Here is a 57,671-nt window from a genome sequence, read left to right on the forward strand (position 1 = left end):
GACTCGAACTGATGACCTTCGGGTTATGAGCCCGACGAGCTACCAACTGCTCCATCCCGCAATATATTTTTAGTTCAATCGTCCTTTTTGTGTTAAAAAGCAAGATATCTTTACCTCCGAATTGGAGCACAAAGATATATTTTGTTTCTTTGTAATCCTAATTAAATTAAAAAAAATGTCGCATAAAGCAGGATTCGTAAGCATCATCGGTAAACCTAATGCAGGTAAGTCTACGCTAATGAACGCTTTAGTGGGTGAAAAGATGTCTATCATCACTCCTAAAGCTCAAACAACAAGACACCGCATTATTGGAATAGTCAATGATGAGGAGCACCAAATTGTCTTTTCAGACACACCTGGTATCATCAAACCAAACTATTCGTTACAAGAATCAATGATGAATTTTGTCCAAGGATCGCTGATCGATGCGGACATTATTTTACTTGTTACAGATATCAATGAAAAATATGATGAAAATGATGTTATTGAGAAATTAAAAAAAACAAGTTCTCCAGTAGCTGTTCTTATCAATAAAATTGACAAGTCTAACGAAGCAGAAGTGATGGCTAAAGTAGAGTTCTGGAAAGAAACGATCAACCCAGAAGTTATTTTTGCGGTATCAGCACTTCTTAATCATAATATCACTGGAGTAATGGACTATATCAAGGAAAAACTTCCTGTACATGCTCCTTACTATGAAAAAGATGAATTAACAGACAAATCAATGCGTTTCTTTGTTTCGGAAATGATTCGCGAAAAAATATTCAAACTGTATGACAAGGAAATTCCTTACAGTACTGAAGTAGTTGTTACATCTTATAAAGAAGAACCTAAGATCACTCGTATCGCTGCAGAAATCATTGTGGAGCGTGATTCACAAAAGAATATCATCATCGGTACCGGTGGATCAATGATTAAAAAAGTCGGCACGTACGCTCGCCAGGATATTGAGGCATTTATTGACAAAAAAGTCTTTCTTGAGGTTTTCGTAAAAGTAATTCCAGATTGGAGAAGTAAGAAAAATTACTTAAAAAGATTTGGTTATGACGACTAATGCTAGAAAATAGTTTTAAGTACAAATGTTAACCAGCATACAAAAGCCCCATTAGTGATCAACTTATTGGGGCTTTTCTCTTAATAAAAAATGCAAGACAAATGCGCTTAATTTCGCTTAAAATATGTTAAAAGTGCCTGTAGCTGTTTTAAGTTCAACACTTTTCTCAACTCTTCTTCTGGAGCCTCTTTAATCTTCTTAACAGATTTAAAGGTAGTCAGTAATTTCTCTACCGTAGTCTTACCTATGCCAGGAATATCTTCGAGTTCAGATACAAAAGTTTTTCGGCTACGTTGATTTCTGTGAAAAGTAATTCCGAACCGATGGGCTTCATCCCGCAAGTGTTGAATGATTTTAAGAGTTTCCGATTTTTTATCCAAATAAAGAGGATATTGATCACCCGGATAATACAGCTCCTCCAGCCGCTTGGCAATACCAATTACTGTAACTTGTTTCTCTATCCCTAATAATCGCAAGCTTTTCAAAGCGGCCCCTAACTGCCCCTTACCCCCATCAATAATAATCAACTGAGGCAAATCACCATCTTCTTCCAAAACCCGCTTATATCGCCTATATACAGCCTCCTCCATCGTGGCAAAATCATTTGGACCTACTACTGTTTTAACATTGAAGTGTCGGTAATCCTTTTTTGATGGCTTACCATCTTTAAAAACTACAATAGCAGATACAGGATAGCTACCTTGAATATTAGAGTTATCAAAACATTCAATATGCTGCGGCAATACATTTAACCGCAAATCTTTCTTCATCTGCGTTAAAATACGATCTACACGTACATCTGGATTCAATTTCTCATAATGTAGCAATCGTTCTTTTTTAAAGAACGCTACATTCTTCAACGATAGATCCAATAGTTTTCTCTTTTCGCCTAGTTTTGGAACAGTAAATTTGATCTGATCATTTTCCTGAATATCCAGTTCAAATGGAACGATAATTTCTCGTGATAAGCTTTTAAACCGATCCCGGATCTCAGGAATAGCTAAAGCAAGAAGTTCTTGTTCAGTCTCATCCAGTCGCCGCTTCATTTCAACAGTCTGCGTTTGAATGATTACGCCGTTCATCACTTTTAAGTAATTAACAAAAGCATAACTTTCATCCGATGCAATACTGAAAACATCAACATTCGTGATCGAGGAATTAACAACCGTAGACTTACTCTGATACAGATCCAATTTATCTAATTTCATCTTAAAGGAATGCGCCTTTTCGAAATTCATTTCCGATACTGCAGCAGACATCTGCTCTTTAATCCGATTCGTGACAACAGAAATTTTACCATTTAAAATATCTTTAATATCACTCAGATTCTGATCATAATCTTCTTCAGATTGATAACCTTCACATGGACCTTTACAGTTGCCAATCTGATATTCAAGGCAAATTTTGAATTTACCCCTAGCAATATTCTCCTGAGTCAGTGCCAAATTACAGGTCCTTAGCGGAAACAGATCCCGGATTACGTCCAATACAATGTGCATCATCCCTACAGAGGCATAAGGACCATAATACCGAGAGCCATCCTTAATATATTTACGTGTCCAAAAAACTCGGGGGAAGCGTTCATTTTTAATGACAATCCAAGGATAGGTTTTATCATCTTTTAATAATACATTATACTTGGGCTTATGTTTCTTAATCAATGAATTTTCCAGCAACCATGCATCAATCTCCGTATCTACAATTGTAAAAGAAATACGGTTGATCTGACGAACTAATACACGCGTCTTACCGTTATGTTGCGTTTCATTCACAAAATAAGAACCAACCCGATTCCTGAGATCTTTAGCTTTACCGATATAAATCAGGACATCCTGTTTATCAAAATACTGATAAACCCCAGGCTTATGTGGAATTCTTTTAAGCTCCTCTTTATAATCAAACACGCTCATATATAACAAATAAGCCAGATAACAAATTTCGAAAAACTCAATTATCTGGCTTTATATCTTTACTTAATAAAATTTAAAAACCTAATCGATCATCATTTAAGTTTGATTCCGAACCCGTGCTATCTGCTCCGGAGCTTCCGCCTCCTCCCCAGTACTTAGAACAGTCAACTACTCGCGTTAGCCCACCTTCAGGAAGTTCAAAATCGCCCTTCGTATACTTGAGGTTTTTATCTGCATACACCTTCTGCATATAAAGTGCAAATACAGGCATTGCTGCTGCAGCTCCCTGCCCATCTTGCATATTCGCAAAACTTATACTACGATCTTCAGCTCCTGTCCAGACACCCGACACCAGTTCAGGAGTGATCCCGATAAACCAAGCATCAGCATTATCATTGGTTGTACCCGTCTTTCCTCCGATTGGATTCGTCAGATGATATTTCCATTGAATTCGTCTTCCTGTACCTTTCGAGACAACCGATTTTAACATGTCTACAATAATATAAGCAGACTCACTGTTCAAAGCCTTAACAACTTTAGGTGCCTTTTCATAAATAGGAGTTCCATTCTTATCTTCGATCCTCAAGATCGCATTAGGTTCAATCCAAGTACCATGATTTACAAATGCCGAATAAGCACCAACCATATCAAATACAGAAGCTTCATATGCTCCAAGTGAAATGGATGGATAATTTGGAACATCACTGGTAATACCCATACGTTTGGTCAATGCAGCAACCGCCTCCGGTGTAACCTGATTCACCAAATATGCAGTCGCATAATTCTGAGACAAAGCCAATGCATTAGCTAAAGTAATCGGATTCCCACCTTCAGCTGTACCCCTTGGCGTCCAATTTCCATAAGTCTGTTGATAATTTGGAATACTGTAACATGGAGAGTAGCCATTATCAACTGCGACAGCATAAGTAAAGGGCTTGGCAGTTGAACCGACCTGTCTCGTCCCCATTTTTACTTGATCATACTTGAAATGCTCAAAATTTATTCCACCGACCCAAGCCTTGATATGTCCAGTTTTTGGTTCCATCGACATCATTGCATTACGTAACATCAATTTATTGTATTTGATAGAATCAATCGGAGCCATAACAGTATCCACAGAACCTTTCCAAGTGAAAATAGACATCGGAACTTTTACCTGAAATGCTTTCTTGATCTCATCTTCAGAAAGTCCATTCTCCTTCAAAACACGGTAGCGTTCAGAACGTCGCATACCTGTTGTCAGTAGCTTGGCTTTATCTCCTTTAAAAGGGTCCTTATTCTTCCATTGTACAGCAAACTTACCCTGTAAAGATTTCATCCATTCTTTCTGGGCATCTTCAGCATATTGCTGCATGGACATATTAATTGTTGTATAAATTTTCAACCCATCACGATCCAGATCATAAGGTGTACCATCCGATTTGGTAATCGATAATTTGGAAAATTCTTTCTTGATTTCTTCTTTTAATACCGCACGAAAATAAGGTGCTAAACCTTCCCCATAATTGGCGATTTTCAATTGTAATCCCAATGGCTTAGCTTGAGCACTAGCCTCTTCCTCTGTAGAAATGAAATTTGCCTTATTCATATTGTCCAAGACTGTATTTCTACGCGCTAATGCGTTTTGCGGATACCTGACAGGAGAATAAACGCCCGGACCTTTTAGCATACCCACTAATAAAGCAGCTTGATCTGCAGTAAGTTTATCAGGAGTTGTATTGAAATAAGTACGTGCGGCTGATTTAATACCATAGGTATTATATGCTCCAAAGTCCACTGTATTGAAATACATGGTGATAATCTCTTCTTTGGTATAATTACGCTCTAAACGAACAGCAGTTATCCATTCCTGAAACTTTTGAATGATACGCTTAGGAGCACTTTTAGCACGACCGTCTGAAAATAAATTAAGAGCTAATTGCTGCGTAATCGTACTCCCTCCTTGTTTATTTCCAGTTAAAGTATGGAAAATAACCGTAAAAGTACGTGTGTAATCAATACCGGAGTGATCGTAAAAACGCTTATCCTCTGTTGAGATCAAGGCATGTATCAAGTAAGGTGACAACTCACTATACTTTACATTTGACCTATTTTGAATATAATAAGTACCTAAAACCTTATTATCTTCCGTTATAACTTCCGAAGCTAAATTACTCTTAGGATTTTCTAAATCACTAAAAGACGGTAACTTTCCAAATAATCCCAGGCGAACACTAAATATAAATAGAAACCCAAAAGCTATTATTCCAATAATAAATTTCCAGAAATTACGTGTGTACCGCTTAATATCTTCTGGTTGCAGTTGGTTTTTTTTTGATTCTCTCTTCATTGAACCTTATTCTTTCTCGATTTGATCATTATAAAATATGATGACATATGCCTCCGCTACAATATCAGATAATGTGCCAAAGATTATGTGCATGACAACAAAGATATTACAAATATTTTGAGGAATCTTCATTCGATACAACATCCGTTAAAAAAACACTGAAAAAGAATCAATTACTACAAAAAAGAAACGTTAAACCAATCGCACATTTCAGTCTTTAAAACCATTTTCTAAATAAAACAGATCGCCTTTGATTGGTTCAAAAACAATCCTTAGGGTATGATCCTAATTTTTCAATATCGCTAAAGCTTGGTATTTCAGAAATTTAGTTTAGATTTAAAAACAAATCAATTGTCTGTCATTCGTGACAGGCAAAAACATATAGATTATTAAAATAAATGATAAAGCTCTAGGCCAGTAAATCGTTTAAAAGCCTATCTAAAAAATAAAAAACAGTAAAATATGCAAGTCAACACTTCAAAAAGTCTATTTTTCATTTTTTTAACCGTACTAATTGACGTCATTGGTTTAGGTATTATTATACCTGTAATGCCTAAATTAATTGAAGAATTGATTGGCGGCACATTAAGTGATGCATCGCGATATGGTGGTTTGCTCATGTTTTGTTATGCATTAACCCAATTCTTCTTTGCATCTGTGTTAGGTAATCTCAGTGACCGATTTGGTAGAAGACCCATCCTATTAATATCACTCTTAGGCTTTTCTATCAACTATTTACTCATGGGGTTAGCTCCAACCATCCTGTGGTTATTCATCGGAAGGTTTATAGCAGGTATTACAGGAGCTAGCTACACAGTAGCTGCTGCATTTATAGCAGATATCAGTTCGCACGAGAAAAAAGCTCAGAATTTCGGATTATTGGGAGCTGCATTTGGCTTAGGTTTTATAGTAGGCCCATTGTTAGGTGGGTTATTAGGGCATTATGGTGCCAGAATACCTTTTTTCGCCGCAGCATTATTAAGTTTTTTAAATTTCTTATATGGTTATTTTTTCATTCCAGAATCATTAAAAAAAGAAAACAGAAGACCTTTCAGATGGAAAAATGCAAATCCGGTAGGTGCTTTCAAGCAACTTGCGAAATACCCGCATCTAAAACAATTATTTTTTTGCATCTTTCTGATAAACATCTCTTCTCATGCCGTACAAAGTACTTGGTCATATTACACCATGGAAAGATATCAATGGGATGAAAGAATGGTTGGTATCTCTTTGGGTTTTATAGGTATGTTGTTGGCTATAGTTCAAGCCGGATTGATTCGAATTATTATTCCAAAATTGGGATTAGAAAAAAGTATTTTAATTGGATCTGGACTCTACGTGATATCGATGCCCTTAATGGGGATGGCATACGCTCCATGGTTAATTTTCCTAGCCGTAATACCATATGTATTTGCGGGAATCGCAGGCCCAGCTATCCAGAGCCTTGTATCAAACGAAACGCCATCGAATGAGCAGGGACAGATACAAGGTGGATTAACAAGTATTATTAGCTTAACAGCCATTATAGGCCCTCCCGTCATGAGCTGGTTATTTGCTCACTTTACAGATAAAAAAGAAGCTCTCTATTTACCAGGAGCTCCTTTCTATCTAGGATTCGTACTTACAGCAATCAGTTTTATTGTTGCCTGCTTCTTTTTTAAAAAGAAACAGAAAGTTTAAGCTTTTTCGATCAAACAAACAGCATATGCGACTACCCCCTCTTGTCTTCCGACAAATCCCATGGATTCATTGGTCGTAGCTTTGATCGAAATATCATCAACATCCAAACCTGAGGCCTCCGATATTTTAGCCTTCATCTGTCCGATATACGGTTTAATTTTAGGAGCCTCCAGGCATAACATAGCATCAATGTTCCCTATGGTATACCCCTTATCTCCAATTAGCTTAACACAATGTTTCAGTAAAACAAGACTGCTAATACCTCTCCATTGCTCATCTGTATTTGGGAAATGATAACCAATATCCTCTAAATTTGCGGCTCCCAGGAGCGCATCACAAATGGCATGAGCCAAAACATCCGCATCCGAATGGCCAAATGCACCAGCATGATGATCCAATTCCACTCCACCTACTATAAATGGATGCCCCTCTTCTAATTGATGGACATCAAAGCCAAAACCAACTTTAATTTTCATAATAAAGCTAAGGTAACATTTTAAATTATCATCCTGCCATTAAATCAACGCAAGACCTATTTGTTAACTATCAGATTTTAATCTATTATAGAAGAAGCCCTCACTGATGATATATCACAAAAAAAGCGTCTAATTTCTTAGACGCTTTTTAAATACGTTTAATTTCTACTTTAAACCGTTGTTTCTTCTTCTACAGGAGCAAATTGATCAAAAAGATCATTGAAAGCTTCATAATCTTCATCACCATTAGGTTCAAAGACCTGAATTCCTTTTTCTTTTGCATATGCTAAAATTTCTGGATTAACACCCTCCTCAGCTACAACCGCTACATCGGTGAAGTCCAAAGCACCTTTATAGATGTTGACATAACTACCGTCACCATAACTAGCAACATCATCTTTTGTCAATGCACCTTCAGGAGCAATTTCTCTGTATTTATCGCCTAAAGTTCCGGAGAACTCTTCGTTATACAACGAATACATCACTTTGGCACCTTTAAAAGTAGGATCATCTTTATATGTCGTCTTTAAATAAGCCGGCACTAATGCTGAAAACCAACCGTGGCAATGTACCACATCTGGTGACCAACCTAACTTCTTAACCGTTTCCAGTGCTCCTTTACAGAAGAACACAGAGCGCTCATTGTTATCATTAAAAAATTCTCCATTCTCGTCACGAAAAACTTTTTTCCGCTGAAAATAGTCTTCATTATCCAAGAAGTAAACCTGCATGCGTGCCGCAGGCAATGAAGCTACCTTAATGATTAGCGGATTGTCATTGTTATCCACCACAATGTTTAAGCCTGACAGACGAATTACCTCATGCAATCTATTTCTACGCTCATTAATATTACCAAAACGAGGCATAAGAATACGGATTTCAAATCCTTTCTCTTGCATAGCCTGCGGCAATTGACGCGTGATTTCAGAAATTTTAGTTAATTCGAGGAAAGGCGACATCTCGTGGGTTATAAACAATATCTTCGTTTTTGCCATCTCCAGTTTTTATTTATTTTATTTTTATTAGAACAGTAAAATCGGTCTACAAAGATACAAAAAATATCCCGACAATACAATTCCTTACAAATCATCGTTTTATATTCACAAATATATTCCCCACTTTTGCCCTGTATTAAAATTTCTAAAAGTGAGAATTTTCGAGACTAAAAAAGAGCTCCAAGATTACCTGGAAACAGCACGAATCAACAAACAAAAAATAGCTCTTATCCCAACAATGGGTGCACTGCATGAAGGACATATCTCTTTACTGAATTATGCAAAACCTTTATCAGATGTCACCGTTTGCAGTATTTTTGTCAACCCGACACAATTTAACGATCCAAAAGATTTAGAAAAGTATCCAAGACCCATCGAGCATGATATCGCATTGTTAAAAGCTGCTCATTGTGATGTCTTATTCTTACCTACCGTAGAGGAGATGTACCCTGATCCAAATGAAAAATGGCACATTGATCTAAACGGATTAGATGCAATATGGGAAGGGGAAATGAGACCGGGGCACTTTCAAGGTGTAACGCAAGTCGTTTACAAATTATTCGCCTTGGTACAACCAGATATTGCATGCTTTGGTCAAAAAGACTTTCAACAGGTCATGGTTATTGAACATATGATCAAGGTAAAGCAATTACCGATCACCATTGCATTATGCCCAATCATCCGAGATGAAAATGGTCTTGCTTTAAGTTCAAGAAACATGCGCCTCTCATCAAATGGTAAAATACAAGCGTTAGCTTTGTCCAAAACACTTCTTTATATCAAAAATAACTTTGGAAAGATACCTTTACTTCAATTAAATAAACAGGCAACAGAACTATTGAACTCCAGCGAAGGTATTACTTTAGAATATCTCGCTATTTGCGAAACAACGACATTGAAAGAAATCAAAACAATTGAACAAGATAAACAATATGTAGCACTTGTCACTGCGCGGGTCGAAGATGTACGGCTTATTGATAACATGATTTTGAATTAAATGTCACATTATACTTATTAACTTTACATTTTTACAAGAAAAATCTAACTTTGCCACATGTTTATAGAGGTAATGAAATCTAAAATCCACCGTGTTCGGGTTACACAGGCCGAGCTTAATTACGTTGGTAGTATCACAATTGATGAGGATTTAATGGATGCAGCAAATATTATTGCAAACGAAAAAGTTCAAATCGTTAACAATAACAATGGCGCTCGTTTAGAAACATATGTTATTCCTGGAAAAAGAGCTTCCGGTACCATCTGCTTAAATGGCGCTGCAGCAAGATTAGTTCAAGTGGGTGATATTGTGATCATCATATCGTATGCACAAATGGAAATGGAGCAAGCTAAAAAGCATATTCCTAGCTTGGTTTTCCCAGATGACAACAATCAACTTATAAAATAATATTTAAATAATACACTTTCAATAGAAAGCTACGTTTATTTTCAATAATTTAGCACTCGTATTAAGCGGGTGCTTTTTTATTACCTACATGTCAAAGAATATACATATCAGAAAGATCTTAGCATCAATGCAATTGGCATTGATCAGCTTGATCATTATTTCTGGTGTTATTTTCATGCACAAAGAGGTAAAATCAAACGGAGAGATTGTCATGCACAATCACCCCTACGATTTTACAAACGATCAGCCCAGACCGCAAGAATCCGACGATCAAATTGATTTCCTCAATGTCGTCTACAATCAAAACTTTGTTCAAAGTGAATTTATCGTTTTTGAACAGCCCATTCGAACTGTCGTTCATATCTACAGTTATCAAGTCTACACACCAGTTGTCGCCAATCGTGTCGTCGATCACGCTTTCTTAAGGGGTCCCCCAGATTTTGCTTAAAATAAAATTAGTTATTGCATTCATCCTTATTATCAAGACGAATGCTATTCGCCGTGCGATAGCAAATCGCATTGCGTCGTGCTGTAATTTATTAATTATTTCAAGTAAATAATGTAACCATAGTGGGCATAGCTGGTATGAAATTATACATGGAGCAGGCATTCGCCTTGCTTCGTACTGCTATTTTACACCTCCCATGATAGGTTCATTACAATTAAAAGGACAAATACACTCCAATGAGAAATATCAATTTACTGATCATCATGATGATGATCAGTATGCATACATATGCGCAACATACATTAAAGGGTAAAATCAGTAACAATGACGGCAAAGGTATAGTTGGAGCAACTATCAACATCGAAAATGGTCTTCACTCGACCGTTTCTGATACCGCAGGCTATTTTGAATTTCAAAAACTAACTAAACAAAAACAAAATATACAGATAACCGCTGTTGGCTATCAAACCCTCAAACAGCTGATATTGCTAACAGATTCCACCGTACACTTCAAATTAAACACAGACAACCTGCATTTGAATGAAGTCGTTGTAAGCGCAACCCGCTATGGTGTCAGTAAAAAGGAAGCACCAGTTATTGTGCAGGTATTAGGTCCTAAACTTTTTCAGGCTACACAATCTGTAGCTATGTCCGAAACACTAAACTATCAACCAGGAGTTAGGGTAGAGAACAACTGTCAAAATTGCGGTTTTTCACAGGTTCGTCTTAATGGTTTAGAAGGCGCCTATTCACAGATCTTGATCAACAGTAGATCCGTGTTCAGTGCACTAAACAGTGTATATGGTTTAGACCAACTTCCAACCAGTATGATCGACCGCATCGAAGTCGTTCGAAGTGGAGGTTCTGCTTTATTTGGAGCAAATGCAATTGCAGGTACCATTAATATCATCACTAAAGATCCTGTCGAAAATGATTGGCAGATTAAATCTACCAACTCATTAATCGGCGGTAGCAGTTGGGATAATACGGTAGACTTCAACACCTCTTACGTAGATGAAGACCTTAAAACAGGTGTTACCTTTTATGGTATGCACCGGAATCGTCAACCATTTGATAAAAATAAGGACGGATTTTCGGAGATAACAGAACTTAACAATACCACATTCGGAACAAAAGCATTTTTCAAACCTTCCGATGTCAACAAAATAACAGTAGATTTCAGTACCATACACGAATTTAGAAGAGGAGGAGACCAATTTAACAAATCACCACATTTTACAGCCATCACAGAACAACTGGAAACCAATTCACTGATTGGTGGTATCACTTACGATCATTATTTAGCAGACTATAAACAAAAAATCTCCGTGTATGCTTCCGGCCAAAAAACAAAACGTAAAAGTTTTTACGGGGGACTGGGCGAAGCGCCCACTGCAACAGATAGTTTAAGAGCCGCAAATTCTTATGGAGACACAGATGATTTGTCTTTTGTTACTGGAACACAATACACAAACAATTTTGAGGATGATGTCTTTACCAGTGGTATAGAGTTCAACTACAACAAAACAAATGATCAGATTCCCGGATATCAACGTATCATCGATCAAAAAACAAAAGGAATAGGAACTTATGCCCAATACGAATGGAAGCCAATATCCTCTTTCAAAGCATTAATAGGAATGCGATACGACTACATCTTCGTCGATGGAAATTATCAGCTCCAACAAGTGGAACGCAGCAGTCAGAAGAATTTTGGATCTTGGAACCCACGATTAACCATCTTATACGATATCAATAGTAATATTCAATTTCGTGGCGGGTATGCGCGCGGGTTCCGTGCCCCACAAGCTTTCAATGAAGATATGCATGTGACTTCCATCGGAGGAAAACAGGTTTTTGTATTAATTGGAGAAGACCTAAAAACAGAATATTCAAATGCTTACACCGGATCGTTCAATTTCAGCAGAAATTTTGGGAATACGCAAACAAGCCTTTTAGTGGAGGGCTTCTATACACAGTTGAATAATCCATTTACGACAGTCTTGAAATCAGAATCCAATGACATTATGATTGAAGAAATGCGAAACGGTACAGATGCCTATGTATACGGAACAAACCTTGAACTTAATGTAGCCCCTTCAAGTATATTTAGTCTACAAGCTGGTGGTACGATACAACGCTCGCGATACCAATCGGCACAACTGATAGCTGAAGCTAAAACAGGTCAAGAAGCCATTTTGTCCAAAGATTTCTTACGTACGCCAAATGTCTATGGCTACTTAAATGCCAATTGGAAAGCAACTAAGAAATTCGCAGTTGACCTAACAGGAGTTTACACCGGAAAAATGAAGATCTCGCATATACAAGAAGAAATCATGAGCCTCAAAAATACGAGGGATTTTATGGAGCTGAATACACGGTTAGGATACACGTTTGCTGTTCACAAAGATTTTAACCTTGAATTATTTGCTGGTGTACAAAATATGTTCAACGCATTCCAAAAAGATTTCGATAAAGGCGCTAATCGTGATTCAAACTACATTTACGGTCCAACAAAACCACGAACAATAACCTTTGGAGTAAAAATTGGCCATTTTCACTAATCCCATTTATTAAAGAAAGATGAAGCATATGCACAAATTTGTTTTATTAATGACCATTATCCTTTATCCGCTCAGCCATTATGGTCAAGAGCGGATAATTTGGACCTCTTTTCAACAATTAGACTCTTTACTAAGCATAGCACCAAAAGAAACAATCATCTTCATTCATACGGACTGGTGCGGCTACTGCAGAAAAATGGAAAAGGAAGTTTTTACAAAAAAAGAAATCTATGACCGCTTAAACAAAGATTATTATCTAGTTGAATTAGATGCGGAGACGGTTGAGGACATCACTTTCGATCAGCAAGTATGGAAATCAAAAACTCCAAAAAAAAATACCGGACAATATCATCCCTTAGCATTACTACTGCTGACCAACCAAAAGATGGTTTTCCCGAGTCTCCTACGTTATGATCAAACATTTAAATTAAAAAGTATTAAGCAAAAATATCTAAGCCCAAAAGAGTTAGCGAATTTTTTAAGATAATTTAACATCTTGTTGTAGCGAAACCAAAAAACACAACGTTTTACTTGTAATATAAGATACAATTTAAAAAATTATGAAAAAATTTACGAAATTTTTAATGGCATTTTTATGCATGGGGATAGTTTTTGCTTCATGTAACAAAAATGATTTCGATTATGAGAAAGCTGAAAGAGAGCAAATTGAAAAAGCAAGATTAGAAAAAGTACGCAGAGATTCATTAAAAAGAATACAAGCTCCTTTATTAGAGCAATATGCAAAAACCAAATGGGGAGATAAAGCTAAATATTCCGATTCAACAGGAATCTGGTATAAAGTAGAGCTAGCGGCTGGTAATGAAACACCATACGTATACAAGGGCACTGTTAACGGTTACGGACAAGCTGGATTAACTCCTTGGGCTGCAACCTTAAATTTCAAAGGAGAATTGATGAATGGAACTGTATTTGACAAAAATACAGATGGAATTCCTAAAGTTTATGATAATATTGCTACTGCAATTAACATATATGGACAAGCATGGATTCAAGCATTTGTACCAACAATTGTTAATATCCAAGGTAAGGATGTGAGATTTGAAGGGTTATTACCAAAAGGGCTACAAAAAAATGATATAATTAGCTTTATATCTCCATCTTACTATACTTTTGACCAAGTGGAATATACAAAGGGTAGTGAAAAAGTAACTGTACCTAAAAACACTCCAGTTGTTTACACAATCGAATTAAAAACTATTGGCAATACTGGTTCATAATTACTATAAATCAATAAAAGCATAGAAAAAGGTCCTTTGCATCATGATGTAAAGGACCTTTTTACAATATAACTTCTTTGAGTAAAATTATTGTCACCAATAAAAAGACAAAACTCTGCAAAATAAAAAGTTCTACTACACTTTACTTCCTTTAAAATTCTTTTGTACCTTGTAGCACATCTAAACAATTGAACGTTTTAACCGGTATAATAACAGTAATAAGTAAAGAAATTTATGAAAAATTTTACAAAAATCTTTTTTGGAATGTTGGCAATGATTATTGCTTTGGCATCTTGTAGTAAATCAGACGACTTTTCAAAATTAGCGGAAGAACAAAGAATTAAAGATTCTATCGAAAATGCGAGAATCCAAAATTTACTAAAAGAACAGGCTCCTCAGTTGAAATCATTTGCTATCAAAAACTTCACGAATCCCAAATTAGATACAGCAACTGGTATATGGTATGATTTAATTGCTGAAGGCGAAGAGGCTTCATATACTTATCAATTCTATTCCAATGGAACACTTATATTTCCAACGGTAGTAACCAAATATAAAGTAAATTTGCTTAATGGTGCAGATAAAGGTGTACTTGTTGATGAATCTAAAGAGGATAGTCCAGCAACATTTACATTAAATGGCGTAATTTCCGCATGGAAAATTGCCTTCTTTCCCAAGAAAATGTCATTTCAAGGAAGAGAAGCAAATATTGGGGGCTTAACAGCAAAAGGATTAAAAAAGGGCGGAAAAATCAAATTTGTCGCGCCGTCTCCATTCGGATATGATCAAGTTACAAAAGATAAAGTTCCAGCAAACTCACCATTATACTCTGAAATTGAAGTAGTTTCAATTAGCAATTAAATGGCGTTTGGGAGATTTATTTCTTCTAAAATTTTAAACGAATATACGAAGCAGGATCTTTACTTACGTAAAGATCCTGTTTGTTTTTAATTCACTATCAAAAACTAAAATAAAAAAACAATAGTATCAAAAAGTAGTCTAAAAAACTTCTTATCTTGCTCTTCATATCAGTATACCATTCAAAAACAAAGACGCAAAAATGAAAATAGCTTTAGCCCAGTTAAATTATCATATCGGCAACTTCAGTTCCAACACTGCAAAAATTATTACTGCTATTGAAAATGCAAGAGCACAGCAAGCTGAAATTATTGTTTTTTCTGAATTAGCAATTGGCGGCTACCCAGCAAAGGATCTTTTGCAAAATGCAACATTCTTAAAACAGTGTAGCGAATCTATCACTACCATTGCATCACATTGCCAAGATATTTTATGCATTATCGGAGCGCCTGTCCCCAATACAGACCCAGAAGGTAAAGCACTGTACAATGCTGCAGTTTGTTTAGAAAATGGAAAGATTACACACATTAGTAAAAAAGGACTACTTCCTAACTATGATGTTTTTGACGAATATCGTTACTTTGAACCTAATAGAAAATTCGCATGTTTCATCTTTAAAAAAACAAAAATAGCATTGACCATTTGTGAAGATTTATGGGATGACGATCAAGGAAATAATTCCTATGTTGGTGACCCCATGAGCGAATTACTTCAAGAAAACCCAGATTTGCTGATCAATATTGCAGCTTCGCCTTTTTCTTATGTCCATTATCAAGATCGTGTTGCTGTTTTGAAAGCACAAGTGGCAAAAGCAAAACGTCCGCTCCTCTATGTCAACCAAGTTGGCGCACATATGGATATAATTTTTGACGGAAGATCATTGGCTATTGATGAAAATGGGGCAATTTGCTGCGAATTAAAAAAATTCGAAGAAGATTTACAGATAATAGAATATAGAGATCAAACCATAAAAGCGACAACAGCATTTACGGTACCCCAAGATCAGCAAATAGCACTAATTCACGATGCCCTGCTATTAGGTTTACGTGATTATTTCCGCAAATCAGGCTTCAAAAAAGCCGTCTTAGGCCTTTCCGGTGGATTAGATTCAGCACTAGTTGCCGCATTAGCTTGTGAAGCATTAGGTTCGGAAAATGTACTTGCAATATTGCTTCCTTCTATTTATTCATCCGACCATTCCATTCAAGATGCATTAGATCTCGTAAAAAACACCAATTGCACACATCATATCATTCCAATAAAAGATATTACACAGGCCTACGAAACAACATTAGCTCCCTTTTTTGAAGGGCAAAAAGCGGGTGTTGCGGAAGAAAATATCCAGGCACGTACCAGAGGTACGTTATTAATGGCAATTTCCAACAAATTTGGTCACATCGTACTAAACACTTCAAATAAAAGTGAAGCAGCGGTAGGTTATGGTACCTTATATGGAGATATGGCAGGATCGATTTCCGTCATTGGAGATGTATATAAATCAAAAGCCTATGATCTCGCCCGATACATTAACCGAAATAAGGAAATTATCCCATCTAATACAATTGAAAAAGCACCTTCTGCAGAATTAAGACCCGATCAAAAGGATTCAGATTCCTTACCACCATATGATTTACTCGATGAAATATTATTCCTATATATCGAAAAACAAAAATCAAAAGAGGAAATTTTAGCTCAAGGTTATGATGTTAATATTGTTGAAAAAATTATAAAACTAGTTAATAATGCCGAATTTAAAAGATTTCAGGCTCCTCCAATACTGCGCATTAGTCCAAAAGCTTTTGGTCCAGGCCGTTCAATGCCATTAGTTGCCTTTTATCAATAATTTTTTTTACTGATATCATTAAACTTTTAACATTTCCATTTGTCTAACACTAAGAAAATAATATAAATCCTATTGGTCATGAAAAAAATAATTTATTTCTTATTTGCAAGTATAATTCTTGCATCTTGTGCCTCATATCAATATAATACGATGCGTGACGAAAAAGTAGATTTTTCGCAATATCGTACTTATGGCTGGTTGCCACCAGTCGATTCGTTATCAAAATCATATTTTGATAATGATATTGCAAGAACAAATATATTAGACGCGAGCAACAGTGAATTACAAGCAAGGGGCTTATCTTACAGTAAGGATAATCCAGATTTGTTATTCCGTTATATAACAATTGTCAATAACAAAAGTCGTTTAGTATATGGATCCTCATATGCTTATGGAGGTCCATGGGGTTGGTACAGACCGTGGTTTTCTCCTTATTATGGTTATTATTCAACATATCCTGTAGCCAAAGAACGTTACCGCTACGCGCACTTAATCATAGAAGCTGTAGACCGTAAAACAAATAAAGTTGTTTGGCAAGCACGTGGATCTGGCGAAGTTAATAGTCCAGAAAAAGTGGCAACTAATGTTGCGAAGGTTGTTAAAGGAGTATTTAAACAATATCCGCTAACCCTAAAAAAATAACACTGTAATCGTGATCAAAAGTATTAAAGCCATGAGTTTTCTCATGGCTTTTTTCATAATATAATATACGCTTTTATATAGAAGCTCGAATCTTGATATTAAATGGGACTTCAAGCCGATCTTTGGAGTTATTTTTAATGAGATTTGCTGCCATCCTACCCATTGTTTCAAAATCAGTTGATATGGTTGTAATTCCATTCAAAATAAATTTCTTTAACGGCGTTTCATTATATGAAATAACACCAATATCTTTACCGATCACCAGATTTTTTTGTTGGATCTTATTCAGTAGTTTTACTAGATCATCTTCGATAATATTGATATAACAAGTCCCTATAACGACTTTTTCCTTATTCAATTCCGATACCAGCTCATGATCAAAAGCATACTGCTGACAAAATTTATAAAAACCCTTTATAATTGCTTTTGGAAAATCACTATGATCGGGAAAAACCAATTTTATCATTTTATATTTACTTAAAACTTCACTCGCTTTTTCCAACGCTAAGTAAATATCCTGTTCATAATTCTCATAGACTGCTGGAAAATCGCCCGGTACATCATCCACAAATCGTCCTAATAACATTAATTTATCGCTTGGTATTCTACGAATAATATCCGGCGCTTTATCTCGTCCCTCCCTAAAATGTGGAAATAGTACATAATAGTCATATGTTTTGGTCAGATTCGATAATAGGTTCTTGAGATAGGAAAGGTCTGAATTATAGACAAATAAATCCAGATCAGCAAAATCGCCCAACTCCTTAGCAAATGAATCATACACTATTTTTTTGTGAACACTCAATTTATTCAGAAACAGCGCAATTTTGCATTTGGATTGAATATCTGTTTTATTGACATAATATCCCTTGCCTGGATTAGATGCAATAATTTCATGCTTTTTTAAATAGCGATAAGCCTTTTCAACCGTGTCTCTAGATATTTCAAGATAAGCACTGGATTCATTAATTGAAGGAAGCATTTCACTCTTCTTAAGCCTCTCATTTTTTACTGCATCAATGATCGTATTCGCCAATTGGAGATATTTGGGAGTTGCTGAAAAATCACTAATCTCCAGTGTCATTAGAAACTGAGCAGTTGAATTGGTCATTTTAAAATTTAGATTAATCACTAAAATAACAATTAATTAGCATAAAATTTTAAAAAAGTTAAACTCAAAGACCATTCATATTTTTAATATTTCACTTTTTTAAATATTTGTTACTCTGTACCATAGCAGTATAGGATCAAAATTATGGTCGATCTTCTTAAACGTATTCTAGTAAAAAATCTGTTACCCTATTAATGATGAGTTAAAAACCTGCAAGCTCGTTACCTAATCACTTTAAAAAAAGAATTATTTTTAAAGGGCTTTTCACGCTCTCCTTTTAAAAACCCTTAATGTTTAAGAAAATGGGCAAGTGATTACACTCGCCCATTTTTATTCACAGCTCAGATCTTAAACAATTAAAATTTCATTTATTTCTAAAATACCGCAATGCAATAAGGTCATTCGGTATCGCCAGTTCATTCCAATGGTCATGGATAGCTAGCGCTGCGCCCAATGCTGTTGCCTGAGCCATTGAGGCACCAAAAACTTCGACTTCAGGAAATTCTTTTGCCAGAAGACTCATATAAATATGATTCTTACTAAACCCACCATCTACAAATATTCTAGAGATCTTATTAGCATCTAAAACTAGTTTTGTTGATTCCACTTGGGCTTTGATGAGGTGTAAAATTAAACTATGGTAAGCTTCTTCATAATTATGGAAACGATCAAGCTCAATAGTCGAAAATGCTACTAAATCCACAACCACAGGCTCTTTCATTAATTTTTCTATGATCCGTCGATTAAGTTGAAGATTACGAAACTTTGCTGTAGTAATATGAAAGAAATCAGCAATTCGCTTAGCTTGCAGTTCATGTTCATAACCTGCAAATAACCTCGAAGCCTTAACTCGCTTTCCCAAATAAGATTGATAAAACAAACAATCCTTTTTTAATTCACAAGAAGTTAGGGCACTATTGTTAAATGGATTAAACGAAATACACCAAGTTCCCGTAGATATCAATACAAATGGTTCATCAAAATTGAATAAATAAGGAATTAACGCCGAAGAACTATCATGAAGCCCCGCCCCTACTCTAAAAGAACTACCCGGAAAAGCACCATCAAAAACTTCATCTCCTTCAACAATTGGAGCTAAAACCTTTGTAATACCCTCATCTTGAACCCATTTATGATACTCATTTTTTTCAAAATCCCATAAAGCAGTATGACACCCGATGCTGGTCATATCTGAGTAGAATTTTCCAGAAACCAGAAAACTTAAATATTGGGGCAAATGCAAAGCAAAATTGACATGTGTATAAATTTCTGGATGTTCCTTTTTTAATCGAAGAATTTGGAAACCTGAATTTAAACTACCTAAAGTTGGCGATGAAGTCGTTAAAGAAAAATGTTCCTCTCCTCCATACTTATTATGCAACTCCTGTTGAATAGTAACAGGAAATTCTTTTAGATAATTATATAAAGGAGTCAAGGGTCTACCATTTTCGTCAAGATATACAACGCTAGCCCCGTATGATGTAAAATTAATCGCTTTAATTTCAAATTCATTTTTTCTAAAGACCTCATGAAGTGAATCAAAAACCGATAATCTAAGACTTTCAAGATTTTCACACGGATCCCCGTCCTCATCCTTTGTTTCTAAAAATCTTGCTGAACGTTCAAATACAATTTGGTAATTAGAATCAAATAGAAAAAGCTTTTTGTTGGTTTTACCAACATCGAAAATAGCAACTACAGGAATTTTATCGTTATTCATTCTTAAAACTTTATAATCCTGTTGCAATAGTTCGTAAACCTCTCTCTGCGATCAACTTATCACGTAATTTTTCCTCCTCAAATAATAATACTGGATTTAAAGCGGCACCACTCCTCAACCTAGATTCAGCAACCAATGGCCTTACATCGGTACGAAATGCATCTTGAAGAATTTCTTGTGATTTTACAACATCATTCGCTTGTTGAGCTGCCTTGAGTGCAACACGATCGATAAGTAATGCTTGTGCATAAGCAATTTTAATGGCTTCAACAGATTGCAATAAGTCCACTAAAGGATCTTTAAGATTATGTGACGCATCAATCATCCAGCCTAAGCCAGTAGCGTGTTCCATTCCATTCAGATCCATGCCATCAATTAATTCATTAAAAATCAGAAAAAGCTGATAGGGCTTAATACTCCCCGCTGTTAAATCATCATCGGCATATTTACTATCATTAAAATGAAAACCGCCCAGCTTTCCCTCCATTAACAACAATGATACAATCTGTTCAATATTAGCATTTGGTAAATGGTGTCCCAAATCCACTAATGTATATGCTTTAGGACCCAGCTTATTTGCCAATAGTAGAGACTGCCCCCAATCTCCAATGGTCATCGAATAAAAATAAGGTTCGAAAGCTTTATACTCGATAAACAATTTCCAATCCTCGGGTAAGTGTTTATAGATTTCCTGCAAGCTGGATAACGTATTCTGAAAAGCCTCACGGAAATTCAATTGACCGGGAAAAGATGAACCATCAGCTAACCAAACAGTCAAAGCCTTTGAACCGAGAGCTTTTCCATAATTGATAACCTCTATATTATGATCAATAGCCTGCTTGCGAACCTTAGGATCGACATGATGCAAAGATCCATACTTATAACTATGTTCCTGCTGTGGTTGATCTTGAAAAGTATTGGAATTAACAGCATCGAACGTGATATTTAAAGAACGTGCCAATTCCTTCATTTTTGCGGTGTCTTCTGGAATATCCCAAGGTATATGTAAGGAAATAGCTCCGCTAGATTTATTAAGAGCATGTAGCAGACCAACATCTTCAAACTTTTGCTCCAAACTCCCTGGCTCGCCAGGGCCAGAAAAACGTCCGAAGCGTGTACCACCTGTCCCTAGTGCCCAACTTGGTATCCCGATCTGAAATTTCTGAAGTTTAGCAATAAGCTCCTCAACATCATCAATATCTTGGGATATAAATTCAAATGCTCGATTATGTTTTTTTTCTAATTTATTATTGTGCTTTTCTATCAATTGTTGATCTAAAATCATATTAAAAATGGTTATTGGTTAAAATTTACTTAGATACAGCATGTACTTTCTTTTCATCACCTAAAAACTAAGATATAAAACCTACCTTAAAAAAGCCATTGCCACTCCCCCATCAACGTTTAAAATATTACCTGTAGATTTGTTTAGTAAGCCACCAACATGTGCAAAACAAGCATTTGCAATGTCTTCTGGTAGAATAATCTCATTTAACAAAGTACGCTTTGCATAGTACGCCGGTAACTCCTCGATCTTTATACCGTATGCCTTAGCACGACCTGCGGCCCATCCACCTGCCCAAATATTACTATCAGAAATTACAGCATCCGGATTCACTACATTTACTCGAATTTTTGCTGCCCCTAATTCAGCGGCACTTAAACGGCTCATGTGCAATTGAGCCCCCTTTGCACTACCGTAACCAATATTATTTGGACCACTTACTAAAGCATTTTTACTTACAATATTGACGATATCACCACCGATATTTTGTGCTTTTAAAATAGCTGTTGATGCCTGAGTTACCAGAAACTGACCTTTAACTAAAACATCATATAAAAGATCCCAATCTTCTTGCGTATGGTCCTCGATCGTTTTAGAAATGGATAACCCCGCATTATTAACAACAATGTCAATCCCACCAAAAGCTAGTACAGCATCATTGAGCGCATGTTTTATCTGTTCCTCATTTGTGACATCGAGCAATGTCGTCATAACCGCATCTCTACCGAACGCTTCTACAAACTCTTCCTCGCATGATGCAAGCCGATCAGCATTGATATCATTTAACACAACAACAGCACCTTCTTGCGCCATCTTCTTTGCAATCGCCTTTCCAATCCCACCACCACTACCCGTTACGAGTACAATCTTACCTGATAATGCTTTTGATTTTGGCATACGTTGTAATTTTGCCTCTTCCAATAGCCAGTATTCAATATCAAAAGCTTCCTGGCGTGGCAAAGCAGTATATTCACTTACCGCTTCAGCACCTTTCATGACATTAATTGCATTAATATAAAATTCAGCAGCCACACGAGCAGTTTGCTTATCCTTTGCAAACGAGAACAATCCAACACCCGGATATAAAACAATAACGGGGTTTTTATCCCGAATAGCAGGGCTATTTTCATGTTTACAACTATCATAATACTGTGCATACATCTCTCGATATCCTGCAAACAAAGGCTCCAATTTTCTTTTAACCTCCGCTACATTGTCTAAACATTCAGATTTATCTAAATTTAGTACTAAGGGCTGGATTTTAGTTCTTAAAAAATGATCCGGACAGCTTGTCCCTAATGGTGCTAATCGGTCCAGATCGTTTGAATTGATAAATTCTAAAACACGTTCATCGTCTGTAAAATGTCCGATCATATGGCGTTCACTTGAGCAAAATCCCCGCAAAATAGGAGCTAATTTTACGACTTGCGCATTTCTTTCTGCTTTACTAAGACTTACCATTTTCTGGCTGCCAAACACGTTATTCTTCTTACCATAACTTTGTTCAAGGTAAGTGGCACAAGTCTCAATAACATCCAAAGAATTAATATAACAATCGTAAGCAGTGTCTCCCCAAGTAAACAAGCCATGAGATCCCAACATAATACCCTTGATACCAGGATTTGCTTCTAAACAGGCTTTTAATTGTAAACCTAAATCAAAACCAGGACGTTGCCAATCAACCCAACCGATCGATCCTTTGAACAATTCAGCAGTTATCCTTTTCCCATCTTTAGAAGCTGCAATTGCAATTGCGGCATCTGGATGTAAATGGTCAATATGCTTAAATGGTAAAAATCCGTGCAAGGGCGTATCAATAGAAGGCGCCTTCGAGCTTAAATCAAAAATACAATGATTAAATAGTGCGACCATTTCATCCTCATATTCGATTCCTCTATACACATTTTCAAGATTACGTAAGCGCTGAAGATATAATGCTGCAAGCCCTGACTTCTTTAGCGTGCCGATATCTCCGCCAGACCCCTTTATCCACATGACTTCAACACTTTCATCAGTAAGCGGATCTTTCTCCAAAACTTTACAAGAAGTATTCCCACCTCCATAATTAGTAATTCTTAGATCGGCGCCTAGAATATTTGAACGATATAATAATAAAGCAACTTCATCACCTTGCAATGATTGCGCTATTTTATCGTCCCACAAATAATTTACATGTTTGTATGTTTTCACTGCTATATATATTAAATTAATTTTCTAAAGTTCTTGCAAACCCTACGACACAAATAGAAATTATGATTGTCACTATGCCTGCAATTATAGATCGATATGCCATTCTATTCACGCCCTTCCACTCATTTAATATAATTCCCCAAGCATTTGAAATTAAAATAATGAACGCCATGTGAAGAATCCAAGAACTGGCACCATTACCCAATCGACTCTCACCCATACCATAAAAAAAGAACTGTAAATACCACATTGTACCTGCCAAAGCACAAAAAAGTAAATTCTTTACTTTTGGTACATTGGATTTAGTATAGTCTGAAAAAGTTCTATTTTTAATTAGGAGATAGACGCACCATATAAAATTTGTAGTAAAACCTCCCCAAAGGATAATGATATAAGTCACATTATTTTGATAAAGAAATTCTCCACTGTTCGAATTACTATTTTTCCATATGGAATTTGCAACATTAGCAAGCGGTTTACCTGCTTCGATACCAAAATTGAAACAAGCACTAAGTACACCAGAAATGATCGAAACGATAATACCCAGCGTAAAATTGTAATCAGTCTTTGCGTCCTTAGAAAGAGTCGCAAGACTTTTCTCTTTTGAAACACCTGCCCGACCGCACAGCACAACACCCATAAGACAAATTAATAAACCTATCAATATGCAAGTTCCTGATTGAGTCGTAAAAAAATAGTTGACTCCATGTTTACCCACTGTGGGGTAAAAAAAATAATAAAGACTTGGCATCAGCGAACCAAAGACCATACTTAAGCCCAAAATAATACTGCTACCTAAGGAAACACCAAGATAACGTATCCCTAGACCATAGGTAAGTCCACCTATACCCCATAACAATCCAAATAAAAAAGTATAATATAAAGTAGCTGCCTGGGAATTGCTGATAATCTCCCAAAAATTAGGAATAGTTAACCATGCTGCAAATGGTGGTACAATAATCCAAGAAAATAGACCACCTAGGATCCACATGGATTCCCATGACCATCCTTCAACTTTCTTATAAGGCACATAAAAACTTCCTGACGCAAAACCGCCTATGAAATGAAATAAAACTCCGAAAACAGCATTCATATTTATCTTGTTAGGTATTGTACATAAACTAAATTACAAGATTAAAATAGGTAAACTGTTATGGACTGTTATGCATAACTACAGAGATTATAGCCAACAGATATCTCATGATTTAGAAGCAAAAGGTCAATTTTCAATGTGTGGAAAATTGACCTTTTGCATATTATTATTAAAGTAATAAAACTAGATTATTTATATCCTAAATTTTGTTTAAGTCCTTCCCCTTCTTTGTTATTTAATTGAATTTCACTCAAGGGGATTGGAAGCAAAATATTATAATCTTGGAAACCACTGGTTATTTTATTTGCCGGTCCCTGATCACCATTTAAAGCAATACGTTCTTTGAGTTTATTTGTTCTCACCAAAGTCATTCTACGATTTTCTTCTGAAATCAACTCACGGGCACGTTCATCAAGAATAAAATCGATCGTCATATTTGATGCGAGAACCTTTCCTAAAGTGGTGTTTCCAGATTGAATACGCGTATCTTTAAAAGAACGATCTCTCAACTTATTGATATCTTCAGCTGCTCCGCCGAGATTATTTTGTCGAAGACGTGCCTCTGCCCTTAATAGATAAGTTTCTCCAAACCTCATTACTGGCCAATCTTTGATCAATGCATAGCCAAAATCATCCAGCGGATCATATCCACCCCATTTTGTTGGAAAAGGATACCAGACTTCCAAACTATCGGCACGAAATGGAATAACCCGATCTCCTGTTTTTATAGTAATATCTTTGACCCCTGCTCCCTTAGCAACACGATAACCATCTGCATCTACACCGATTTCTGTACTCCATGGTGTTACTACAGCATTATTGACGGTCATATTAGGACGATTATAATTTGTAGTACGACGGATATTATAATTGCTATTCCGAATATCACCCTGAAGTCCTTTCCAGACCGTATATTTCATAAAATTGCTTAATCTCAATCGTCCGTTACCTCTTCCACCAAGAGAATCAGCATTCACCATGCCATCCCATTTATGGTATGACGGTTGCCATATCCTACGATGCTGAGGATTATCGATGGTTCCACCGTTAACTTCACGATTCAATTCAACTTCGAAAGTCCATATGGCTTCGGTATTTCCTTGAGCACGGCGCATATTACCCTGTCTAAACATATCCCGAAAAGCATCACCACCTTGATTTAAATATTTACCATATCGCGTATCAATCAATTTATAACTACCGCTCTCTATGATCGCCGTTGCCATGGCTTCTGCTTTAGCAAAATAAGCAGGATCTCTCATTCCAATTCGTAGGAAGGCTTCTGCAGCCAACTGCCTAGCCATATCTTTATTGATCCTGCTCGGAGCAGCGGCTTGTCCGACAGCTGCCAATTCTTTCACCGCATATTCAAGATCATCTGCAATAACCAGATCCACCTCTACTGTAGAATTTCGGACATAATTGAACGTTGGAATTTTAACAGATGTTGTCAATAATGGAACATCACCCCATAGTGTTACCAACATGTTATATGCATAAGCTCTGAAAAATCTTGCTTCTGCGGCAGCCTTTGGGTTAGTGTCCCCAACCGCCTCGATGATACTATTTGCATTGTTTATAAATTCATAGCAGCGTTGCCATAAATAGCCCACACCGCCATTTTCTGGATTTAGATCAGCATATTGATAAAAAGGATTCTCTACTCCTTCAGTAGAACCAGCACTTGCAATATCAGTACCGATCTGCCAACACGATAAAAAACCTTGACGGCCACTATATCCCCATAATTGTCCGAAAGTTGCATGTAAACCTAAAACTCTATTTTCGATCGTCGAGGGATCACTATTTCCAGCTTCATAACTAGAATAAGGCTTTTCATCGAGAAAATTCTTACTACAAGATGCCGATCCTAATAAAAAGACTGCAACTACAGGTAATAACTTATTTTGAATATTCATTGTTTTTTTCATCAGTATATATTATTTATTAGCAATGATGAAGCTATCATGAGCAGTATTCATCTTTCTTTGTGCACATTTACTCATGATGGTTTCATGATTTCATTAAAAGGTTAAATTAAATCCAAGTACATAAGTGCGAACCATCGGATAATTCAGGTTATCATTTGCAGATCCACGGGTGATATCTCGAGCTTCAGGATCCCAACCGATCCAATTGGTCCACGTATATAGGTTTCGACCGCTTACATAAATCGTAGCACCATTAATACCTAATTTATTGAATGTATGCTGCGGCATGTTATAACTTAATGTCACATCTTTCAACCGCGTAAAACTTGCATTTGATGGAAATCCATAACCATATACATTGGAACGGTTACTCAAGGAACGCCACTCGTTACTTTTATTTTCAGGAGTCCAATAGCCCAATTCTGCTGGTGTACTTTTTCGTCCCATTTCATCTGCTGCCGAACCTATCTGTGGATTATTACGTAGTGCACCTTGAACCGTGTTTATAAAAACATTTAAAGTAAACGCTTTATATCCGAACGTATTGGTAAGTCCAGCGGTCCATTTCGGAGCAGTTTGTCCCAATACCGAGCGGTCGTCTTCGTTGATTAAACCATCGCCATTCAGATCCGCTAATTTTACACTTCCAGCTTCAGCCCGTTCATCCCATCCCTTATTAGCTCCAGCCTTTATTTCATCTTCCTGCCAGATACCCACTTTAGTAAAATCATAGATCACACCGAGCGGATGCCCAATGAACCATCTATTGCCTAAATCCTCCTTACCATCGCCATAAACTTCTACAATCTTATTTTTGTTACGGGAGTAGACCAATGTAGTAGACCAATTAAAATCATTTTTAACGATATTTTTAGTATTCAATGTAAGATCTATACCTGTATTAGACACTTTCCCAAGATTGGAGAAGACCTCTGCAAAACCAGTAAGTCTTGGAAGGCGTTGTAATAATAGCATATCATAAGAATTGGTTTTATACATATCGATACTTCCACTTAGCCTATTTTTGAATAATCCAAAGTCAATACCTGTATTCAACCCCTTCGTTTTTTCCCACTCCAAATTATCATTCCCCATTCTCGTACGAATATTTAAAGCGGTGTTCGATAAGCCATTCAGTGCGATGGTACTTGCATCCATCAAGGAAAGCGTTTGATATATACCAATAGCTTCATTTCCTGATATACCATAAGATATTCTCCATTTCAAATTATCCACCACATCTTTGACACCACTCATGAACGACTCATTGTGTATGTTCCAAGCCGCAGCGAAAGATGGAAATACGCCATACTTACTATTTTTACTAAAAACAGATGCGCCATCGCGACGTACAGTCGCTGTAAATAAATAACGGCTATCATAAGAGTAGTTTATTCTACCCATCTGAGAGATGGAACGATACAGATCCGCCTGAGAAGATACTTTTTGAGTAGTCGCTGCACCAAGATTTCCCCATTCCAAAGCATCATTAGGAAATACTTCTCCAGTAGCAATAGCTTGTTGCCAATACTTACTTTTTGAGGCATACAATCCGGTGAAATCAATATGATGCTTACCAAAATCCTTCGTGTATGTCAATATATTTTCCAATGTATAGGACTGCGATTCACTGTTGGTGATACGGCCCATGCCTGCAAAATTATAAACACTCTCACCTTCATATTCATTATTACGAACAGGAACGTAAGAATATCCGGCGTTGAGTTTATATTTTAAACCTACCAGCGGTTTGTAAAGCTCCCCAAAATTAAGATCGGCATAACCATTTAAGGAGATATTAAATTGACGACGTTCTGGATTTAATGTCGTTGGCAAAAGTGGATTGGTCCAAAGCTGTTCCGAATACATCGGAAACTGAGTTAGCGAACCATCATCATTATACATCTTAGCATAAGGGCTCATTGCTGCTGCTTGTAATAAACTCGCACGACCACCGTCTTTATTATGTGCAACGATAAAAGAAGATGTACCTACCGATAAATATTTTGTCGGTTTAAAATCAGTATTGGTCCGAAACGAATACCGCTTATAATTATAACCTAAAAGTACACCCTTTTGATCGAGATAATCTCCAGAAACAAAGTATTTTGCATTCTCACTTCCACCTGATAAGCTGACATTGTGATTCTGGATCACACCTGTTTGCATCACTGCATCTAACCAATCAGTAGTCACGCCATTGGTATAGTTATCAAACTCAAACTGATTGCGCACTGGGCCACCATTATATAGCGTACCATTATTAATGCGGGCATATTCAGCATAACGTTTTAAAAGCTCTTCGCCAGACACCGGTTTAAGGATATGCGCGACATTTTCGACTCCGCCATATCCACTATAACGAATACGGGGAGTTCCAGATGTACCACGTTTTGTAGTGATCAAAATAACACCATTAGAACCGTTTACACCATAAATCGCAACAGCTGATGGATCTTTTAATATTTCGACCGACTCAATATCATTGGGATTGATATCATTAATAGAGCCATCAGTCCTTGATAAAGGAATGCCATCAACAACAAGATAAGGCTCTGATGTTGCAGTGATCGAATTTTTACCACGAACTTGAACAGATGGTGCGTCTCCAGGAATAGAAGATGCCTGTGAAACAGTCACATTTGATACTGCTCCTTGTATGGCCTGCATAACATTTGTTACCGGAATTTTTGATAATCGATCTTTTGGCACTGATGCCACAGAACCCGTAACATCCGATCTCTTTTGTGTTCCGTATCCGACCACAACTAATTCGTCAAGTACATTTTCAAATGGAACAAGCGTAACATCAACAATTCCCCCCTGAGGTACAATAACCTCCTTTTCCTGATATCCGACCGAGGAAATGATCAAAGTATTTCCGGGATTAGCTTGAATGGTAAAGCTACCGACGGTATTTGTTTGTGTACTGACCGAACTTCCTTTTACTTTAACGGTAATGTTGCTTATGGTTTTTCCTGTAGAAGCGTCTCGAATATTTCCCTTTATGGAAGTTGCTTGACCATAACTAGTCATCGCTATTAAAAATAAACTGTTTAATAGCAAGGTGCTTTTTGCGTATTTATTGCAATAGTGGGTTAACATAATTTACAATTGGTTTTTAGATTAGAATTACTATTTTATTCCTTTTATTATAGGACCATACCTTTATCCTATAATCCCCCTAAAGGTTGATTTCAACTTGATCCCATCATCGTATAGTTTATATTTTTGTTTATAATTGGTACTTAGCAAACTCAAGAAGATCATTCGCTAAAATTCCATTGGTTAGGAAGAGAAGCACTCTTATTGCGCTATTTTCCAATTCCCTCTAGGTCAAAATTATAACGGATTCGCTTATGAACGGTTTGAAATCGATTCAATAAGGTTGAAAATCTATTCAGGAGTCATAATAATTCACTAAAACTCAATAAAAAGCAAAAACCATTTTATTTAAGAGATGCCTTGGGGACATTTTAAATAAAATGGTTTTAAAAATTTTGTTGCGATATATACTAGCTCTTGCGCAGTAGCATTAACTCTTTTCTCTAAATACTTAAAATAGATTCTTAACCATAACGACCTTTGATATAGATCATATTCGCCATTACACTTTTCACTTGCAAAATATTGATCAAAGGTTATTATTGTTGATCCGTGGATATCAAATTCAAAGCTTGATAACGACCATTTTTCCTACTAATTCCTACTTGATTCAGCTTTTGGTTCAATTTTTTTATTGGGAATAATTCATCATTAGTCCATTTTTCGCCCGATTTTTTCCATAACATAAGTGTCGCAAACAATTGCTTTTGATTTGCACTTGTGTTTGCTTTTAAATTCAGGACTTTACTCGTTTCAGAAACTGGGTTTAAACCTGCAGCACTTACTATCTCCACCTCTTCCCAGCCCTCAACAGGAACAACAGCTAACTGATACTGCCCATTGTCAATAATACTTGCTGTCCATTTTTTATATTTAATTTGATGCTCAACAATTGGTCTACCTTCATATTTAGGTAAAGCATAGTGCCCCAAACGCAGAGCAGCAGTTTTTTGACTATGCACCTGATCCACACGCAAGATTCCATTAGGAAGTATAACATCTGCAAGTTGAAATCTGATCGTCGAATCCGAAGCTAATACAGCGTCCCTGTAATAAATATCATCCTGATAGCCTTTGAATTTATAACGGCGAAGTGATTCCCATTTCTTCCCACCAATTTGAAACATATAGTTCATTGATACTTCACCGTTCTTTCCATCCGCTTGCCAAGGAAATGCGCTATTATAAGCCAGTTTATTATAATTCTCCGTTCCCTGATAATAGCCGATAGTTTTACTATCACACCAAGCCCTGATCTCTGATGCGCCAATTCCAGCATAATCAGTAATCAAAATTTCAGCACCAGGAGCAAGCTTATTCAACACCTTCGCTTTTGGTATCTCGCTCTCCCAAGCACCTAAATTTTCATTTGCTGTCCAAAATATATTATCATCAGGAATGAGCAATCCTAAAAATATTTTACCCAACCAAAAAGCACTCCCTCTACAGCTATATTCCTGCACGGCAGGTTCAAATGCACCATAAAAACCAAGTGTGGGAATACCTTCAGATAAAAAATCAGGATTTTTCAGAAATTGTAGCAGTGTTCCTGATGCAATTCTTCGCATCCATCCATAATTGATACTTTGATCCTCAAGAAATCCCATCAGTGGAAAAGGAACAGCAGCTCCCATTCGATAGGCAATACTTCTCCCCCACATAATCATTTCGCCATCCTTACTGAACATATAAGGATAATGACCGACCATTTCTCTTAAATGAGTTCTGAACTTCTTCGCATAATCTGGATACAGCTCATCGCCATAATAGGTAGCCCATAAAGTTCCGTACATCTGATACCCCCACATACTATAATAATCATAATAAGGCTGATCATTATACCAACCATCCCCCTTATAATCAGATAAACATTTTTCCAACAATTCCTTTAAATAATCTTCACTTATCGAGTAACCTTTACTCTTAAAAAAGCTTAAAATCATGACATTAAAAAAACGCCAATTCATATTAATAGTAGGTCCGTTGCCATAACTTAAGAGGGTATGCGCTAAAGTATCTTTTTTCTCCTGTGATAGCGGATCCCATAAAATTTCGGGAGCGGCCATAAGAGATACGGCCAAACCACCAAATTCAACAAGCTTTTGACTTGGTCCTCCTTTTTTGGGTAAAGGTGGAATGAAACTCGCAGATTGTGGATTCACTAGCTGCGTAATCTGATGCCGATAATAATCGGCAATCTTTAGACCACCAATTTCATAATCTGGATTTGCCTTCATCAAAGGCAAAGCAATAAACAGGGTCCTACAAAGTCCTTCCAACCGTTCTGTTTCCGTATGAACCCCATCTCTAGGATAACTACGGCCTGGTTGTTTAGGAAACTCCATCGGGCTATCCAGATTACTAACATAACTAAAGGCACCCTTTAAAAGATATTCGGCTGCATCTAACCAATGTTGACGGTTCATACCGGTATAGGGACTGAGATTAAGATCTGGATTTTTGACGTTAAAAACAGTATCTCTTGTCCCTTGTCCGAACATATCCATGGGATAGGATACAATAAATATGAAGCAGGACATAAACCCAAACATGTATTTTTTCATAATTAATGTTTGATTATATTTTTTATTGCCTCGAGATTAGGCGTCCATTCAATAACCCTGACCTTACTTGGACCAGATTCCAAAAGTCCTTCTCCATCCTTTTGATCAGTAGCTTGAACAAATAATGATAATCGTCCCTTGTTTCGCCACATTTCAGTATCATAACTGGGTTCCCATGCTCCTAATGATTCGTTATTCAAATCAAATAGTTGATAATCATCATCCGTCACCTTATTTAAGTTCAAGACAGAAGCTCGACTTAATCTTTCCTTATCCCGGAACAAGAGCATGACAGCAACTTTGTCTCCTCTCCCCTTAACCATTAATTGTGGTCTCGCTATAGGTATTTCTTTTGTTCCATGTCCACTCAAACTGAAAGACATTTTTCTAAAATCAAAAGAACGGACTTCCCAAGCACCTCTCCTATAATAAATAAGTTTATATTGAGGAATTGTAGAACCCGCAGCCCGCCAATAAGTCGCAATAAATGGATTCCCATCATCATCTGCAGCCATCGATGTTTGATTGATCAGTTCACTGTTTTGAGGAATACGCACCGCATATTCCGCTGTTGATTCCTGTATAGGTAATGTATATTGAGCTCCAGTAGTAGACTCCCAAGTGAGCCCTCCATCCTTAGAACAAGCATAGGCCATATCATGATTACTGGCTACATCAGGACTTTCTCGCCATACCCAAGACAAATGTATCGTTCCTTGGTTATCGACATATGCCTGCCAATAAGCATTTCGTTTCCCTTCTCCATCGATTAAATTACGATGCAGTCTAGTCCATTTTTTATTCTTGGGATCATAATTATTCATAACAAGATTTCCTGATCCAGAACCGCCATCACGATAAAGAAATAATAATGAACCATCAGGCATTTTAAAAAATTCAGGATAAGTCACATACTGTTCATCTTTCCCGATCATAGACTGCTCAGATCCTAAGTCCAGTGTATGCGGCTGTTTTGTTCGAGCATATCGCAACTGACCATTATGATGATCCCAACAAACATGTAAATATCCATCTCCATCAATCATGATACTGATAATATTATGTGCATCCTGAGCTCTACCCGAATATTCGGTAACCTGTAGCTGCCAGCTCTTCTCATTTAGTTTTCTCTTTCCCAATACCACTTGTCCTTTGTCGTTATAGTAGGCTATGTATTGAAACTGGGCGTCACTAACGAGAGAATTTTTTCGAAAAACAGCTGTATTGACCGTATTCTTAGCCCAACCGTCTCCAACTTCCATGACCTGAAGCTGCTTGCTTTGTGAAAAACAGAAATTTAAGGAAAGGATAAGATAAAAATGAATTACCCCAACTGTACAAAATGTTATTAATCTCATGACTCCTATCTATTATTGAATGACTTTACTTTGATCTTTTTTCCAATCCTGTCCAGACCAAATACGCTTCGAACTCCATTCTTCTTCTTTGGAAGTCCAAAAACTATCCGTTTCAGAAAGTCCAAGAGGTAAAAAAATAGTACTGCATAAATATGGACTCCCCTGATTGTTATAAAAATCCCCTAATCCGGGCTGATCTCCATATAAACCAATCGTTAACCAGTTTTGATGGTAAGTTGATGGGCTTTCAAATGTTTTCCTCATAACGGCAGATAAAGCGGCGCGAACTTGTCCTTCCGTTAACTCTTTGGGTAATCTCTTTTTCAATGCCATGTCTGCCAGATGATGAAATGCTGCTCCACGATAAATTACTGACCGGCCCGATGGTGGAAAAGTCCCATCTGTATTAATCAACCTTTCCAATATAATGGCATATCGTTGGTTTCGTAATTTAATTTTTGCAAACATGCTATCATAATTTTTAGTCTTTTGATCGATGACATCCATAATTCCGGATAAAAAAGGATGAATGACATAACTATTATAATAATCATATGCGTAATGAGGACCATCCATATACATCCCATCTCCAACATACCATTGTTCCAGTTGTTGAAAAGCATAATCCACTCGCATAACATCCCAACTTGTACTGTACTGGGCTAAAAAAGCTTCATTCATAGCAGAAAAAAGTAACCAATTGGAAAACACCGGTCTGAATTGACGTGTCGTTTTGATAGCCTCAATCAAATGACCTTGGGTTACAGGATCCAGATGATCCCATAACCAAGGACAACGCAAAAAAGCAACTGAAATAAATGAGGCATCCACTAATTGCTGCCCACCTAGATCAAAACGCATAAAATCATTTGCATTACTATCCAAGGCATTTTTTAAGGCTTGAATAGTCCAATTGCGATATTGTTTTCTCAATGCTTGCTCTTCTTCCGAACCATCATTCAAAGCCAACCAAGGCGATATTCCGCTTAAAACTCGACCTAATACCTCTACATATTGTACTTGAATGCGATGTTCTTTATTGTCAACTGCAACAGAAGTAATTTGAGGCATATTGATCTTTAAACTGTCATGAGCCAGACTACGCATAACCGGTCTTGCCATACGATCCATCTCCTTTAGCCAAAAGGCTCTTGAAGTTTCTTTCCATGCAATAGGATTTCTCTTCTGCCCATATGTCATAGCGGCGAAGCATATGAATATCCATAATGTCCATACATTTTTCATCATTACTCGCTTAAATATCTATACATTTCAACACCTGCCAATAAAAATGCTCCGACACCGAATGGCGATGTTGAATGGGCATCAACCACTTGACCCGGTATGGCCTTTTCTCCTATAGGCTGAATATAACCTACTTTTCCATTACGCTGTAAAGCAACAGTACTTAAATAATGCCATCCTTTTTTTGCAGCACCCTCAAATTCATTCTTGTTCAGAATACCATTATTAATGCCCCAAAGAAGTCCATAAGTAAAGAATGCCGTTCCACTGGATTCTTGACCTGGTGCATGTTCTGGATCCAGCATACTTCTCGTCCAGAAACCCTCCTTCTGTTGACACGCTACAATAGCATCGGCCATATCTTGAAAACGTTTTACATAATGTTTATAATGAGCATTGTCTTTGGGTAGATCTTGTAGCACTTTTGCTAATCCCGCGAATACCCAACCATCACCTCTCGCCCAAAAGTCTTTTTTTCCATGGGCAGTCTTATGTTTTGGATAAACGTATTTTGCATCCCTATAATACAATTTTTCATCCTTATCATACATGATACTATCTGCATAATCCAAATATTCATGAAGTTTTTCTAAATAGAGCGGGTTTTTAGTTAACTTGTACATCTTAGTCATCACGGGCATAACCATATACAGTCCATCTGCCCACCACCAGTAATCATGATGTTTGGAATGAATTTGGTAATTCATCACTTCTTGCGCTCGAGCTATCTTGTAAGCTTTAGGAGCGATATGATAAAGATCAATATACGTTTGAAAACAGATCTGCCAATCGCCAAATAACACATAGTCATCGGTCTCCCCATAGCTATATTTCCAATTCGCTTTATCAGTTGATTTTGCACCCTTCCATTCATTAAAATCTGCCCAATCTTCGGTATATTTTAAGAAGTTTTTATTTTTAAACTCTTTATAAAACTCCATATTACCACTGTGATAAGCGGCTTGATCCCAAAATGCCCAAACTTGAGGCTTATGATTGGTCTGCCAATATTGATTCGCAACATTCAATTGGGCCAAAACATCACTTTTTTTTAAATCTTGTCCAAAGACAGAATAAGTAATCAGAAGAAAATAAACAAGAACGTATTTGTGCATATTTTAAAATTTTAAGGTTTAAAAAATCCAATCAACAGGGTTTAGCAGATGTAAATATGATTGAAGATTGATTATCCAAATCTAGATAAAATCAATACGGTCGATGTTTAATTTTAGTTTATTCAACATACAAAATGGGATCATTTTATGATTATAGCCATTGATTAGATGTTTCTTTTGACTAAAAACACATTTTTACGGAGTTTTTGATAAAAGGAGATACAAACAGGAAAATAATCAATTTTTAAAATAAATGTTTATATTACATTTATTTTAAATAACATTCTATATCTTTAAAAAAGATACCAATTTGAATCTGACTTTTTGAACCATTTAGATGCTCAAGTAAGACGGAAAAAATGAGCTATTTAAAGCTAACCATTATTGATTAAGGAATTAAATTAAGTTTCCCTTTTTTCTTGTGTTATTTAATTCATTGGCTCTTTAGACAAAGTTGATGCAAAAGAGATATAAGTGAAGAACAAATTGTCGATCTGATTAGATTAAACCAATTGATTATGAAAAATACATATCAAACCTTCTTCTTCATTATATATTTACTTTTCCATATCCAAGTTAGTGGTCAACAAATGGGATTGAATCCCATTACCAAAAATAATGAATTACCCTCATTGACAATCAATCAAACTTGTCAGGATAAGGATGGGTATATCTGGTTTGCTTCTACACAGGGATTAAGTAGATATGACGCCTATAATATTTTAAATTTCAAATTGAAGACCAATGATGGTAAAACGGCTACCAACCAGAACATTAAAACACTAGTAGAATATCATAATTACCTCATTCTAGGTACAGAAAAAGGATTATATACATTAGAAAAAGAAAGCTATGTAATCAAACCCTTCAAAAATAACCTCCAATCTGCAACACGTATTACAACATTACTGATTGATAAAAAAAACAGATTATGGGTAGGATCAGACAATGGTATTGTGGTATATAACAAAGACTTATCCATTATCCAAAACTATCAAGATGATCAAAATTCCATTTACAAAATACCACCGGGGACTGTTAATACCATATTTGAAGATAAAAATGGCAATATTTGGGTAGCCATTTGGGAACAAGGGTTATTTAAATTAGATATACAAACAAATCAATTCGTTGCGTACCCAAAACTTGGAACACGTAACAATCCTTTTAAATTATTTGAAGATCATAATAAACAACTCTGGGTATGTACCTGGGGGGATGGGATTTATTTATTTAATCCAGACAATAGAAAGAATTTATATCAAGAAATAGAAATCAAAAACAAGCGTCGAAATATTGGAAAGGAAGATTTATTCTATAACATCGTTCAAGATCGGCATCGCAATTATATTTGGATACTTTCATTTTCTGGTATCTCTACTTTTCAATATATAGATGGTGCACTTCAAGAAGTAAATATGGCTCCCCATTTTGATCATACAACCAATATCTTCAATGATATTTATCAAGATAGATCAGGAACATTATGGTTGTCTATCGGTGGGAAAGGAATATCTACGATTAGTTTTGATAAACCTCTCATTCAAAATTACACCTTTAAAGAAATTAAAAGTCGATATAGCATTGCTCCCAATGTAAATATGTTATATCGAGATAAAAAGGGTATCTTTTGGTTTAATCTAGAGCGTTTTGGTTTTGGAAGTTTAAATCCTAAAGATGGTTTATTAAATACCTATAGTAACGCCAATTTACGCGAATTAATATCCATTAGAGCTGCCAGCTGCGCCATTGATGTACAGCATGAACTGTGGGTCGGTTCTGCTTATGAAGCAACTATAAACGTTTTCAAAAAACAGCTTAACAATATCAAGTTAGACTATAAGATTGATCTAAAACGTGAAGCCAATCACTCCGGGGTCCCCATCTTCTTTTTTCAAGATAGTCAATCGAGAACTTGGATAGCGACTAACCAAGGTGTATTATATAGTGATCCAAAAAGCAAAAAAATAAAGCTCATCACAAAAATAAAAGATCAAGCGGTTAGCATAGCTGAAGATAAAAAATCAAATATCTGGATTGCTACCAAAGGAAGCGGCATTTATTACATCAATAAAAATAATCCTGAACAGATCATCCAACATATTGGTCAATCAACAGCAGTTCTCAAAACAAATCAAATTGAATCCTTAGATGTTGATAAAAATGATAATCTATGGATTGGAACCAAAGATAATCGCTTACTCTATTATCAAAGAGATTTAAAGAAAATGGAGGAATTGGCAAATTCGGCTTTATTTGGAAAGAACCAACTATTGGATATCGTCTGCCTAAATAATACGGTATGGCTTTCCAGCACCCGAAATATATTTAAAATAAATGCACTCAATAAAGATATTTTGGAATTTACATCGACTGACAGCCTGCAAGTCAATATGTTTTCCAAAAGAGCATTTACGATTGATAAAAAATCAAACTCGGTCTACTTTGGAGGATATAACGGAATGGTTAGATTGGACGATAATAGCAATATCCCAAATTATAAAGCTAAAGTGCAAGTAACAGATATCAAGATTAATAATAAATCCATTGTCCTTGAATCCAATCAGAAAAAATTTAATTTTAATCAACAGATACTAACATTAGACCCCGAAGACCAAAATATAGAATTTTCCTTTTCATCCCTTGGCTATACCCAGGATAATAAACTTCGATATGCCTACAAGTTAGAAGGTATTGATCAGGATTGGATCAATGCATCTCGAGATCGGATTTTTGCAGCATATAATAATTTAGGAAAAGGATCCTATCGTTTTTTAATAAAATCGACTGATTTAAATAATAAATGGAATACGACGATTACTGAAATTAATATTTACAAAAAGGCTGCATTTTATGAGAGTAACTTAGCCTATTTCTTATATGCGTGTCTACTGATTGGTATATTTTACTATTTCATAAATTTTACTTTACATCGTTTAAAATTAAGAAATGATCTAAAAATAGCCCAAATAGAAAAAGAAAATGCAAATGCACTGGCACAGTCCAAACTCAGCTATTTTACAAGTATTTCTCACGACTTGTTAACACCACTAACCATTATTTCTTGTTTAGTCGACGATGTTCAAATGACCACAAAGCATCATTTAAGTCAGTTTGAAAAAATGAGATTGAATCTAGATCGCCTAAAACGCTTATTGCAACAAATTTTGGATTTCCGAAGAATAGAAAATAATTTGATGGAATTGAAAGTTAGTCAAGAATATCTGCCCACATTTATAAATCAATTGAGCCATGTATTTTTTAACCCATTAGCCATTCGAAAAAATATTGAATTTGAAATCAATCATGGAGAGTGTACAACAGATATCTACTATGACGCGGATAAAATGGATAAGATTCTTTTCAATTTACTCTCGAATGCCTTTAAATACACACCTAGAGGTGGTAAAATCACCCTGTCATACTATATTAAAGAAGATAAAAAACAAAAACTGCTCTATCTTTTTGTACGTGATAATGGCATTGGAATCGATAAAGATGAGTTAGATAAAATATTTAAACCATTTTATAACAATAAGTCATTTGTAAATCAAGAAAGCAATGGGATTGGTCTCTCAGTAACAAAGGAGTTAGTTGATATTCATTTTGGTAAAATTACTGTTGAAAGTGTTCCTGATCAAGGAACCTGCTTCCAAATCATATTACCAGTTGATCAGGAATTTTATGTCAAAAATGGTATTCAGATATGGAACGAATCTTTTGTTAAAAAAGACGAAATTACTTACGAAGCAGACAAATTCACAACAGCTATCATTGAAGATACGAATGAAAACTCAAAACAACTACATATTCTATTAGTAGAAGACAATGAAGATCTTCAACAAACCATGTTTAGCATTTTATCAAAAAAATATTATGTTCACGTTGCCTCTGACGGTAAGCAAGGACTCGATCTTTTAAATAAAAATGAAATTGATATCATTGTTAGTGATATCATGATGCCTGAAATGGATGGGCTTTCTCTGTGCAGAGCTGTCAAACAAAATATGGAAATCAATCATATTCCAATATTGTTGCTAACTGCCAAAAATAGTATGGAAGATCGTATAGAATGCTATCAAGCTGGAGCTGAGGGTTACATCAGTAAACCTTTTGACATTCAAGTTTTAGAAGCCAAAATACAGAGTTTTATCATCAATAAACGGACGAAGCAAATCAACTTCAACAACAACACACAAATTAATATCGCTACTTTGGATTACACGCCTGTTGATGAACAGTTTTTACAACGGATGATCAAAGTTGTTGAAGAAAATTTAAGTGATGATCAATTTGATATTATCAAGCTCGGTGAAATTCTGGCACTATCCAAATCAACTTTGTATCGTAAAACCAAAGTTTTGCTAGATTTATCTCCAAGTGAATTTATAAAGAATATTCGCCTTAAGCATGCATGTCAAATGATGGAAAAAGATAAATCAATTACAGTTAGTGAAGTGGCTTTCGCGACAGGTTTCTCTGACCCAAGATACTTTGCAACTTGCTTCAAGGCATCATTTGGGATAACTCCTACTGAGTTTCAAAAAAATACAACTGCACAACATATTTGATCAAACTGTCTTTTTCATCTTTTAACTATCCATATCATCGATAATTTACTTATTTTTAATAATAAATAGCAAAATACTTTTTGAAAAAATACATATTATTTCTTGATACAGAAACCTCAGGGTTACCCGAAAAATGGGATAAAAAATATAACAATACACAAAATTGGCCCCGTGTACTTCAAGTTGCATGGATAATCTATGATTCAGATTTTAATGAAATTACACGCACAAACAAATATATTTATGAACCCTTTATTTTTATCAGCCGAGAATCTGAGAAAATTCATGGTATAACACCACAGTTTTTAAGAGAAAATGGTGTCAACAAAAAAGATGTGTTACGTAAATTAGCTTATGATTTAAAAAAATACAATCCCTTAATTGTTGGACACTTTTTATCATTCGATTTACAAGTCCTTGCTGCTGAATTTGTCAGAACTAAACTCAACATGCCATTTAACCATTTAATTTATTTCTGCACACTATGGCATAGTAAAAAGTATGTCAGAAATCCCCATAGAGTTCACCTGAATCTTTCACTGCTCCATGAGATGTTATTCTCGACCATACCTCAGTCTTTACATAATGCAGTAACGGACGCCGAAATAACTGCAAAATGTTATTTTGAGATGGCTAACAGAAATGAACTGACGTCCGAAGATATTGAAAATCAACAGGCCCGTTTCTTTAATTTATTTCAAATCTAATTTTGAACCTATGCATAATTCTGAAATTATTTTATCCCTATTAAAAACTACAGCCCCATTCCACGTACTGCAAGAATCTGTACAAAAAAGTTTAGTGGATCTGATGACAAAATGCACATTTTCAAAGGAAGAACTTATTTACCGACAAGGAATAACAGATATAGATGGAGTAGATCTCATTTACAAGGGACAGTACGAAACATTCTTTCTCGATAATATGGAGAATAAACGATCAATCGAAATCCACGAAAATCCTTATTGTTTTGGCGGAATTTCAGTGCTTTTAAATCGGAAAAAAGCATTAAAATCAGTAATGGTAAAAAAGGGGACAATCATATATCGATTGCCTCGTAAAGATTTTTTTGAACTTTGCAACGCCAATGAGGAGTTCTTTCATTTCTTCACAAATGCTTTTGGCCGTAAAATGCTGGAAGAAGAATTTTCACATTTTGTAAAATCCCCTGCATCATTTGAAGAAAGTTATTACGCAGCAGATCAACTCTACTCCCGTAAGATTGATAATATCATTTATAAAGATATCGTCTCAACAGATTACAATACGCCCATTTATGAAGCTGCAAAAATAATGTCATCCAATAAAGTGAGTTGCATTTTTATTACTGACAGAGATGAAATTGTCGGATATGCAACAGATATAACACTTAGAGATAACGTTATTGCAAAACAAATCCAAGTTGACCAAGCCATAGGAACCGTTATGGATAATCCCATCGTTAGTATTTCTAATCAGGCAATCTTGTACGAAGCGGTATTGATGATGTTTAGAACAAAAACAAAGTATTTACTAGTAGAAAAAGATGGAGAATACGTTGGCTTCTTGAGCCGCAACCGTCTATTAAGTGAGCAAGGACAATCACCTTTAGTTTTTATACAATCTGTAAAGCTCGCGGAGTCATTAACCGAACTTAAGGATAAGTGGGATAATGTACCGAAAATCATCAACCAATTACTCGGCCGAGGTGTCAATGCCGCTGTTGCAAACCAGGTTATTACAATGATTGCTGATACCATTGCCATAAAAGTGATTGAGAAAACGATTCACAATATGGGACCTCCCCCAGCTAAGTTCGTATTTATGGTAACAGGAAGTGAGGGCAGAAAAGAGCAGACCTTAAAAACCGATCAGGACAACGCCATTATTTATGAAGATAAAGCCAATGAGCAACGTGAGTATGTGAGAGACTACTTCCTAAAATTCGCCAACCAAGTTTCAGATGACTTAAATAAAATTGGATTTGTCTACTGTACAGGAGGATATATGGCCAGTAATCCCGCATGGACACATTCATTATCACACTGGAAAAATAATTACAAAAGTTGGATCGAAGATACCATACCAGAAAATGCTATTAAATTTTCCACCTTCTTTGATTGTAGAAGACTGTATGGTGACCAGGGAATCATTGATGAACTTAAATCTTTTCTCAACCACGAATTACAAAAACCCAACGAACGTTTTTTTTCTTTTATAGCGAAAAATGCTTTGCAATATGAACCACCGCTAACCTTCTTCAATGCCATCAAAACACAGACTATTGGCACTTCAGAATTTCTAAATATCAAAAAAGCAATGAATCCGATTGTAGATCTCGTACGGGTATATGCGTTAAAAAACCGAATCTATGAAGAAAATACCGGAGTTAGACTTAAGAAGTTAGTAGAAATAGGAGTTTTCACACAATCCCAATACGAAGAACTTAGTCAATCGTATTATTACTTAATGGCTCTTCGATTAAAAAACCAGGCAAATGAAATTATAACAACAAAATCAGAACCTGATAATTACATTCCTATAGATAGCCTTACCAAAATAGAAAAAGCAACATTAAAAGAAATTTTTAAAACTATTAGTAATTTTCAATTAGGTATAAAATTTAAATTCACAAACAACCTTTTAGGATAATTCCGATCGCATTAGACTAAAAGATCTCTTTAATTTATTATAAACAGACCACATGAATATTCAATTTATAATAAATTTAAAATTTAAAGCCTCAAATCTTAACTTTTTAGTATATATTAGAAGCAATCATTACTTTTGTAAAAATCTGTAACATCAATTTATATATGCATATTTTAAAATCATTAATTATCACTGTATCTCTTCTATGTGCGCAACAGCAATTCGCATCGGCTCAAGCTCCAGTAGCTCAACCAACAACAGCGAGTGCTAATAAGTTTGGCCCAGAAGGTTTGAGTAAAGGTAGTCTTGCAAATCAATTTGACCATTTGAACTACATATCAAAAAATAATTATGATTTCAAGATGGTGCGCAAAACAAATCTTGAAATTATCAAAAAAAATGTAGTAGATACTGTAAGTAAACTTCAGAAAGAAATTAACACCTTAAAGTCTGCTAGTTCTAATTATGGATCAACAACAAAAGGTTTACAAGATAGTGTTCAAATTTTAAAAGATCAATTAGCACAAGAGCAAGAAAAAGTAGATAGTTTTTCATTTTTAGGTATCAATACGACAAAGTCAGCTTATAGCAGTATCGTGTGGATAATTATTGCTGTACTTTTAATCAGTACCGTTACATTTTTATTTTCTTACCGCAAGGCTAAGGTGAATACTGATGAATATCAAAAAACAGCAGATCAAGCACAAGAAGAGCTTGCATTATTCCGTAAAAAAGCACTTGAAAAAGAACAAGCTCTAAAACGTCAACTTCAGGACGAGTTAAATAAGAAATCATAAGATTCTAAGATAGATAAATAGGGGCAATTCACATCATGTGAATTGCCCCTATTTTATTGGATGATAGATCAAAACGATTATAGAAATAAAAAATACAAGGAGGTTTTTTCTCCCAATCATCAACTTTCGAAAATTAAAATCACCTGATTAACAATAATTATGATCATATCAGCTATCATGAATTGTCAAAAATAAAGATTTCTTGATCTCCTCAGGCTGTATGGCTAAAAATAAAAGATCCAGAAAAAATGCCATTAAGACGCATAGGCACGTATTATGGAGCCAAAGATGAATTTTTCAGCGAACCCAGTCAATTAGAATGAATAACAAATTGACATATTTAAATAAAAAAGAATTTAATTGAAATTTCTATTTGTTTTTCAGCGACAATAAGCTTATTTTTGCTGACCAAAAAGAGGCGGTTTTTATTGCCTTTATAAAATTGATTAATAAATATTTAGTCCCTATAATATGCCCAATATTGGTAAAATAGCGCAGATTATCGGCCCAGTGGTTGACGTCAACTTCGCCGACAATGAAAATCTACCTAGAATTTACGATGCCTTGATTATCGAAAGAGAAAATGGTCAGCGTGTCGTTTTAGAGGTTCAACAACACTTAGGTGAGGAACGTGTTCGTACAATTTCTATGGATGCAACCGAAGGTTTGGTTCGTGGAATGAAAGTTGTCGACACAGGTGCTCCAATCAAAATGCCTATTGGTGAAGAAATTAAAGGTCGTGTATTCAACGTTGTGGGTGATGCCATTGACGGGATCAAAAATTTAGATAAAACAAATGGTCGTTCGATCCATAATGTTCCACCTAAATTTGAAGATTTATCGACTGAAACTGAAGTACTTTTTACAGGTATTAAAGTAATCGATTTATTAGAGCCTTATTCTAAAGGTGGTAAAATTGGATTATTTGGTGGTGCCGGTGTAGGTAAAACTGTATTAATCCAAGAATTAATCAATAATATCGCAAAAGGACACGGTGGTTTATCTGTATTTGCTGGTGTTGGAGAACGTACACGTGAAGGTAATGACTTACTACGTGAGATGTTGGAATCAGGCATTATCAAATACGGTGAGCATTTCATGGAAGAGATGGAAAAAGGTCAATGGCCTTTAGATGCTATCGATACTGAATTAATGAAAGAATCAAAATGTACTTTCGTATTCGGTCAAATGAATGAGCCTCCAGGTGCGCGTGCACGTGTTGCTTTATCAGGTTTAACAATCGCAGAATATTTCCGTGATGGTGAAGAAGATGGTAAAGGTAAAGACGTATTATTCTTTATTGATAATATCTTCCGTTTTACACAAGCTGGTTCTGAAGTATCTGCTTTATTAGGCCGTATGCCTTCTGCAGTAGGTTACCAACCAACTTTGGCAACAGAGATGGGTTTAATGCAAGAGCGTATTACATCTACTAAAAATGGATCAATTACATCAGTTCAAGCGGTATATGTACCTGCCGATGATTTAACTGACCCTGCACCAGCGACAACATTCGCTCACTTAGATGCAACAACAGTATTGTCTCGTAAAATTGCTGAGTTAGGTATTTACCCTGCGGTAGATCCATTAGATTCGACATCTCGTATCTTAAGCCCTGCAGTTTTAGGTAACGAGCATTACGATACAGCACAGCGTGTTAAAGAAATCTTACAACGTTATAAAGAATTACAAGATATCATCGCTATCTTAGGTATGGATGAGTTATCTGAAGAAGATAAATTAACAGTACAGCGCGCACGTCGTGTTCAACGTTTCTTATCTCAACCTTTCCACGTTGCGGAGCAATTTACAGGTTTAAAAGGTGTATTAGTAGACATCAAAGATACAATCAAAGGATTCAACATGATTCTTGATGGTGCAGTTGATGAATATCCTGAAGCAGCTTTCAACTTAGTAGGTAGCATCGAAGAAGCAATCGAAAAAGGTAAAAAATTATTAGCTGAAGCAGTTTAATTAGATATTAGACATTAGATATGAGGTAATGGAAACGCTATTATCTCATATCTATTTGAAGACCTCAAGTTCTCAAATTTCAAATCTCAAATCTTATATCTAAAAATAATGAAATTATCTATAATCACTCCAGACAAAATAGTATTTGAAGGTGATGCAACTGCGGTAACTGTTCCAGGAACTTCAGGATCTTTTCAAATATTGAAAGATCACGCGGCTATCATTTCGACTTTGGAAGACGGAAAAGTAATTGTTCAGCAAGGTAAAGACGAGCAGATCTTAAACATCAAAGGTGGTGTTGTAGAAGCTAAGAATAATGTCGTTACCATTTTGGCCGAAGGAATTATTGAAGCATAATCATCATACGATGATCTCAAAAGCCTCTTATTAAAAAATAAGAGGCTTTTATTTTTTCAACACATTCTAAACAAATTGTTGAAAAAATAATATAAAACCTGAAAATGATTTCCCTCTTAACATATCAATAGAATAGTCACATATCCTCCAACCTAAAATAAACATCATTTGTCCACAATGTGGATAAGTTGACAAAATAGTGCATATGCATCAAGATTAGTTTTTCTCCTTATACTAAGACAAGAAAATCATCTCATACAAACACTTTAGAAGACTCTTAAATTCCATCATAATAAGAACGTGCTGCCCCATTCTTGACATTTCCCTACACAGATCCACAAGACACATCAATCTAGCACCAAGCAATCTAAAAGCTAGCAACAATTTGTTTAAAAACTAGGTAACTTATCGGTTCCCATTTCCCCAGTTTTTACAACCTCTCCCCCATCATCCCATTTAAAATTTTTCCCACATATTGTTCATTAACAATAGTCTCATGAATCAAAAAAAACGGAGGATCACTGCAAAGAAATAATACTCAAAAAAATAAAAAGAATAAGGAATTATCAATTTTTAAGAAGAATTTGAGGTCAAAATGAAAAAAAAAGTTTTTGAGCCAAGTAGACCGATTTTAAATACGGTCTACTTACTGCATTCTAAAATATCAATAATATTGAAAATATAAAAATTTAATTTTGCAAAAAACAAATAATCAAAATTATATACTTAATCAAAAAAGTTAGATAAGGCTATTGCCAATTATTTTTATTCGGAGTAACTTAAAGAAATAATTTCAGCAGTAAAGTTTACGCTTAAATTACATTTACCCAAGGGAAACAAAAACAGGTCATTTTCTAATTATTACTAATAGGGAGGGTAGATAACAAAGTTATGAAATATTACGACGAGAACACATTAATTTACTTAGACGGATCGTACGTCAAAGCGTTTGCTACAGGTCTTGACCTGTATACTCAAGCTTTGCATTATGGATATGGTGCGTTTGAGGGTCTTAGGGCATATAACACCCACAATGGACCTCGTATTTTTAAAGCACTGGAACACTTTGAGCGTCTAGAGAAGTCATGTGAGGCAATCAATATACCATATACGTGGGATAATAGGGAGTTGATTGACCGTGCTTATGAATTATTATCCATCAACAATCTACGTTCAGCCTACATTCGTCCATTGGTATTCTCTGGATCCAACATGCACCTCACTTCATCAACTGAAGCTCGGATCATGATGGCTGCATGGGAATGGGGACCTTATTTAGGACAAAATCTATTAAAGGTTGAAATATCGGATATTCAGCGACCAAGTTCAAAAGCATTTCCGATTTCCTCAAAAATATCAGGCCAATACATCAACTCCATTTTAGCAAGCAGTAAAGCAATAAAAAATGGATATGACGAAGCACTGTTGTTAGATCAGGATGGTTATGTAGCACAAGCATCAAGTGAAAACTTATTTATTGAAAAAGATTTCAAACTGTATACACCGCCTATCCAGAATATTTTTCCTGGCATAACCCGAAAAAACGTCATTCTGATCTGTAAAAAATTAGGAATTGAATTAATTGAGAAAAGGTTGACAGTCCAAGATATCCACGAAGCAGATTCAGCTTTTCTATCAGGAACGGCAGCAGAAATAATAGGAATAAAACAAGTCGATCACATTATTTATAAAGAAGATTGGGAGCATACAATAGGTGCTTCTATACAAAGACGATATAAAAATTTAGTATTAGAGAACGAGAACTATGAAGTCATCATCTGATAAAGAACAAATCTTGAATAAATACAGCCGTACATTCACACAAGACGAAACACAACCCGCAGCAAAAGCAATGCTATATGGTATTGGTCTTACAGATGCGGACATGGAAAAAGCTCAAGTAGGTATTGCGAGTATGGGTTATGATGGAAATACCTGTAACATGCATTTAAATGATCTTGCGCAAGTTGTTAAAAAGGGCGTATGGGCAAGTGATTTAGTTGGTTTAACCTTCGGAACAATTGGGGTCAGTGATGGTATGAGTAATGGTACTGAAGGTATGCGTTATTCATTAGTCAGTAGAGATGTCATAGCAGATAGCATTGAGACAATCTGTGGTGGGCAATATTATGATGGATTGATTGCGATACCTGGATGTGATAAAAATATGCCTGGTGCTGTAATCGCAATGGGCCGTTTAGATCGCCCAGCAATAATGGTTTACGGTGGAACAATTGCACCAGGTCATTATAAAGGAGAAGATCTAAATATTGTTTCCGCATTTGAGGCTTTAGGGCAAAAAATATGTGGTAATATTTCCGATGAAGATTATGATGGTGTAATCCGTAATACATGTCCCGGAGCAGGTGCCTGCGGAGGTATGTACACAGCCAATACAATGGCTGCTGCCATCGAAGCTTTAGGAATGAGTTTACCTTATTCATCATCCAATCCTGCCGTATCGCAAGATAAAAAAGATGAATGTTTAGAAGCAGGTAAATATATCCGTATCTTATTGGAAAAAGATATTAAACCTTCAGATATCATGACACGCAAAGCATTTGAAAATGCGATCCGTGCGATCATCATATTAGGAGGAAGTACAAATGCAGTTTTGCACTTTATTGCAATTGGTAAATCCGTTGGAGTAGATATCACACAGGATGATTTCCAACGTATGTCGGATGAAACACCGGTTTTAGCTGATTTTAAACCATCAGGTAAATACTTAATGCAAGATTTACATCAGTACGGTGGAATCCCTGCAGTTTTAAAATATTTATTAAACGAGGGATTACTACATGGTGACTGTTTGACTGTAACAGGAAAAACATTAGCTGAGAATTTAGCAGATGTGAAATCCGTAATAGATTATGATCAAAAGATCATTCATAAACTAGCCGATCCTATTAAAGCAAATGGCCATTTACAGATTCTATATGGAAACTTAGCCGAGAAAGGTTCTGTCGCAAAAATTTCAGGAAAAGAAGGAGAGAAATTTGTCGGGCCCGCACGTGTATTTGATGGAGAGCAAGATTTAATCGCAGGAATTTCTTCAGGTCGTGTCAAAAAAGGAGATGTAGTGGTTATTAAAAATGAAGGACCTGTTGGGGCACCAGGAATGCCAGAAATGCTCAAACCTACTTCAGCTATTATTGGTGCAGGATTAGGTAAGTCCGTCGCATTAATCACAGACGGAAGATTCTCTGGAGGTACGCATGGTTTTGTCGTGGGACACATTACCCCTGAAGCGTATAAAGGAGGTTTGATCGGATTAGTAGAGGATGAAGATATCATTGAAATCGACTCGGTCAACAATACACTAAACTTAAAAGTCGATGAAGCAACAATTGCTACTCGACGCGCAAAATGGAAACAACCAGCATTGAAAGTAACAAAGGGAGTACTTTATAAATATGCCAAAACTGTTGCTGACGCTTCAGAAGGCTGTGTAACAGACCTATAAAAGCAAGACCGAATAATCAACACAAACAAAAGAATTACAAATCGAATAAATTGAAAATAATGAGTACGCTGGAAAAAACTGAAAGCAAGGAATGTACAAAGCAACCTCAACCCGTTAGTCAATTAACAGGTTCGCAGGCGGTATTAGAAGCCTTACTATGTGAAGGTGTTGATACCGTATTTGGATATCCTGGAGGAGCGATCATGCCGATCTATGATGCATTATATGATTATAATGAAAAATTAACTCATATTTTGGTCCGTCATGAGCAAGGTGGTATCCATGCTGCACAAGGGTATGCAAGAACCTCTGGCCGCCCTGGTGTTGTATTTGCAACTTCTGGTCCTGGAGCAACAAATTTAGTTACTGGTTTAGCCGATGCTATGATCGATAGCAACCCTATCGTCTGCGTCACTGGACAGGTATTCGCAAGTTTATTGGGTACAGACGCCTTTCAAGAAACAGACGTTATTAATATTACCGCTCCTGTCACAAAATGGAGTTACCAAGTAACAGAAGCATCCGAAATTCCGATGGCATTAGCAAAAGCATTTCATATCGCTAGTACAGGTCGACCTGGCCCCGTATTGATCGATATTACGAAAAATGCACAAATGGAATTATTCGATTATCAAGGTTATGAAAAATGTACGCACATCCGCTCGTACCGTCCATCTCCTATTGTAAGAAAAGAGTATGTACAGGAAGCTGCTGCTCTAATCAATAGTGCACAAAAACCATTTATCTTATTTGGTCAAGGTATTATTTTAGGTAAAGCTGAGCAAGAGTTTAAAGATTTCTTAGAAAAATCAGGCATACCTGCTGCAGCCACAGTAATGGGCCTTAGTGCACTCGAAACAGATCATCCACAACATGTTGGTATGCTTGGAATGCATGGTAACTATGCACCTAATGTGATGACTAACGAATGTGATGTTTTAATCGCTATCGGTATGCGTTTTGATGACCGTGTAACAGGACGTCTTGACAAATATGCAAAACAGGCAAAAGTAGTTCATTTGGATATTGACCCTGCCGAAATTGACAAAAATGTTCAAACAACAGTTCCTGTTTGGGGAGATTGTAAAGAAACTTTACCGCAACTCACTGAATTGATCGACAAAAAAGAACATACCGATTGGTTAGAACAGTTCAGAACCTTAGAAAAAGAAGAAATTAAAGAGGTCATCCAAAATGAGCTTCATCCAACAGGTGATGTTCTAACAATGGGCGAAGTGATCAATCTTTTAAATGAACTAACTGAGGGAAATGCGATTATCACGACCGATGTTGGACAACATCAAATGGTAGCATGTCGTTATGCAAAATTCAATCAATCAAAATCTAATGTTACTTCAGGAGGATTAGGAACCATGGGATTTGGTCTGCCTGCAGCAATAGGTGCCTGGTATGGCGCACCACATCGCGATGTTATTGCTATTATTGGCGATGGGGGATTCCAGATGACACTCCAAGAATTGGGTACTATCATGCAATTTGGTGCTAAAGTAAAAATCCTGATTCTAAACAATCAATTCTTAGGAATGGTTCGCCAATGGCAACAGCTTTTCAATGAAAAACGCTATTCTTTCGTGAATATTACTAGTCCAGATTTTGTTGCTTTAGCAAAATCATACTATATAGAGGGACAAAAAGTTTCAGAAAGAGATCAGTTGAAAACAGCTTTAAAAACCATGTTGGAGCACGATAGCGCCTACCTTTTAGAAGTAATGGTTGGAAAAGAAAACAATGTGTTCCCAATGGTTGCACAGGGAACTAGTGTTTCAGAAATTAGATTGAAGTAAAATGGAAAAACAAGAATATACAATCACGATTTATACAGAAAATTCTATCGGCATGATCGGTAGAATATCAACCATATTCTCAAGAAGAAAAATTAATATCGAAAGTTTAAACACTTCTCCTTCCGAAGTAGAAGGGATTCATCGCTTTACGATTTTAATTACTGAAATAGAAGAAGTAGTACGCAAATTATGCCGTCAAATCGAAAAACAGGTAGAGGTACTCAAAGCATACTACAATACTAACGATGAAGTAATCTGGCAAGAACAGGCTTTATACAAAGTTCCAACAGAAGTCATTACAGAAAAGGTGTACGTAGAAAGACTGTTACGTCAATATGGCGCATCTGCAGTTGTTATCCGCAAAGACTACACCGTCTTCGAAACCGCTGGTCATCGTGAGGAAATTGATAAGTTAACAGAAGAGTTGACCAAGTATAATTTAATCGAATTTGTACGTGGTGCACGTATCGCTATCATTAAAGAAAGTGCTGGATTTCATGCTAAATTAAAAGAATTTGAACGCAGAGAACCTTCTGAAGATGTCGTTGAAAACGAATATCTCGAAAAAGGAGATGATGTTTTCACCATGTAATGGCAACATTTCTTAACTTTCAAAAATTAGGCAATGTCCTATAAAATCATTGCCTAATTAAAAATTTCGATTAAAAAAGTAAAAAATGACACAACACATATTTGAATTTATTATCAGTAGCCGTAAAGGATTTATAAGATTACTAGATGATTTGACATTAGACGAATTAAATCTTATACCGGAAGGATTCAATAACAATATATTCTGGAATTTTGCGCATATCGTCGTTTCAACACAAACGTTGAGTTATGTTCGCACCGGTATCTTAGCAGATACGTCATCAGTAAAGTACAATGAAGACTATAAAAAAGATACTAAACCGACACGTAACGTGACACAGGAAGAAGTAGATGAATTGAAAGCATTAGCGCTAACAACCATCGGTCAGATTCAAAGCGACTATGAGAAAGGTATTTTTACGACTATCACTCCTTACGCTACAGCAACCTATGGTGCTGAGATGAAAACAATCGAAGAAGTACTAATCGCAACCCTGTCTCACGACAATTTGCATTGGGGATATGCCTTAGCACAACGCAAAGCAATTAGAAACAGTAAATAAAATAATCAACAAACCATCAATAAAGAAATTAACAACAACAATGGCAAATTATTTCAACACACTACCACTTAGAGATCAATTACATCAATTAGGTCAAGCAGATTTTATGGACAACAGTCAATTCGCTGACGGTGTAGATGCTTTAAAGGGTAAAAAAATCGTAATCGTAGGCTGTGGTGCACAAGGTTTAAACCAAGGTCTAAATTTGAGAGATAGTGGTTTAGACGTATCATATACTTTACGTAAAGAAGCTATTGAGCAAAAAAGAGATTCTTGGAAAAATGCTACAGATAACAATTTTACAGTAGGAACTTATGAAGAATTAATTCCTACTGCAGATCTAGTAATTAACTTAACACCAGATAAACAACATACTGCTGTAATCAATGCTGTAATGCCTTTAATGAAAGAAGGTGCTACATTGTCCTATTCACACGGTTTCAACATCGTAGAAGAAGGCATGCAAATCCGTAAAGACATTACTGTTATCATGGTAGCACCTAAATGTCCAGGATCTGAAGTACGTGCTGAATATGTACGTGGTTTTGGTGTTCCTACTTTAATTGCTGTTCACCCAGAAAACGATCCACAAGGAAAAGGATGGGCTGAAGCAAAAGCATATTGTGTAGGTACAGGTGGTCACAGAGCTGGTGTATTGAAATCATCATTTGTTGCTGAAGTAAAATCTGATTTAATGGGCGAGCAAACCATCCTATGTGGTTTATTGCAAACAGGTTCTATTTTATCGTTCGATAAAATGGTTGAACAAGGAATTGACGCCGGATATGCATCTAAACTAGTTCAATATGGTGTGGAAGTTATTACTGAAGCATTAAAGCACGGTGGTGTAAGTGGTATGATGGATCGTTTAAGCAATCCTGCTAAAATCAAAGCTTTTGAATTATCAGAAGAATTGAAAGATATCATGCGTCCGCTATTCCAAAAACACCAAGATGACATTATCTCTGGCGAATTCAGTAAAACGATGATGGAAGACTGGGCTAACGGTGATGCAAATCTATTAAAATGGAGAGCTGAAACTGGTGAGACAGCATTTGAAAAAACTCCTGCAGGTGATGTGAAAATTGCAGAGCAAGAGTACTTTGACAACTATACTTTGATGGTTGCTTTCATCAGAGCTGGTGTTGAATTAGCTTTCGAAACTATGGTTGAAGCAGGAATTAAACCAGAATCAGCTTACTACGAATCATTGCACGAAACTCCTTTAATCGCGAATACAATCGCTCGTAAAAAATTATTTGAAATGAACCGTGTCATTTCAGATACAGCAGAATATGGCTGTTATTTATTTGATCAAGCTTGTAAACCATTATTAGCTGATTTCATGAAAACAGTACAAACTGATTTAGTAGGTAAAAACTATAATGCTGGTAAAGACGCATCAGTAGATAACGCTCAGTTAGTGGAAATTAATGATATTTTACGTAATCATGAAGTAGAAATTGTAGGTCGTAAATTACGTCAAGCAATGACTGCAATGAAAGCTATAAAAACTGTTTAAATTTTCGTAATTTAGACTGCAAAAATTCGGTTGTTTTTAGGAAGTTCCAAAAAAACAACCGAATTAAATTGAAAAATTAACATTAGAGAAGAAAATGTCAAAAACATTAGTAGAAAAAATTTGGGATGCGCATGTCGTCAAACGTGAAGAAGGATTTCCAGATATTATTTATATAGACACCCACCTTATCCATGAGGTAACTTCCCCACAAGCATTCGATGGTCTGCGCAAAAGAGGTTTACCGGTATTTCGTCCCAACCAAACTGTTGCCACGGCAGATCATAATGTCCCCACTTTAAATCAGCACCTTCCCATCAAAGAAGAATTATCACGCTACCAAGTTGATATGTTGACTAAAAACTGTGCTGAATTCGGTATTAACCTATATGGTTTAGGTCACCCCTACCAAGGTATTGTACACGTGATTGGGCCAGAATTAGGGATTACATTACCAGGTAAAACTATGGTATGTGGAGATAGTCATACCTCGACACACGGTGCATTTGGTGCTATAGCTTTTGGAATAGGCACTTCTCAAGTGGAACAAGTTTTTGCAACACAATGCTTACTGCAACAAAAACCAAAAACGATGAAAATCGAAGTAAATGGTGATTTGCAAAAAGGAGTAGGCGCAAAAGATATTATCTTATACATCATTGCAAAAATCTCTGCAGCAGGTGGTACAGGCTATTTTATTGAATACGCTGGTTCGGCAATCCGTTCATTAAGTATGGAAGCTAGAATGACCATTTGTAATATGAGTATTGAAATGGGAGCTCGTGGAGGCTTAATTGCTCCCGATCAAACTACTTTCGATTATGTAAAAGGACGTGAATTCGCTCCTAAAGGAGAAGAATGGGATAAAGCATTAGCATATTGGAAAACATTATATTCTGATGATGACGCACAATTTGATGCTGTATTAGAATTTGATGCAGCAGATATCGCACCGATGATCACCTATGGTACTAATCCAGGAATGGGGATGGGCATTACAGAAAGTATTCCAGCCACACAGTCACAACCTGAATCAGAACAGCCATCTTATCAAAAAGCACTCAACTATATGGGCTTTGCTGATGATGCTCCAATTTTAGGAAAACCAGTAGATTATGTCTTTATTGGAAGCTGTACAAACTCCCGTATCGAAGATTTACGTGAAGTTGCTGCATTTGTTCAAGGAAAACAAAAAGCAGAACAAGTAGAAGTTTGGATCGTTCCCGGCTCAAAACAAGTTGAAAAACAGGCAATTGAAGAAGGATTAGATAAAATTTTCGAAGCGGCAGGATTTCAATTACGTGAACCAGGCTGTTCAGCATGTCTAGGCATGAATGAAGATAAAATTCCTGCAGGAAAATACTGTGTTTCAACATCAAATAGAAATTTTGAAGGACGTCAAGGACCTGATGCCCGCACGATGCTGGTATCACCTTTAACTGCTGCAGCGGCAGCTGTAACAGGTAAAATTACCGATGTTAGGGAGTTGATATAATCTAATTGCTAATAGTAGCTGTTCTTAAATAACTTTTAAAAATGTGCCAAATTTGTCAGACAGTCGCAGTCACCGAAAATAAAGTGATTCAACGTGAAGAGCAAAGTGCAAACGCAATCTTTAATCAAAGAACGTTGGAAAAAGATTATCATACATTGAAATCTGCTCTAAAACCAGGATTAAGAGTTTTGGATATCGGTTGTGGAACAGGTGCGATCACAAAAGATATCGCAGCCATAGTCGGCCCATCAGGTGCTGTTGTTGGAATTGATAATACAGAGTCTTTTATTACGGAAGGAAAAAATCTATTTGGTAGTATCCAGAATCTAGAATTGATTCATTGTGATTTACTAGATTTTGACAGCATCGAAAAATTTGACCTGATCGTTTCAGCACGTACTTTTCAATGGATTTCAACACTAGATAAAGCGATTGATAAATTGAAAACGTTATTAAAACCCAATGGGCAAGTATCGATATTAGATTATAATCATGAAGCCATCGATTGGACTCCAAAAATACCCAGAAGTATGGAACATTATTATCACATGTTTTTGATGTGGCGAAATGATGCTGGTATGAACAATAGGATCGGATACGATCTGGATGAGATTTTTGAAGAACATGGTTTTGGTCAAATCGAAGTCTTTAACGCCGATGAACATTATGAGCGCAACAACCCATTACACCTAGACAATTTAAAAATATGGTCGCAGGTAGCCAACTCAAAACAAATGGTAGAAGAAGGATATGTGAGCGATCAAGAACGTTTAGATGCTATTAAAGATTACAACAATTGGGCTGATAATTTAGCCGTCAGCATGACTATGAAGCTTAGAGAAGTTAGAGCAGTTTTAAAATAAAACATTGCACTGACAGCAACATAACACGAAAAATATCAAGAGCTTGAAACAGCTCACATATAAAGTGAAACGAGTTGTTCATTGATACAGTTAAAGACAGATACTCGTAAATAATGAAGTGGAGGAAACCATCATGAGCAGAAAGTGGCTCAAAAAGGAGATAAATACTCTTCTCATGATAGCTTCATCACCATTAAATAACAAACCGAGTGAAACGAGTTCATTGATACAGTTAAGAACAAACACTCGTAAATAATGAATTAGATGAAACCATCATGAGCAGAGAGTGGCTCACAAATAGTTACCATTAAGTAACAAACCGAGTGAAACGAGTTCATTTATACAGTTAAGAACAGACACTCGTAAATAATTATTTAGATGAAAAAATTTGAAACAATAACAACAACGGTAGTTCCTTTACCGATTGAAAATATAGATACCGATCAGATTATCCCAGCACGCTTTTTAAAAGCGACTACACGGGATGGATTTGGTGACAATTTATTCCGCGACTGGCGTTATGATAGCGACAATCAACCCAAGTCTGATTTTGTAATGAACAACCCTACTTATGCAGGAAAAGTTCTTGTAGCAGGTAAAAACTTTGGCTGTGGTTCCAGTCGTGAGCATGCTGCTTGGGCTATCCAGGATTATGGATTTGATGTTGTGATCAGTAGTTTCTTCGCAGATATCTTCAAAGGCAATGCCTTGAATAATGGCGTATTGCCGATTCAGGTAACAGACGAGTTTTTAGAAACTATTTTTGATACCGTATTTAAAAACCCGAACACAGAAATTATCGTTGATCTAGAAAATCAAACCGTTACATTATCTGAAACAGGTGCACAACAATCTTTTGAAATTAATCCTTACAAAAAAT

41 protein-coding genes (1 of these 41 running past the window's edge) are annotated in these 57,671 nt (G+C 36.1%); 26 read left to right on the forward strand and 15 right to left on the reverse strand.

Going from position 1 to position 57,671, the window contains the following annotated elements; genetic code table 11:
- The first annotated feature begins 175 nt into the window (after window positions 1-175).
- Window positions 176-1,054 (forward strand): GTPase Era, encoded by an 879-nt coding sequence (gene era / locus ACFS6I_RS20070; protein WP_132769161.1) that lies wholly within the window; start codon window positions 176-178, stop codon window positions 1,052-1,054.
- A 107-nt stretch (window positions 1,055-1,161) separates the two neighbouring features.
- Here the strand turns inward: era and uvrC are convergent, their stop codons facing one another.
- Window positions 1,162-2,964 carry an excinuclease ABC subunit UvrC gene (gene uvrC, locus ACFS6I_RS20075; protein ID WP_346580973.1) on the reverse strand — a complete coding sequence of 601 codons (1,803 nt, stop codon included), beginning with the start codon at window positions 2,962-2,964 and terminating at the stop codon, window positions 1,162-1,164.
- A gap of 73 nt (window positions 2,965-3,037) precedes the next feature.
- A complete protein-coding gene (locus tag ACFS6I_RS20080; protein ID WP_132841104.1) occupies window positions 3,038-5,293 on the reverse strand; it encodes a transglycosylase domain-containing protein in 2,256 nt (751 codons plus the stop codon).
- Window positions 5,294-5,755: 462 nt separating this feature from the next.
- Here ACFS6I_RS20080 and ACFS6I_RS20085 point away from each other — a divergent pair, with 462 nt between their 5' ends.
- On the forward strand, window positions 5,756-6,973 hold the full coding sequence (locus ACFS6I_RS20085) for a TCR/Tet family MFS transporter (RefSeq protein ID WP_132769166.1): 1,218 nt from the start codon (window positions 5,756-5,758) through the stop codon (window positions 6,971-6,973).
- Here the strand turns inward: ACFS6I_RS20085 and ispF are convergent.
- Together ispF and ACFS6I_RS20095 are read right to left on the reverse strand one after the other, a co-directional pair.
- Window positions 6,970-7,449: a 2-C-methyl-D-erythritol 2,4-cyclodiphosphate synthase gene (gene ispF / locus ACFS6I_RS20090; protein ID WP_021190240.1), complete on the reverse strand. Its 480-nt coding sequence runs from the start codon at window positions 7,447-7,449 to the stop codon at window positions 6,970-6,972. The genes ACFS6I_RS20085 and ispF overlap by 4 nt on opposite strands.
- Before the next feature lie 170 nt (window positions 7,450-7,619).
- Window positions 7,620-8,444: a glycogen/starch synthase gene (locus tag ACFS6I_RS20095; protein ID WP_031288421.1), complete on the reverse strand. Its 825-nt coding sequence runs from the start codon at window positions 8,442-8,444 to the stop codon at window positions 7,620-7,622.
- 151 nt (window positions 8,445-8,595) lie between these two features.
- Between ACFS6I_RS20095 and panC the strand changes: the two genes are divergently transcribed.
- The 9 genes from panC (at window position 8,596) to ACFS6I_RS20140 (ending at window position 17,442) form a co-directional block, all read left to right on the forward strand.
- Window positions 8,596-9,441 carry a pantoate--beta-alanine ligase gene (gene panC / locus ACFS6I_RS20100; RefSeq protein ID WP_380923282.1) on the forward strand — a complete coding sequence of 282 codons (846 nt, stop codon included), beginning with the start codon at window positions 8,596-8,598 and terminating at the stop codon, window positions 9,439-9,441.
- Between the two features lie 57 nt (window positions 9,442-9,498).
- Window positions 9,499-9,849 (forward strand): aspartate 1-decarboxylase, encoded by a 351-nt coding sequence (gene panD, locus ACFS6I_RS20105; RefSeq protein WP_031288422.1) that lies wholly within the window; start codon window positions 9,499-9,501, stop codon window positions 9,847-9,849.
- An 88-nt stretch (window positions 9,850-9,937) separates the two neighbouring features.
- Window positions 9,938-10,297: a hypothetical protein gene (locus ACFS6I_RS20110; RefSeq protein WP_260292636.1), complete on the forward strand. Its 360-nt coding sequence runs from the start codon at window positions 9,938-9,940 to the stop codon at window positions 10,295-10,297.
- A 236-nt stretch (window positions 10,298-10,533) separates the two neighbouring features.
- Window positions 10,534-12,861, forward strand: a complete 2,328-nt coding sequence (locus ACFS6I_RS20115) for a TonB-dependent receptor (RefSeq protein ID WP_380923285.1) — start codon at window positions 10,534-10,536, stop codon at window positions 12,859-12,861.
- A gap of 28 nt (window positions 12,862-12,889) precedes the next feature.
- Complete coding sequence (locus ACFS6I_RS20120) at window positions 12,890-13,348, forward strand: thioredoxin family protein (RefSeq protein ID WP_380923287.1); 459 nt, start codon at window positions 12,890-12,892, stop codon at window positions 13,346-13,348.
- 73 nt (window positions 13,349-13,421) lie between these two features.
- Window positions 13,422-14,099 (forward strand): hypothetical protein, encoded by a 678-nt coding sequence (locus tag ACFS6I_RS20125; RefSeq protein WP_380923289.1) that lies wholly within the window; start codon window positions 13,422-13,424, stop codon window positions 14,097-14,099.
- Window positions 14,100-14,333: 234 nt separating this feature from the next.
- Window positions 14,334-14,960 carry an FKBP-type peptidyl-prolyl cis-trans isomerase gene (locus ACFS6I_RS20130; protein ID WP_380923291.1) on the forward strand — a complete coding sequence of 209 codons (627 nt, stop codon included), beginning with the start codon at window positions 14,334-14,336 and terminating at the stop codon, window positions 14,958-14,960.
- Between the two features lie 199 nt (window positions 14,961-15,159).
- Entirely contained in the window at window positions 15,160-16,800 is a 1,641-nt protein-coding gene (locus ACFS6I_RS20135; protein ID WP_380923293.1) for an NAD+ synthase, read from the forward strand.
- A 78-nt stretch (window positions 16,801-16,878) separates the two neighbouring features.
- On the forward strand, window positions 16,879-17,442 hold the full coding sequence (locus ACFS6I_RS20140) for a DUF4136 domain-containing protein (RefSeq protein WP_380923295.1): 564 nt from the start codon (window positions 16,879-16,881) through the stop codon (window positions 17,440-17,442).
- Window positions 17,443-17,515: 73 nt separating this feature from the next.
- On the opposite strand, the gene ACFS6I_RS20145 is transcribed toward ACFS6I_RS20140, so the two are convergent.
- The 11 genes from ACFS6I_RS20145 to ACFS6I_RS20195 all read right to left on the reverse strand — a co-directional run bounded on the left by ACFS6I_RS20145 (window position 17,516) and on the right by ACFS6I_RS20195 (window position 36,159).
- A complete protein-coding gene (locus ACFS6I_RS20145) occupies window positions 17,516-18,553 on the reverse strand; it encodes a GntR family transcriptional regulator (RefSeq protein ID WP_315402613.1) in 1,038 nt (345 codons plus the stop codon).
- A gap of 364 nt (window positions 18,554-18,917) precedes the next feature.
- Complete coding sequence (locus ACFS6I_RS20150) at window positions 18,918-20,273, reverse strand: FGGY-family carbohydrate kinase (protein WP_380923297.1); 1,356 nt, start codon at window positions 20,271-20,273, stop codon at window positions 18,918-18,920.
- Between the two features lie 10 nt (window positions 20,274-20,283).
- Window positions 20,284-21,558 carry a TIM barrel protein gene (locus ACFS6I_RS20155; RefSeq protein ID WP_380923299.1) on the reverse strand — a complete coding sequence of 425 codons (1,275 nt, stop codon included), beginning with the start codon at window positions 21,556-21,558 and terminating at the stop codon, window positions 20,284-20,286.
- Between the two features lie 81 nt (window positions 21,559-21,639).
- Complete coding sequence (locus ACFS6I_RS20160) at window positions 21,640-23,748, reverse strand: bifunctional aldolase/short-chain dehydrogenase (protein ID WP_380923301.1); 2,109 nt, start codon at window positions 23,746-23,748, stop codon at window positions 21,640-21,642.
- A gap of 16 nt (window positions 23,749-23,764) precedes the next feature.
- Window positions 23,765-24,841 (reverse strand): L-rhamnose/proton symporter RhaT, encoded by a 1,077-nt coding sequence (gene rhaT, locus ACFS6I_RS20165; RefSeq protein WP_380923303.1) that lies wholly within the window; start codon window positions 24,839-24,841, stop codon window positions 23,765-23,767.
- Between the two features lie 188 nt (window positions 24,842-25,029).
- Window positions 25,030-26,772, reverse strand: a complete 1,743-nt coding sequence (locus ACFS6I_RS20170) for a RagB/SusD family nutrient uptake outer membrane protein (protein WP_380923305.1) — start codon at window positions 26,770-26,772, stop codon at window positions 25,030-25,032.
- 93 nt (window positions 26,773-26,865) lie between these two features.
- Window positions 26,866-29,877 (reverse strand): SusC/RagA family TonB-linked outer membrane protein, encoded by a 3,012-nt coding sequence (locus tag ACFS6I_RS20175; RefSeq protein ID WP_380923307.1) that lies wholly within the window; start codon window positions 29,875-29,877, stop codon window positions 26,866-26,868.
- A gap of 539 nt (window positions 29,878-30,416) precedes the next feature.
- The gene (locus ACFS6I_RS20180) at window positions 30,417-32,441 is read right to left on the reverse strand and encodes a DUF2264 domain-containing protein (protein WP_380923309.1); all 2,025 of its coding nucleotides are present in this window, start codon (window positions 32,439-32,441) and stop codon (window positions 30,417-30,419) included.
- Between the two features lie 2 nt (window positions 32,442-32,443).
- Window positions 32,444-33,799 (reverse strand): BNR repeat-containing protein, encoded by a 1,356-nt coding sequence (locus ACFS6I_RS20185; protein WP_380923311.1) that lies wholly within the window; start codon window positions 33,797-33,799, stop codon window positions 32,444-32,446.
- Between the two features lie 12 nt (window positions 33,800-33,811).
- Window positions 33,812-35,047, reverse strand: a complete 1,236-nt coding sequence (locus ACFS6I_RS20190; RefSeq protein WP_380923313.1) for a DUF2264 domain-containing protein — start codon at window positions 35,045-35,047, stop codon at window positions 33,812-33,814.
- The gene (locus ACFS6I_RS20195) at window positions 35,047-36,159 is read right to left on the reverse strand and encodes a glycoside hydrolase family 88/105 protein (RefSeq protein WP_380923315.1); all 1,113 of its coding nucleotides are present in this window, start codon (window positions 36,157-36,159) and stop codon (window positions 35,047-35,049) included. Before ACFS6I_RS20195 ends, ACFS6I_RS20190 begins: the two co-directional genes overlap by 1 nt.
- Window positions 36,160-36,677: 518 nt before the next feature.
- Between ACFS6I_RS20195 and ACFS6I_RS20200 the strand changes: the two genes are divergently transcribed.
- The 15 genes from ACFS6I_RS20200 to leuD form a co-directional block, all read left to right on the forward strand.
- Window positions 36,678-40,730, forward strand: coding sequence for a hybrid sensor histidine kinase/response regulator transcription factor (locus ACFS6I_RS20200; protein ID WP_380923317.1), 4,053 nt, complete (start codon window positions 36,678-36,680; stop codon window positions 40,728-40,730).
- A gap of 80 nt (window positions 40,731-40,810) precedes the next feature.
- Window positions 40,811-41,437, forward strand: coding sequence for a 3'-5' exonuclease (locus tag ACFS6I_RS20205; RefSeq protein WP_165902370.1), 627 nt, complete (start codon window positions 40,811-40,813; stop codon window positions 41,435-41,437).
- A 10-nt stretch (window positions 41,438-41,447) separates the two neighbouring features.
- Window positions 41,448-43,361: a DUF294 nucleotidyltransferase-like domain-containing protein gene (locus ACFS6I_RS20210; protein WP_380923319.1), complete on the forward strand. Its 1,914-nt coding sequence runs from the start codon at window positions 41,448-41,450 to the stop codon at window positions 43,359-43,361.
- Window positions 43,362-43,525: 164 nt separating this feature from the next.
- A complete protein-coding gene (locus ACFS6I_RS20215; protein ID WP_021191834.1) occupies window positions 43,526-44,158 on the forward strand; it encodes a hypothetical protein in 633 nt (210 codons plus the stop codon).
- Window positions 44,159-44,629: 471 nt separating this feature from the next.
- Window positions 44,630-46,132, forward strand: a complete 1,503-nt coding sequence (atpD, locus tag ACFS6I_RS20220) for a F0F1 ATP synthase subunit beta (protein ID WP_132841076.1) — start codon at window positions 44,630-44,632, stop codon at window positions 46,130-46,132.
- Between the two features lie 108 nt (window positions 46,133-46,240).
- Window positions 46,241-46,489 carry an ATP synthase F1 subunit epsilon gene (gene atpC / locus ACFS6I_RS20225; protein WP_132769200.1) on the forward strand — a complete coding sequence of 83 codons (249 nt, stop codon included), beginning with the start codon at window positions 46,241-46,243 and terminating at the stop codon, window positions 46,487-46,489.
- Between the two features lie 891 nt (window positions 46,490-47,380).
- Complete coding sequence (gene ilvE, locus ACFS6I_RS20230; protein WP_380923322.1) at window positions 47,381-48,271, forward strand: branched-chain-amino-acid transaminase; 891 nt, start codon at window positions 47,381-47,383, stop codon at window positions 48,269-48,271.
- Window positions 48,255-49,955 (forward strand): dihydroxy-acid dehydratase, encoded by a 1,701-nt coding sequence (gene ilvD, locus ACFS6I_RS20235; RefSeq protein ID WP_380923324.1) that lies wholly within the window; start codon window positions 48,255-48,257, stop codon window positions 49,953-49,955. Before ilvE ends, ilvD begins: the two co-directional genes overlap by 17 nt.
- Window positions 49,956-50,014: 59 nt before the next feature.
- Window positions 50,015-51,760 (forward strand): biosynthetic-type acetolactate synthase large subunit, encoded by a 1,746-nt coding sequence (ilvB, locus tag ACFS6I_RS20240; RefSeq protein WP_132841071.1) that lies wholly within the window; start codon window positions 50,015-50,017, stop codon window positions 51,758-51,760.
- A gap of 1 nt (window position 51,761) precedes the next feature.
- A complete protein-coding gene (gene ilvN, locus ACFS6I_RS20245; protein ID WP_021191838.1) occupies window positions 51,762-52,352 on the forward strand; it encodes an acetolactate synthase small subunit in 591 nt (196 codons plus the stop codon).
- Window positions 52,353-52,437: 85 nt separating this feature from the next.
- The gene (locus tag ACFS6I_RS20250) at window positions 52,438-52,914 is read left to right on the forward strand and encodes a DinB family protein (RefSeq protein WP_380923327.1); all 477 of its coding nucleotides are present in this window, start codon (window positions 52,438-52,440) and stop codon (window positions 52,912-52,914) included.
- Between the two features lie 40 nt (window positions 52,915-52,954).
- Window positions 52,955-54,436: a ketol-acid reductoisomerase gene (ilvC, locus tag ACFS6I_RS20255; protein ID WP_021191840.1), complete on the forward strand. Its 1,482-nt coding sequence runs from the start codon at window positions 52,955-52,957 to the stop codon at window positions 54,434-54,436.
- A gap of 94 nt (window positions 54,437-54,530) precedes the next feature.
- A complete protein-coding gene (gene leuC / locus ACFS6I_RS20260; RefSeq protein WP_021191841.1) occupies window positions 54,531-55,928 on the forward strand; it encodes a 3-isopropylmalate dehydratase large subunit in 1,398 nt (465 codons plus the stop codon).
- A gap of 41 nt (window positions 55,929-55,969) precedes the next feature.
- On the forward strand, window positions 55,970-56,791 hold the full coding sequence (locus ACFS6I_RS20265) for a methyltransferase domain-containing protein (protein WP_380923330.1): 822 nt from the start codon (window positions 55,970-55,972) through the stop codon (window positions 56,789-56,791).
- Between the two features lie 378 nt (window positions 56,792-57,169).
- On the forward strand, window positions 57,170-57,671 hold the 5' portion of the coding sequence (gene leuD, locus ACFS6I_RS20270) for a 3-isopropylmalate dehydratase small subunit (protein WP_380923332.1). The gene runs 83 nt beyond the window's last position; only the first 502 of its 585 coding nucleotides appear in the window; the start codon lies at window positions 57,170-57,172; its stop codon lies beyond the right edge, outside the window.

This window comes from Sphingobacterium anhuiense (assembly GCF_042686355.1).
GTDB classification, from domain to species: Bacteria; Bacteroidota; Bacteroidia; order Sphingobacteriales; family Sphingobacteriaceae; genus Sphingobacterium; species Sphingobacterium anhuiense.

What these genes read in the sequence shown, in the direction of transcription:
- era (WP_132769161.1), top strand. Translation starts at nt 176, where the DNA reads ATGTCGCATAAAGCAGGATTCGTAAGCATCATCGGTAAACCTAATGCA.
- uvrC (WP_346580973.1), bottom strand. Translation starts at nt 2,964, where the DNA reads ATGAGCGTGTTTGATTATAAAGAGGAGCTTAAAAGAATTCCACATAAG.
- ACFS6I_RS20080 (WP_132841104.1), bottom strand. Translation starts at nt 5,293, where the DNA reads ATGAAGAGAGAATCAAAAAAAAACCAACTGCAACCAGAAGATATTAAG.
- ACFS6I_RS20085 (WP_132769166.1), top strand. Translation starts at nt 5,756, where the DNA reads ATGCAAGTCAACACTTCAAAAAGTCTATTTTTCATTTTTTTAACCGTA.
- ispF (WP_021190240.1), bottom strand. Translation starts at nt 7,449, where the DNA reads ATGAAAATTAAAGTTGGTTTTGGCTTTGATGTCCATCAATTAGAAGAG.
- ACFS6I_RS20095 (WP_031288421.1), bottom strand. Translation starts at nt 8,444, where the DNA reads ATGGCAAAAACGAAGATATTGTTTATAACCCACGAGATGTCGCCTTTC.
- panD (WP_031288422.1), top strand. Translation starts at nt 9,499, where the DNA reads ATGTTTATAGAGGTAATGAAATCTAAAATCCACCGTGTTCGGGTTACA.
- ACFS6I_RS20110 (WP_260292636.1), top strand. Translation starts at nt 9,938, where the DNA reads ATGTCAAAGAATATACATATCAGAAAGATCTTAGCATCAATGCAATTG.
- ACFS6I_RS20115 (WP_380923285.1), top strand. Translation starts at nt 10,534, where the DNA reads ATGAGAAATATCAATTTACTGATCATCATGATGATGATCAGTATGCAT.
- ACFS6I_RS20120 (WP_380923287.1), top strand. Translation starts at nt 12,890, where the DNA reads ATGCACAAATTTGTTTTATTAATGACCATTATCCTTTATCCGCTCAGC.
- ACFS6I_RS20125 (WP_380923289.1), top strand. Translation starts at nt 13,422, where the DNA reads ATGAAAAAATTTACGAAATTTTTAATGGCATTTTTATGCATGGGGATA.
- ACFS6I_RS20130 (WP_380923291.1), top strand. Translation starts at nt 14,334, where the DNA reads ATGAAAAATTTTACAAAAATCTTTTTTGGAATGTTGGCAATGATTATT.
- ACFS6I_RS20135 (WP_380923293.1), top strand. Translation starts at nt 15,160, where the DNA reads ATGAAAATAGCTTTAGCCCAGTTAAATTATCATATCGGCAACTTCAGT.
- ACFS6I_RS20140 (WP_380923295.1), top strand. Translation starts at nt 16,879, where the DNA reads ATGAAAAAAATAATTTATTTCTTATTTGCAAGTATAATTCTTGCATCT.
- ACFS6I_RS20145 (WP_315402613.1), bottom strand. Translation starts at nt 18,553, where the DNA reads ATGACCAATTCAACTGCTCAGTTTCTAATGACACTGGAGATTAGTGAT.
- ACFS6I_RS20150 (WP_380923297.1), bottom strand. Translation starts at nt 20,273, where the DNA reads ATGAATAACGATAAAATTCCTGTAGTTGCTATTTTCGATGTTGGTAAA.
- ACFS6I_RS20155 (WP_380923299.1), bottom strand. Translation starts at nt 21,558, where the DNA reads ATGATTTTAGATCAACAATTGATAGAAAAGCACAATAATAAATTAGAA.
- rhaT (WP_380923303.1), bottom strand. Translation starts at nt 24,841, where the DNA reads ATGAATGCTGTTTTCGGAGTTTTATTTCATTTCATAGGCGGTTTTGCG.
- ACFS6I_RS20170 (WP_380923305.1), bottom strand. Translation starts at nt 26,772, where the DNA reads ATGAAAAAAACAATGAATATTCAAAATAAGTTATTACCTGTAGTTGCA.
- ACFS6I_RS20175 (WP_380923307.1), bottom strand. Translation starts at nt 29,877, where the DNA reads ATGTTAACCCACTATTGCAATAAATACGCAAAAAGCACCTTGCTATTA.
- ACFS6I_RS20180 (WP_380923309.1), bottom strand. Translation starts at nt 32,441, where the DNA reads ATGAAAAAATACATGTTTGGGTTTATGTCCTGCTTCATATTTATTGTA.
- ACFS6I_RS20185 (WP_380923311.1), bottom strand. Translation starts at nt 33,799, where the DNA reads ATGAGATTAATAACATTTTGTACAGTTGGGGTAATTCATTTTTATCTT.
- ACFS6I_RS20190 (WP_380923313.1), bottom strand. Translation starts at nt 35,047, where the DNA reads ATGATGAAAAATGTATGGACATTATGGATATTCATATGCTTCGCCGCT.
- ACFS6I_RS20195 (WP_380923315.1), bottom strand. Translation starts at nt 36,159, where the DNA reads ATGCACAAATACGTTCTTGTTTATTTTCTTCTGATTACTTATTCTGTC.
- ACFS6I_RS20200 (WP_380923317.1), top strand. Translation starts at nt 36,678, where the DNA reads ATGAAAAATACATATCAAACCTTCTTCTTCATTATATATTTACTTTTC.
- ACFS6I_RS20210 (WP_380923319.1), top strand. Translation starts at nt 41,448, where the DNA reads ATGCATAATTCTGAAATTATTTTATCCCTATTAAAAACTACAGCCCCA.
- ACFS6I_RS20215 (WP_021191834.1), top strand. Translation starts at nt 43,526, where the DNA reads ATGCATATTTTAAAATCATTAATTATCACTGTATCTCTTCTATGTGCG.
- atpD (WP_132841076.1), top strand. Translation starts at nt 44,630, where the DNA reads ATGCCCAATATTGGTAAAATAGCGCAGATTATCGGCCCAGTGGTTGAC.
- atpC (WP_132769200.1), top strand. Translation starts at nt 46,241, where the DNA reads ATGAAATTATCTATAATCACTCCAGACAAAATAGTATTTGAAGGTGAT.
- ilvE (WP_380923322.1), top strand. Translation starts at nt 47,381, where the DNA reads ATGAAATATTACGACGAGAACACATTAATTTACTTAGACGGATCGTAC.
- ilvD (WP_380923324.1), top strand. Translation starts at nt 48,255, where the DNA reads ATGAAGTCATCATCTGATAAAGAACAAATCTTGAATAAATACAGCCGT.
- ilvB (WP_132841071.1), top strand. Translation starts at nt 50,015, where the DNA reads ATGAGTACGCTGGAAAAAACTGAAAGCAAGGAATGTACAAAGCAACCT.
- ilvN (WP_021191838.1), top strand. Translation starts at nt 51,762, where the DNA reads ATGGAAAAACAAGAATATACAATCACGATTTATACAGAAAATTCTATC.
- ACFS6I_RS20250 (WP_380923327.1), top strand. Translation starts at nt 52,438, where the DNA reads ATGACACAACACATATTTGAATTTATTATCAGTAGCCGTAAAGGATTT.
- ilvC (WP_021191840.1), top strand. Translation starts at nt 52,955, where the DNA reads ATGGCAAATTATTTCAACACACTACCACTTAGAGATCAATTACATCAA.
- leuC (WP_021191841.1), top strand. Translation starts at nt 54,531, where the DNA reads ATGTCAAAAACATTAGTAGAAAAAATTTGGGATGCGCATGTCGTCAAA.
- ACFS6I_RS20265 (WP_380923330.1), top strand. Translation starts at nt 55,970, where the DNA reads ATGTGCCAAATTTGTCAGACAGTCGCAGTCACCGAAAATAAAGTGATT.